The organism is Xanthobacter aminoxidans, from assembly GCF_043193615.1.
Classification (GTDB): domain Bacteria; phylum Pseudomonadota; class Alphaproteobacteria; order Rhizobiales; family Xanthobacteraceae; genus Xanthobacter; species Xanthobacter aminoxidans.
On the sequence record NZ_JBAFUS010000001.1, the window covers coordinates 1,694,907 to 1,750,679 of the forward strand.

The 55,773-nt window shown below is 66.0% G+C and carries 55 protein-coding genes, 1 tRNA gene and 1 pseudogene (2 of these 57 running past the window's edge); 25 read left to right on the forward strand and 32 right to left on the reverse strand.

Annotated features, from left to right (window positions below; all coding sequences use genetic code 11):
- Together treS and V5F74_RS07760 are read left to right on the forward strand one after the other, a co-directional pair.
- Window positions 1-713, forward strand: the final stretch of a protein-coding gene (gene treS, locus V5F74_RS07755) for a maltose alpha-D-glucosyltransferase (RefSeq protein WP_394007188.1). Its footprint begins 2,491 nt before the window's first position; only the last 713 of its 3,204 coding nucleotides appear in the window; its start codon lies off the left edge, out of view; it ends in the stop codon at window positions 711-713.
- A gap of 65 nt (window positions 714-778) precedes the next feature.
- Complete coding sequence (locus tag V5F74_RS07760; RefSeq protein WP_250167895.1) at window positions 779-1,159, forward strand: hypothetical protein; 381 nt, start codon at window positions 779-781, stop codon at window positions 1,157-1,159.
- Window positions 1,160-1,192: 33 nt separating this feature from the next.
- Here the strand turns inward: V5F74_RS07760 and V5F74_RS07765 are convergent, their stop codons facing one another.
- A complete protein-coding gene (locus tag V5F74_RS07765) occupies window positions 1,193-2,149 on the reverse strand; it encodes a pirin family protein (RefSeq protein ID WP_374250313.1) in 957 nt (318 codons plus the stop codon).
- 251 nt (window positions 2,150-2,400) lie between these two features.
- On the opposite strand from V5F74_RS07765, the gene V5F74_RS07770 reads away from it, so the two are divergent.
- The 4 genes from V5F74_RS07770 to V5F74_RS07785 all read left to right on the forward strand — a co-directional run bounded on the left by V5F74_RS07770 (window position 2,401) and on the right by V5F74_RS07785 (window position 5,442).
- Complete coding sequence (locus tag V5F74_RS07770; protein WP_081762738.1) at window positions 2,401-2,565, forward strand: Flp family type IVb pilin; 165 nt, start codon at window positions 2,401-2,403, stop codon at window positions 2,563-2,565.
- A 13-nt stretch (window positions 2,566-2,578) separates the two neighbouring features.
- Window positions 2,579-3,064 carry an A24 family peptidase gene (locus V5F74_RS07775; protein WP_029555508.1) on the forward strand — a complete coding sequence of 162 codons (486 nt, stop codon included), beginning with the start codon at window positions 2,579-2,581 and terminating at the stop codon, window positions 3,062-3,064.
- 136 nt (window positions 3,065-3,200) lie between these two features.
- The gene (locus tag V5F74_RS07780) at window positions 3,201-4,568 is read left to right on the forward strand and encodes a leucyl aminopeptidase family protein (protein WP_394007191.1); all 1,368 of its coding nucleotides are present in this window, start codon (window positions 3,201-3,203) and stop codon (window positions 4,566-4,568) included.
- Between the two features lie 16 nt (window positions 4,569-4,584).
- A complete protein-coding gene (locus V5F74_RS07785) occupies window positions 4,585-5,442 on the forward strand; it encodes a C40 family peptidase (protein ID WP_394007193.1) in 858 nt (285 codons plus the stop codon).
- 27 nt (window positions 5,443-5,469) lie between these two features.
- Here V5F74_RS07785 and V5F74_RS07790 read toward each other — a convergent pair whose 3' ends face one another.
- The gene (locus V5F74_RS07790) at window positions 5,470-7,044 is read right to left on the reverse strand and encodes a sensor domain-containing diguanylate cyclase (protein ID WP_029555511.1); all 1,575 of its coding nucleotides are present in this window, start codon (window positions 7,042-7,044) and stop codon (window positions 5,470-5,472) included.
- Between the two features lie 189 nt (window positions 7,045-7,233).
- Between V5F74_RS07790 and V5F74_RS07795 the strand changes: the two genes are divergently transcribed.
- A complete protein-coding gene (locus tag V5F74_RS07795; protein ID WP_029555512.1) occupies window positions 7,234-7,932 on the forward strand; it encodes a YggS family pyridoxal phosphate-dependent enzyme in 699 nt (232 codons plus the stop codon).
- A gap of 44 nt (window positions 7,933-7,976) precedes the next feature.
- Window positions 7,977-8,052 (forward strand) — tRNA-Glu (locus V5F74_RS07800).
- Between the two features lie 385 nt (window positions 8,053-8,437).
- On the opposite strand, the gene V5F74_RS07805 is transcribed toward V5F74_RS07800, so the two are convergent.
- From V5F74_RS07805 to V5F74_RS07815, 3 genes are all read right to left on the reverse strand, one after another.
- Complete coding sequence (locus V5F74_RS07805) at window positions 8,438-9,376, reverse strand: hypothetical protein (protein WP_394007196.1); 939 nt, start codon at window positions 9,374-9,376, stop codon at window positions 8,438-8,440.
- Window positions 9,377-9,471: 95 nt separating this feature from the next.
- On the reverse strand, window positions 9,472-11,415 hold the full coding sequence (locus tag V5F74_RS07810; RefSeq protein WP_394007198.1) for a hypothetical protein: 1,944 nt from the start codon (window positions 11,413-11,415) through the stop codon (window positions 9,472-9,474).
- Window positions 11,416-11,573: 158 nt separating this feature from the next.
- Window positions 11,574-16,019, reverse strand: a complete 4,446-nt coding sequence (locus tag V5F74_RS07815; RefSeq protein ID WP_394007200.1) for a hypothetical protein — start codon at window positions 16,017-16,019, stop codon at window positions 11,574-11,576.
- 527 nt (window positions 16,020-16,546) lie between these two features.
- On the opposite strand from V5F74_RS07815, the gene V5F74_RS07820 reads away from it, so the two are divergent.
- The 6 genes from V5F74_RS07820 to V5F74_RS07845 all read left to right on the forward strand — a co-directional run bounded on the left by V5F74_RS07820 (window position 16,547) and on the right by V5F74_RS07845 (window position 22,715).
- Window positions 16,547-17,719: an ABC-three component system protein gene (locus tag V5F74_RS07820; RefSeq protein ID WP_394007202.1), complete on the forward strand. Its 1,173-nt coding sequence runs from the start codon at window positions 16,547-16,549 to the stop codon at window positions 17,717-17,719.
- Window positions 17,716-18,204 (forward strand): three component ABC system middle component, encoded by a 489-nt coding sequence (locus V5F74_RS07825; RefSeq protein WP_394007204.1) that lies wholly within the window; start codon window positions 17,716-17,718, stop codon window positions 18,202-18,204. Before V5F74_RS07820 ends, V5F74_RS07825 begins: the two co-directional genes overlap by 4 nt.
- Window positions 18,204-20,171, forward strand: a complete 1,968-nt coding sequence (locus V5F74_RS07830) for a DUF3732 domain-containing protein (RefSeq protein ID WP_394007206.1) — start codon at window positions 18,204-18,206, stop codon at window positions 20,169-20,171. Before V5F74_RS07825 ends, V5F74_RS07830 begins: the two co-directional genes overlap by 1 nt.
- Before the next feature lie 146 nt (window positions 20,172-20,317).
- Entirely contained in the window at window positions 20,318-21,415 is a 1,098-nt protein-coding gene (locus V5F74_RS07835; RefSeq protein WP_394007208.1) for a hypothetical protein, read from the forward strand.
- 14 nt (window positions 21,416-21,429) lie between these two features.
- The gene (locus V5F74_RS07840) at window positions 21,430-21,864 is read left to right on the forward strand and encodes an AAA family ATPase (protein ID WP_394007486.1); all 435 of its coding nucleotides are present in this window, start codon (window positions 21,430-21,432) and stop codon (window positions 21,862-21,864) included.
- A 98-nt stretch (window positions 21,865-21,962) separates the two neighbouring features.
- Window positions 21,963-22,715 (forward strand): hypothetical protein, encoded by a 753-nt coding sequence (locus tag V5F74_RS07845; protein WP_394007210.1) that lies wholly within the window; start codon window positions 21,963-21,965, stop codon window positions 22,713-22,715.
- Between the two features lie 237 nt (window positions 22,716-22,952).
- Here V5F74_RS07845 and V5F74_RS07850 read toward each other — a convergent pair whose 3' ends face one another.
- The 4 genes from V5F74_RS07850 to V5F74_RS07865 all read right to left on the reverse strand — a co-directional run bounded on the left by V5F74_RS07850 (window position 22,953) and on the right by V5F74_RS07865 (window position 24,764).
- Window positions 22,953-23,462, reverse strand: a complete 510-nt coding sequence (locus V5F74_RS07850; protein ID WP_394007212.1) for a hypothetical protein — start codon at window positions 23,460-23,462, stop codon at window positions 22,953-22,955.
- Between the two features lie 270 nt (window positions 23,463-23,732).
- Window positions 23,733-24,134, reverse strand: coding sequence for a type II toxin-antitoxin system death-on-curing family toxin (locus V5F74_RS07855; RefSeq protein ID WP_394007214.1), 402 nt, complete (start codon window positions 24,132-24,134; stop codon window positions 23,733-23,735).
- A 32-nt stretch (window positions 24,135-24,166) separates the two neighbouring features.
- Window positions 24,167-24,391, reverse strand: a complete 225-nt coding sequence (locus tag V5F74_RS07860; RefSeq protein ID WP_029555524.1) for an AbrB/MazE/SpoVT family DNA-binding domain-containing protein — start codon at window positions 24,389-24,391, stop codon at window positions 24,167-24,169.
- A gap of 106 nt (window positions 24,392-24,497) precedes the next feature.
- The gene (locus V5F74_RS07865) at window positions 24,498-24,764 is read right to left on the reverse strand and encodes a hypothetical protein (RefSeq protein WP_029555525.1); all 267 of its coding nucleotides are present in this window, start codon (window positions 24,762-24,764) and stop codon (window positions 24,498-24,500) included.
- Between V5F74_RS07865 and V5F74_RS07870 the strand changes: the two genes are divergently transcribed.
- From V5F74_RS07870 to V5F74_RS07895, 6 genes are all read left to right on the forward strand, one after another.
- The gene (locus tag V5F74_RS07870; RefSeq protein WP_394007216.1) at window positions 24,764-25,084 is read left to right on the forward strand and encodes a hypothetical protein; all 321 of its coding nucleotides are present in this window, start codon (window positions 24,764-24,766) and stop codon (window positions 25,082-25,084) included. The two genes, V5F74_RS07865 and V5F74_RS07870, sit on opposite strands and share 1 nt — an antisense overlap.
- Window positions 25,085-26,002: 918 nt before the next feature.
- Window positions 26,003-26,689 carry a Crp/Fnr family transcriptional regulator gene (locus tag V5F74_RS07875; RefSeq protein WP_394007218.1) on the forward strand — a complete coding sequence of 229 codons (687 nt, stop codon included), beginning with the start codon at window positions 26,003-26,005 and terminating at the stop codon, window positions 26,687-26,689.
- A gap of 258 nt (window positions 26,690-26,947) precedes the next feature.
- Entirely contained in the window at window positions 26,948-28,252 is a 1,305-nt protein-coding gene (locus V5F74_RS07880) for a M20 family metallopeptidase (RefSeq protein WP_394007220.1), read from the forward strand.
- Window positions 28,249-29,091 (forward strand): ABC transporter permease, encoded by an 843-nt coding sequence (locus V5F74_RS07885; protein ID WP_024280620.1) that lies wholly within the window; start codon window positions 28,249-28,251, stop codon window positions 29,089-29,091. The genes V5F74_RS07880 and V5F74_RS07885 overlap by 4 nt, the downstream gene beginning before the upstream one ends.
- A gap of 25 nt (window positions 29,092-29,116) precedes the next feature.
- Window positions 29,117-30,136: a taurine ABC transporter substrate-binding protein gene (locus V5F74_RS07890; RefSeq protein WP_394007222.1), complete on the forward strand. Its 1,020-nt coding sequence runs from the start codon at window positions 29,117-29,119 to the stop codon at window positions 30,134-30,136.
- Window positions 30,133-31,011, forward strand: a complete 879-nt coding sequence (locus tag V5F74_RS07895; RefSeq protein ID WP_394007224.1) for an ABC transporter ATP-binding protein — start codon at window positions 30,133-30,135, stop codon at window positions 31,009-31,011. Before V5F74_RS07890 ends, V5F74_RS07895 begins: the two co-directional genes overlap by 4 nt.
- Window positions 31,012-31,035: 24 nt before the next feature.
- On the opposite strand, the gene V5F74_RS07900 is transcribed toward V5F74_RS07895, so the two are convergent.
- From V5F74_RS07900 to V5F74_RS07930, 7 genes are all read right to left on the reverse strand, one after another.
- Entirely contained in the window at window positions 31,036-32,412 is a 1,377-nt protein-coding gene (locus V5F74_RS07900; protein WP_394007226.1) for an amidase family protein, read from the reverse strand.
- Window positions 32,405-33,253, reverse strand: coding sequence for an ABC transporter ATP-binding protein (locus V5F74_RS07905; protein WP_081837453.1), 849 nt, complete (start codon window positions 33,251-33,253; stop codon window positions 32,405-32,407). Before V5F74_RS07905 ends, V5F74_RS07900 begins: the two co-directional genes overlap by 8 nt.
- Window positions 33,250-34,089, reverse strand: coding sequence for an ABC transporter permease (locus tag V5F74_RS07910; RefSeq protein WP_024280625.1), 840 nt, complete (start codon window positions 34,087-34,089; stop codon window positions 33,250-33,252). Before V5F74_RS07910 ends, V5F74_RS07905 begins: the two co-directional genes overlap by 4 nt.
- Window positions 34,090-34,101: 12 nt before the next feature.
- Window positions 34,102-35,088: an ABC transporter substrate-binding protein gene (locus tag V5F74_RS07915; RefSeq protein WP_394007229.1), complete on the reverse strand. Its 987-nt coding sequence runs from the start codon at window positions 35,086-35,088 to the stop codon at window positions 34,102-34,104.
- 60 nt (window positions 35,089-35,148) lie between these two features.
- A complete protein-coding gene (locus V5F74_RS07920) occupies window positions 35,149-35,406 on the reverse strand; it encodes a hypothetical protein (RefSeq protein WP_029555536.1) in 258 nt (85 codons plus the stop codon).
- Entirely contained in the window at window positions 35,400-35,576 is a 177-nt protein-coding gene (locus V5F74_RS07925) for a hypothetical protein (protein ID WP_245279270.1), read from the reverse strand. The genes V5F74_RS07920 and V5F74_RS07925 overlap by 7 nt, the downstream gene beginning before the upstream one ends.
- A 179-nt stretch (window positions 35,577-35,755) precedes the next feature.
- The gene (locus V5F74_RS07930) at window positions 35,756-36,493 is read right to left on the reverse strand and encodes an IclR family transcriptional regulator domain-containing protein (RefSeq protein ID WP_029555537.1); all 738 of its coding nucleotides are present in this window, start codon (window positions 36,491-36,493) and stop codon (window positions 35,756-35,758) included.
- A gap of 157 nt (window positions 36,494-36,650) precedes the next feature.
- On the opposite strand from V5F74_RS07930, the gene V5F74_RS07935 reads away from it, so the two are divergent.
- The 3 genes from V5F74_RS07935 to pcaF are packed head-to-tail and all read left to right on the forward strand — an operon-like array spanning window position 36,651 to window position 39,265.
- Window positions 36,651-37,373, forward strand: a complete 723-nt coding sequence (locus tag V5F74_RS07935; RefSeq protein WP_029555538.1) for a 3-oxoacid CoA-transferase subunit A — start codon at window positions 36,651-36,653, stop codon at window positions 37,371-37,373.
- Window positions 37,370-38,053 carry a 3-oxoacid CoA-transferase subunit B gene (locus tag V5F74_RS07940; protein WP_394007231.1) on the forward strand — a complete coding sequence of 228 codons (684 nt, stop codon included), beginning with the start codon at window positions 37,370-37,372 and terminating at the stop codon, window positions 38,051-38,053. The genes V5F74_RS07935 and V5F74_RS07940 overlap by 4 nt, the downstream gene beginning before the upstream one ends.
- A 9-nt stretch (window positions 38,054-38,062) precedes the next feature.
- A complete protein-coding gene (gene pcaF, locus V5F74_RS07945) occupies window positions 38,063-39,265 on the forward strand; it encodes a 3-oxoadipyl-CoA thiolase (RefSeq protein WP_394007233.1) in 1,203 nt (400 codons plus the stop codon).
- 103 nt (window positions 39,266-39,368) lie between these two features.
- On the opposite strand, the gene V5F74_RS07950 is transcribed toward pcaF, so the two are convergent.
- The 12 genes and pseudogenes from V5F74_RS07950 to V5F74_RS08005 all read right to left on the reverse strand — a co-directional run.
- Complete coding sequence (locus V5F74_RS07950) at window positions 39,369-39,932, reverse strand: NADPH-dependent FMN reductase (RefSeq protein WP_024280637.1); 564 nt, start codon at window positions 39,930-39,932, stop codon at window positions 39,369-39,371.
- A 30-nt stretch (window positions 39,933-39,962) separates the two neighbouring features.
- Window positions 39,963-40,250 carry a YciI family protein gene (locus V5F74_RS07955; protein ID WP_029555541.1) on the reverse strand — a complete coding sequence of 96 codons (288 nt, stop codon included), beginning with the start codon at window positions 40,248-40,250 and terminating at the stop codon, window positions 39,963-39,965.
- 99 nt (window positions 40,251-40,349) lie between these two features.
- Window positions 40,350-41,348: a sugar ABC transporter substrate-binding protein gene (locus V5F74_RS07960; protein ID WP_029555542.1), complete on the reverse strand. Its 999-nt coding sequence runs from the start codon at window positions 41,346-41,348 to the stop codon at window positions 40,350-40,352.
- A gap of 64 nt (window positions 41,349-41,412) precedes the next feature.
- Entirely contained in the window at window positions 41,413-42,387 is a 975-nt protein-coding gene (locus V5F74_RS07965; RefSeq protein WP_029555543.1) for an ABC transporter permease, read from the reverse strand.
- Window positions 42,384-43,346, reverse strand: a complete 963-nt coding sequence (locus V5F74_RS07970) for an ABC transporter permease (protein ID WP_029555544.1) — start codon at window positions 43,344-43,346, stop codon at window positions 42,384-42,386. Before V5F74_RS07970 ends, V5F74_RS07965 begins: the two co-directional genes overlap by 4 nt.
- Complete coding sequence (locus V5F74_RS07975) at window positions 43,339-44,877, reverse strand: sugar ABC transporter ATP-binding protein (protein ID WP_029555545.1); 1,539 nt, start codon at window positions 44,875-44,877, stop codon at window positions 43,339-43,341. Before V5F74_RS07975 ends, V5F74_RS07970 begins: the two co-directional genes overlap by 8 nt.
- Before the next feature lie 8 nt (window positions 44,878-44,885).
- A complete protein-coding gene (locus V5F74_RS07980; RefSeq protein ID WP_394007488.1) occupies window positions 44,886-46,277 on the reverse strand; it encodes an FAD-linked oxidase C-terminal domain-containing protein in 1,392 nt (463 codons plus the stop codon).
- 90 nt (window positions 46,278-46,367) lie between these two features.
- A complete protein-coding gene (locus V5F74_RS07985; protein WP_250168717.1) occupies window positions 46,368-47,249 on the reverse strand; it encodes an intradiol ring-cleavage dioxygenase in 882 nt (293 codons plus the stop codon).
- Window positions 47,246-48,163 (reverse strand): NAD(P)-dependent oxidoreductase, encoded by a 918-nt coding sequence (locus V5F74_RS07990; protein ID WP_394007237.1) that lies wholly within the window; start codon window positions 48,161-48,163, stop codon window positions 47,246-47,248. Before V5F74_RS07990 ends, V5F74_RS07985 begins: the two co-directional genes overlap by 4 nt.
- 10 nt (window positions 48,164-48,173) lie before the next feature.
- Complete coding sequence (locus tag V5F74_RS07995) at window positions 48,174-49,538, reverse strand: amidohydrolase family protein (protein ID WP_394007239.1); 1,365 nt, start codon at window positions 49,536-49,538, stop codon at window positions 48,174-48,176.
- Window positions 49,538-50,626: a maleylacetate reductase gene (locus V5F74_RS08000; protein ID WP_250168714.1), complete on the reverse strand. Its 1,089-nt coding sequence runs from the start codon at window positions 50,624-50,626 to the stop codon at window positions 49,538-49,540. The genes V5F74_RS07995 and V5F74_RS08000 overlap by 1 nt, the downstream gene beginning before the upstream one ends.
- A gap of 132 nt (window positions 50,627-50,758) precedes the next feature.
- Window positions 50,759-51,058: pseudogene (locus V5F74_RS08005) on the reverse strand (Dabb family protein); the annotation flags it as partial.
- A 106-nt stretch (window positions 51,059-51,164) separates the two neighbouring features.
- Here V5F74_RS08005 and V5F74_RS08010 point away from each other — a divergent pair.
- The gene (locus tag V5F74_RS08010) at window positions 51,165-52,079 is read left to right on the forward strand and encodes a LysR family transcriptional regulator (protein ID WP_029555552.1); all 915 of its coding nucleotides are present in this window, start codon (window positions 51,165-51,167) and stop codon (window positions 52,077-52,079) included.
- 75 nt (window positions 52,080-52,154) lie between these two features.
- Window positions 52,155-52,469 carry a hypothetical protein gene (locus V5F74_RS08015; protein ID WP_029555553.1) on the forward strand — a complete coding sequence of 105 codons (315 nt, stop codon included), beginning with the start codon at window positions 52,155-52,157 and terminating at the stop codon, window positions 52,467-52,469.
- An 18-nt stretch (window positions 52,470-52,487) separates the two neighbouring features.
- Here the strand turns inward: V5F74_RS08015 and V5F74_RS08020 are convergent, their stop codons facing one another.
- The 4 genes from V5F74_RS08020 to V5F74_RS08035 form a co-directional block, all read right to left on the reverse strand.
- Window positions 52,488-52,892 (reverse strand): carboxymuconolactone decarboxylase family protein, encoded by a 405-nt coding sequence (locus tag V5F74_RS08020; protein WP_024280651.1) that lies wholly within the window; start codon window positions 52,890-52,892, stop codon window positions 52,488-52,490.
- Window positions 52,893-52,936: 44 nt separating this feature from the next.
- On the reverse strand, window positions 52,937-53,698 hold the full coding sequence (locus V5F74_RS08025; protein WP_024280652.1) for an ABC transporter permease: 762 nt from the start codon (window positions 53,696-53,698) through the stop codon (window positions 52,937-52,939).
- Window positions 53,699-53,786: 88 nt separating this feature from the next.
- Window positions 53,787-54,620: an ABC transporter ATP-binding protein gene (locus tag V5F74_RS08030; protein WP_051679367.1), complete on the reverse strand. Its 834-nt coding sequence runs from the start codon at window positions 54,618-54,620 to the stop codon at window positions 53,787-53,789.
- 114 nt (window positions 54,621-54,734) lie between these two features.
- On the reverse strand, window positions 54,735-55,773 hold the 3' portion of the coding sequence (locus tag V5F74_RS08035) for an ABC transporter substrate-binding protein (RefSeq protein ID WP_394007242.1). It continues 8 nt past the right edge of the window; 1,039 of the gene's 1,047 nt are visible here — the last part of the coding sequence; the start codon falls outside the window, past its right edge; its stop codon occupies window positions 54,735-54,737.

Consider the following 55,773-nt stretch of genomic DNA (forward strand, 5'->3'; position numbering starts at 1 on the left):
GCCACCAGCATTTCGAGGAGGAGGTGGCGGGCGTGCTCCGGCTGCTGCGCGCCAGCGCCCGGCGGCTGGCCGAGCTGCATGCCGTCCTTTCGGCCCCCGCCACCGATCCGGCCTTCGCGCCGGGCGTCGCCTCTGCCGATGAGATCGACGGCTGGCTTCGCGCGACCATGGATGCCGTGCGTGCCGCGCCGGACGCCCTTTTCGGTGTCGATCGGGATTGGCTCGGGGCACAAATGCGGAAGCGCATCGCCGGCCCGCTCGCTGGCACGGACGTGCCGGTGATCCGCACCCACGGACGCTTCGACCTCGACCATCTGCTGGTGTCCGGGAGCGATGCGGTCATCACCGGCGCTCAGGGCGAGCGGGCGAACGGCTGGCGCGATGTCGCCGAATTGCTCGCCTCCCTTGTGTACACCCTCGCGCGCGTCACTGCCGGCGAGGCTGGCGTCGCCCGCGACGCGTCGGAACTGCGGTCGGAGCTGCTCGCCGCCTTCCGCTCCCGCGCCGAGCGCGCGGTGCTCGCCGCTTATGCGGAGGGGGCGCCGGACGGCGGCCGAGGCCGGCCCCTGCTCGATCTCTTCCTCATGGAAGCGCTCGCGCGCCGCCTGCGGACAGGATCGGACCTGCGTCCGGGCGAGCGCCGGGAGATCGCCGCCGGCCTTGAGCGTGTCGCCGCCCGTCTCGCACGGCAGGAGGCTGCACTCGATGCGTGAGGCGGCATGCCTGCGGGGAACGGGCGGCTCTGCCGTTCGTTGATGGTGCAGAGGAGATTGATGCCATGACCCCCGCTGCCTCCACCGCATCCCCCCGCACCGCCACGCTCGACCAGCGACTGGACGAGGCGCTGGAAGAGTCCTTCCCGGCCAGCGATCCCCCGTCCGTCACCCGCGCACCAAAAGCGGACGGCGAGCCGCGGGACGCCGCCGCGCGCGAAAAGGAGCGTGTCTCCGACGAACTGGACGAGGCGCTGGAGGATTCCTTCCCCGCCAGCGACCCGCCCTCCCTCACCCGCGCGTCGAAGCCCGAAGGCGACCCGGCGGCGGATACGGAAGACGGTGCGCACGAGAAAAGGAAGGCCTCCGATCGCCTGGACGAAGCGTTGAAGGAGAGCTTTCCCGCCAGCGACACCCCGGCGCAGCTCCAGCCAGGCAAGGCGTGAGCAAGCCCACAAGGGCGCGCCGTCCCCGGCCCCTCAGCCCCGTGGGCTCTGGGGCCGGGGGCGGCCGGCACCATCGTCCGGCGCGGGGATGAACTCGTCGTGGTCCATGGGGATGAGGTCGAACCGCCCCTCCCGCCATGCGGCCTTTGCCGCGTCCAGCCGATCGAGGCTCGACGACACGAAATTCCACCAGATGTAGCGCGGCCCCTCCAGCGGCTCACCGCCCACCAGCATGAGCCGCGCCGGGGTCCGTGCCCGGACGGAGGTGGCAACGCCGCGCCGGATCACCAGCATCTGGCCGGCGGGAAAGGCGGTGCCGTCCACCTCCACCTCACCCTCCAGCGTGAACAGCGCGCGGTCCTCGTGGGTGGGATCAACAGGCACATGGGCGCCCGCAGCCAACTGGATTTCCACATAGGTCGCGGGCGAGGCGAGCGCGACGGGCGACGTCGCCCCGAAGGCGCTGCCGAGAATCACCCGTGCCTTGATCCCGCCGTCCGCCACCACCGGCAGCGCCTCGCTGTCCGCATGGAGAAAGTCCGGGCTGGTCTCTTCCAGCGCCTTGGGCAGCGCGATCCAGCTCTGGATGCCGAAGAGCGGCCCCCCGCGCGCCTTCACGGAGGCGTCGTGCCGCTCGGAATGGACGATGCCGCGCCCGGCGGTCATCAAATTCACCGCGCCCGGCTCGATCACCCGCTCGGAGCCGAGGCTGTCGCGGTGGATCATGCTGCCTTCGAACAGGTAGGTCACGGTGGCGAGGCCGATGTGCGGGTGCGGGCGCACATCCTGCGCCTGCGCCGCAGAGAATCGCACCGGCCCCATCCGGTCGAAGAAGATGAAGGGGCCGATCATCTGGCCCTGCACGGAGGGCAACACGCGGGCCACCTCCATGCCGCCGATGTCGTGGGCGCGGGGGACAATCACGGTCTCGACGGCCGCGCAACTCGTGGCATCACCGGGGACGGGATCGGGGGTCGGGGAGAAGCTCATGGCGGGAGCTTGCCGGCCTCCGGCGCCGCCGTCAAAGGGCGATCCGCGCCCCCGGCGTCAAAGACGCGCGAGCGGAACCGTTAACCTTTCAAACAACCGGCACGCGCAGTGGACGTTCCCGGCCGCGGTTTTTTACTTCCCCGCAAGGGGGCCGCCCTAGCGTCGGCTCTGCCACGGCAACCCCGTCGCGGCATCCAAGTTGCGGCCCGCCGTTGCGGCGGTCACGCGCCGCCATTGACCGGATTTGAGCCATGAAGCTTCTTTTCTCGCGCTTCATCAAGGAAGAGGACGGCTCCACCGCCCTCGAATACGGCCTCATCGCCGCCGGCCTCTCCATCGCCATCGTCACGGTGCTGGTGCAGATCGCCTCCACCTTCGCCCGGCTTCAGGCCTCCTCGGCCGCCGCCGGGAACTGACCGCACGATGGGGATGGGCCACATCAGGATCGCCGAGCTTCTGCTGCTCGGCCTCTATCCGGCATTGCTGTGCGCGTCGATCGGCGCGGACCTCGCCCGCCGGATCATCCCCAATGCCGTGGTCGTGTGCCTGATCGCCGCCTTCGCCGCCGTCACCCAGTTCACGCCCGTGCCGGACCTCATCTTCCGCCTCGCCGCCGCCGGCGCGGTCACGGCGCTGGGCTTCTCCCTGTTTGCGGAGGACATCATCGGCGCGGGCGATGCCAAACTGGCCGGCGCCATCGTGCTGTGGGTGGACCCGCTGCACCTGCCCCTGTTCGTGCTCGCCACCGGAACCATCGGCGCCCTGCTCGGCATCGCCGCCGCCGCGCGCCATCGCCTCGCGGGCCCGGCCGGCGCAGAACTTCCCGACCGGCACCGGACCAGCCTGCCCTATGGCGTGGCGCTGGCGGGCGCCGGCCTCCTCATCCATCCCCTGTCCAGCCTGCTGCATCCCTGACCGGCTCCGCCTTGGGCGGCGGCGCGGCGGGGCATCTTGCAGGCGATCGCGGCGCGGACCACCATGCGCCGGCTGCGCGGTGCCGGATGGCGGAACCATTGCCTGTCCCCCCGGCGCGGCGCGAGGAGTTCCGTTGATGATCGATTGCTTTGCCCCGTCGTCCGCCGTCAGCCTGCCCGTCTGGTGCGTCACCAAGGACACCTTCGCCTCCGCTCCCATTCCCGAGGCCGCGCGCCGCTTTGCCGAGGCGGCCGGCTTCTCCGGCGCCGCCGGCAAGCTGCTGCTGCTCCCGAACGCCGACGGCGGGCTGGCCGGTGCCCTGTTCGGCATCGCCCCCGCGCCCAAGGCCGACGCCTTCGCCACCGGCGCCCTGCCCGGCCTGCTGCCCGAGGGCACCTGGCGGCTGGAAGGCGAGGTGCCAAGCCCCCGCCTCGCCGCCCTCGCCTTTGCGCTGGGCTGCTACCGCTTCTCCACCTATCGCGCTGCCAAGGCCCTCAAGATAAAGCTCGTGGTGCCGGAGGGGGTGGACGCCGCCCAGCTCCGCCGCACGGTGGAGGCGGTGATGCTCACCCGCGATCTCGTCAACACCCCGGCCAATGACCTCGGCCCGGCCGAGCTGGAGGATGGGGCCCGCAGCCTCGCCGCCCGCCATGGCGCGCGCTTCCGCTCCATCGTCGGTGACGCGCTGCTGGCGCAGAATTTCCCCTTGATCCACGCGGTGGGCCTTGCCGCCGCCCGCGCCCCGCGCCTCATCGAGATCCGCGCCGGAGATCCCAGCCACCCGAAGGTGACGCTGGTGGGCAAGGGCGTGTGCTTCGACACCGGCGGCCTGGATCTCAAGCCCTCCTCGGCCATGCTGCTGATGAAGAAGGACATGGGCGGCGCCGCCAATGCGCTGGGCCTTGCCCATATCCTGCTATCGCGCGGCGCGAAGGTGAATTTGCGCGTGCTGATCCCGGCGGTGGAGAATTCCGTCTCCGGCATCGCCTTCCGTCCCGGCGACGTGCTGCGCAGCCGCAAGGGCATTTCGGTGGAGATCGGCAACACCGACGCCGAGGGACGTCTGGTGCTGGCCGATGCCCTCGCCCTCGCGGACGAGGAGGCGCCCGACCTCGTGATCGATTTCGCCACCCTCACCGGCGCCGCCCGCGTCGCCCTCGGTCCGCAGCTTCCCGCCGCCTTCACCGACGACGAGGACTTCGCCGCTGACCTCTCCCGCCACGCCATGGTGGAGGCGGACCCGCTGTGGCGCCTGCCCCTGTGGGCGCCCTACGCGGGCATGCTCGATTCGAAGGTGGCCGACATCAACAACGTCTCCTCCGGCGGCTTTGCCGGCGCCATCACCGCAGCCCTGTTCCTCGCCAAATTTGTGGAGAAGGCGCGCTCCCATCTCCACCTCGACCTGTTCGCCTGGAACCCCAGCAGCCGGCCGGGTCGGCCCGAAGGCGGCGAGGCGCAGACCATCCGGGCGCTGGACGCCCTCATCGCCGAGCGGTTCGGCTGAGGAGTGGGGCTGAGCCATGGCCTTCTCCTTGCCCCCGGGCCTCGATCCCCGGCTGACCCCCGCCCGTGCCGACCTCGCTGCCACAAGCCTCAAGGGGCTGGTGGAGGTGCCGCGCTTCGTGGACGGCGAGATGCGGCGCGTGGCCGTGCCCGTCGCACCCCTGCGCCGCCGCCCCGCCAGCGACGCCCCGCTCGAGACCGAAGCGCTGTTCGGCGAGCGGGTGCGCCTGTTCGAAGAGGACACGGAAGGCTGGGCCTGGGTGCAGCTGGAGGCGGACAATTACGTGGGCTACATGCCCGCCGAAGCCCTCGCCCCGGACGGGACCGCGCCCGCGCACAAGGTGTCGGCGCTGCGGACCTTCCTGTTTCCGGGCCCGGACATCAAGCTGCCGCCCCGCGACGCGCTGGTGTTCGGCAGCCGCGTGGTGGTGCGCTCCATCTCCGGCGGCTTCGCCCTGACGACGGACGGCTGCCTGCCGGCCGTCCATGTGGTGCCTGCGGACGAGCGCGAGGGTGATTTCGTCGCCGTCGCCGCCCGCTTCCTCGGCGTGCCCTATCTGTGGGGCGGCCGCTCCAGCCTCGGCATCGACTGCTCGGGCCTGGTGCAGACCGCGCTTGCCGCCACCGGCCTCCGCGCGCCGCGTGACAGCGACATGCAGGAGAAGGCCATCGGCACGGCGATCTCGCTCGATGCCCCCATCGAGCGGGGCGATCTGCTGTTCTGGCCGGGGCATGTGGGCATCGCCGAGGACGCGGAGACGCTCCTCCATGCCAACGCCTTCCACATGGCGGTGGCGCGCGAGCCCCTCGCCGGCGCGCTGGAGCGCATCAAGGCCGCGGGGCTCGACCTCAGGACCATCCGCCGGCCGGGCTGAGGGCTTCCCGCATCAGCCATCCACGCATCAGCTATGCGCGATCACCCGGTCGCGGCCGGCGCGCTTGGCTTCGTAGAGCGCGGCATCCGCGGCGGCGATGAGGGCGTCCGGGCTGCCCTCCGCCGTCGGCACAACGGACGCGACGCCGAAGCTCGCCGTCACCCGACGGCGCGGCGCGGCGGGATGCTCGATGGCGATTTCGGTGAGGAGGCGCCGCACGTCCTCCGCGAAGGCGACGCCGGCGTCGACGTCGGCGCCCGACATGAGCACCACGAATTCCTCGCCGCCGTAGCGCGCCACAAGGTGCGACGTGCCGGCCGCCGCTGCCGACAGCATCCGCGACACCGCCCTCAGGGCTTCGTCACCCTGGAGGTGGCCGCGCGTGTCGTTGAAGGCCTTGAAGTGGTCCACATCCAGCATCACCAGCGTGAGCGGCATGCCCTCGCCGCGCGCCCGCACCCAGTCCTGCGAGAATTGCACGTCGAAGGTCCGCCGGTTGGCGAGGCCGGTGAGCCCATCGGTCCGCGCCAGTGAGGCGAGGCGGCCGTTCATGGTCCTCAGTTCGTTGTTGCGCTGGGACAGGCGCCGCGCCATCTCGTTGAAGGCATTGACCAAAGGAGAGAATTCCGCGACGCCCATGTCGTTCACGTGGTCCGCCTCGCCGCGCCCCACCGCCGCCACGGCCCGGGTGAGACGGGCGATGGGCGCGATCACGATCCGCTCCTCGGCAATCCAGGCGAGCAGCAGGAAGCAGGCGAGCGCGATGAAATAGGCCAGCGCCGTCGAGCGCACCTTGCTGTCGATGGGGCCCACCGCTTTCGACGTCTCGATGCCCACGGCGATGCTGATGGGCAGGTGGCCGAAGCCCTCGAACGCGAAGATGCGCTCCGTACCGTCGAAACCCGGAACCCTGACGATGCCGGACTCCTTCGCCCGCACGGCCCGCGTGAGGGGATGATCGGGGAAGCTGTGTTCCACAATGTCCGGCATCGTGGGGTAACGCACCAGCACGGTACCGTTCCGCCCGATGAGATCCACCACCACGCCCAGTTCCACCGCGCTGCCGGCCGCGATCCGCGACAGCCATTGCAGGTCGAGCACGACGCCGGTCACGGCCCGCACCGCATCGCCCGGGCCGCGCTCCGCCCGCATCAGGAACACCGAATTGCGCCCGCTGACCCGCGAGACGAACATCTCGGTCATCACAACCTCGTCGGCGGCGAGGGCATCGCGGAAGTAGTCCCGCTCGGAGATGTTCACGCCAAGAGCGAGCGGCGCATGGGCGCAGCGGACGAGGCCGGCCGCATCCGCGACGAACGCGCCCTGGATGCCGGCCACCTCGTCGGCGAGGCGCGACAATTGTCGGCTGCAGGCGACGGGGTCCGCCAGCATGCGGTCGGCCATGCGGGACAACACTTCGAGCACCGTCAACGCCCGCGACATGCCTTCCATCTGGGCGAGCTTGGCGCTGCGGGCGAAATTCCGCACATCCTCCTCGAGCGCGGAGACCTGCTCCTGCCGCTCGGCCACGAGCGCAAGCATCCGCTCCACCGACAGGGGCACGGCCACCAGGCAGACCAGGAACAGGACGCGCAGGCGCAAGCTCGAGCGCCGCCCGGGAGCTGCCGCCCCGCCTCCCCCGTTACGCTCGACCATACCGGCCAGCCCCCCTGCCGCTCGGTAGCTTCACCCGAGCCGCTCGCTTCTTCTACCTGCTTCTTGATTGGAAAGGGAGATCGGTTCATGTCCTCGGCGCGGGCACGGACCCGGCGCAACGGCGGGAGCAGGATCATGAACGACGGCGGAACGGCGCCCGAAAGCACGGCACGGCTCGCGGCGGTACGCCGCGACATCGCCGAGAGCTGTGCGGAATGCGGCCGTTCGGCCGATCAGGTGACGCTGATTGCGGTTTCCAAGACCTTCCCGGCCGAGGACATCCTGCCCGTGCTTGAGGCCGGCCAGCGCGTGTTCGGCGAGAACCGGGTGCAGGAGGCGCGCGACAAATGGCCCGGCCTCAGGGAGCGCTACGGCGATGTGGAGCTCCACCTCATCGGCCCGCTCCAGTCCAACAAGGCGCGGGAGGCCGTGGCCCTGTTCGACGTGATCCACACCGTCGACCGGCCGAAGATCGCCGCCGCCCTCGCCGAAGAGATGGCCCGGCAGGAGCGCCGGCCGCGGTTGTTCGTGCAGATCAACACCGGCGCCGAACCGCAGAAGGCGGGCGTGCTGCCCGAGGACGCCGACGCTTTCATTGCCCAATGCCGCGATATCCACAGGCTGGAGATCGCCGGCCTCATGTGCATTCCGCCGGCCGAGGACGTGCCCGACCCGCACTTCGCCCTGCTCGCCGAAATCGCGGCGCGCAACGGTCTTTCGGGCCTTTCCATGGGCATGAGCGCCGACTTTTCCGCCGCCATCCGCCAGGGCGCCACCCACGTCCGGATCGGCAGCGCCATCTTCGGCCACCGCCCGAGCCCGAAGGAGGCTTGAAGTCCCCCGCATTCGCCGCTATAGAGCCCTCCTCCTCGCGAGATGCTCCCATCGTCTAGCGGTCTAGGACGTCGCCCTCTCACGGCGAAAACAGGGGTTCGAGTCCCCTTGGGAGCGCCATTCTTTTCAATGGTTTAGCCCCGCCCGTCGCGGGGCTTTTGCTTTTCTGGGAAGAATTTGGGGAGTATGCGTCTGCGGACGCGGGCGGATTTCGGCGGGATTTGGCGAGTCGGGGGAGGGCAAACGTCGCGCGCTCTCGGCCTCGGCTGAAACGCCTCCTCTACGCGATGCGATGGACGCCGCCTGCGAGTGAGCCGAAAGTCGCCGCTTGGCATCCCATCAGCGAGCAGGAGACTGCACGGTGCTTAGCGCTTCCTCCTAACTGGGGTTGACCTATAGATGACCCTCGACAATCTTTCAGCGGCGCCCGCTTTGCGCCCTCAATTCGGCCGTTCAGGACAGCCCGGGCGCCTCCCGAAAGCTGCCAGTCCGCTTCGAGGAAACCTCAGCGCTCACCCGGAAAATCGATTGTCGACACATCGTCCGTCGCCTCAGGCAATGGCGGCATGCTGCCAATGGGCTCAAGCTTACCGTCCCGAATCTCAATCGGAAAGCACCACGGCCCAGCACGGCCTGCGAGCTCTCGGCCAACATGATCTCGCCCCAGAAGGTCGGTCCAGAACAGCCCTACCTTCATTGACACCTGTTTGGGATAACCCTGAAACTTTAGGGCCGCGGTGACCTCAAGGCAGCCATCGCGATTTTCGAACCCCGCCTGCAGTTCACCGACCAACCCATCGCCTATGTCGAAGGCTGCGCCGTGCATTGCCGTGATTGCATGCAAAATTACCACCGCTCGCGCGCTGTCCATCCGAGCTCCGTCGGCTTGGCCAACCAGTCCATTCTTCATCATAACAAACTTGAAATCATCAAAGACGTCCTGCCCGCGAAGTGCTGGATTCCAGATGACAGAATCGCCAAAATTGACGACAATCTGATGCTCAGCGGAAGTTATAGCATCGATGGCGCCCCGCCTCATCTTGTCGAGCGCCGACGTTAGCAACGGCTCGGCCACTTTGCGTTTGAGCCCGCGTGAAAACCTGGCGATTTGCTCGTCGGTGGCCATCCGAAAATTTGACTCAGCGCGGTCAAGAATTTCACGGATGGGCGGGGACTCTCCGTTTATAGCCCGATCCAACATCGGCTTGAAGGTTGTCCGCATATCGCGAATGCGGTCGGTCACAGGACCACGGTTGCGTAAGTCGGGATGGGCCGCAAAATCGGCAAGCTCTCGAAAGCTGGCACGCCCATAGGACGATGACCGCTTGCCGATATAGAGCTTCGCTACGTCTTCAGGGCATAAGTCTCCACTCATCAGGCGCGCTAGTCGCGCTCTCAGATGTTCGTCGTGAAGGCTCGATGATTTTGGCATTGATGTGCTCATCCGACACTCAGCGCGTTGGCTTGGCCACGCTGCGAGGAACGGTAGCACGGTGGCCAGAAAAGCCCCCAGCAAGCGTGTGGTCAAAAGATCCGATGTCAGCCATCGAGTTCCGCGTCCTGCCCATTCTGTTCTACCGTGGTCCTCAATGCGCCGCTCGATATCAATGCGTCTTTTATCGGGTCCGACAGTGTGAATTCGGCCTCAATAATACCGTGTCGTTCTATGGCGAGCACCCCGCGCTCGACACCTTCCCAAATGACGGGCGCTCTCTCCAGCGGAGCTTCCCTCTGGATGAGCGTGACGAGGCTCTCTATCCATTCTGATGGCATGCAATCAGGGTCGACCAACGCAGGAAGCTGCTGGAGGATGGACAGTACTAGAGAGGCGTCGCCCGCTATCGTCAGGGTGATAACGAGGCCCTCGCAGTCCCACATGATTGGGATTGCGGCACGTCGAACAATGCCGCTCTCGACATCCTTGCTCAAGGCAACCGCCAGCGCCGATAGCTCGTCTGTGAAACTTACTGCAGTTTTTCTGGATCGTCCGATACCGAAGCGAGACAGGTTTAGAATATCGTCTCGAAAGCCGATGGCCATTACGTCTGGATTACGCTTCGCGTTGAGGTGCGTGGCAACCTCGCCCACCCCAACTTCGACAAAGGGAAAATTCTTGTTCCCGATCTGTTGCAACTGTTCAGAGTACAACGTTGCGCCGTCGGAAAGGCCTCCTGGAAAGAGAGAAATGAAGGCAGCCAAGGGCGCCTTTGCAAGTTCCTTAACGCCTGTCGATGCAGCTGCGCTCCTTGTATCCTCGGCGTCCGCTAGCGCACCCAGATATTCGGGTATCAGGTTGTTGCCTCGGTAATAGTCGCCTAGCAGCCGCTTCCAATCGGACACAGGGAGCACGCCGTCGAACCGGAAGAGTTTCGAATAGTCGGACTGCTTCCCCGCGCGATCTATCGAGGTCTCAAATCTCGCCAAATACTGGGTACCTTCATACGCGCGGATCGCACCGTCGAAATGAGTGATAGCAGCCGCGTCCGCCGAGTACTCCGCATGGGCGTAGCGACATCCATATTGTTGACTTGCCAGTCCGGAGGACGGGTCTTCAATCAGCTCTTCAACCTCAAAGGTCCGATACTCAGCCGAGGTGCTGCCTACGGTCCGCGTCTCGGGTGCTTTCCACCAAACCTGGGTTCGATCTACGCCCTCAAATAGTCGCGTCTGCTCGTCGGCCTTGTGCTCCGCGACACCGTTCGGGATTTTGTTTATGTCGTCGTCGTATTTTGGACCGCGCCAATATTCGAGCTCTATGAGGCCCTTTGTCGAAGCTGGGTCGCCGAGAATATCTGGATCAAGCCTTAGTCGAGCTCTCAGATCTGGGTGTCCGCTCGCGACGCCTGAAAAACTAGTGAGAAACTCGGTATTCAGAGCGTTTAGATGTGAAAGCCGGCGCCGAAAAAATCTGTGAGCGACTAGGACCAAATCGCGCTTTTTGTCGTGGAAAACGCCAGGCGCCAGCTCGGTCGTACGGCCTAACAGCTCATCGAAGTAAACCAGGCCGTCCTTATCGACGATTGCGGAGTTCGGAGTGAAAAATTCGGGATATTGCTTGGCCGCTAATCCTTCTCGCTTCGCAAACACAGATTCCATGTGTATGAAGATCAAATCCCCGCCGTCGGAAAATCCGAGTTTTGCTGCAAGTTCGCGGCGATATGGGTCTGTGCTATCATCATTGACACGTTTTCTATGGCGAGCGACTCGGTCCTGCAGGGCCGCCCGCTCCTCTTCGGTCTCGGGGTATTCTATGCAACCCAGAACGCGAACCATTTCGCCGTCGATATAATGTCCAAGCTGGCGGCTCCACCCGACTACCCTGTGCATGTCGTGCTGCATATGGGCAGGCGTTCCAACAGGCGCTTGAGCAAGGAGGGCCTCGCGCTGATGGGTTTCATCGGAGCGCATCAGGGCAGACGCAGAGAACTTGATGCGCTTCTTGTTGACTTGATCTGTATTGAATACCGCAAGCTCGTACCTCAAACCCACCTCCTCAATTTGCAGCATTATATTTGGCGATGATCGGGTCGCCGAGCCTGACGACACCGCAAACCTCGCGACATTGCGCGTGGGTTGAACCGCGAAACAGCGGATGAAGCAGTTCCGACCGCGACGGCTACCCGCCACGCGGTCTATCGCGGTCACATATCGACATCGGCATCGTCCTCGCCGTCAACTAACACCTCGGCGTCCTCGCCCAGCAGGATCGCACGCTGGCGACGGGTAGGCTTCTCGAAGGTCTCGAACCGTGGAAGCGCCTGAAGTGCGCCGGCCTCTGAGTGGAACAGCCGCGTGAAGACGCGGCGGCCGCCGAAACCGCCGCTGTGAAGTTCACCGAAGACGCTTTTCTCTCCAGCTACAGCCCATATTGCAACTAGCTCCTCGCGCGCCAGCATTTCGAGGAACAAGGCGCGATCGACCAAGGCGGCGCTTCTTCCGACTCTGTTCACAGACGGATCTATGAACACCACTTCGCCTCCCGCATTACGGTATTCGATCGACCGGCCGTCGGAAAGGCGCAGGCCAAGCGTATCGATCAGCCAGCCGGCAGGAAGATTGATGGTGATGTTCTGGGTGATCGAAAAGTCATACCCATTACTCTCGGCCTTATATTCGAAGGTGGGCGGCCGCACGACCAAGGCTGGTGCCTCCGAGTCGCTGCCGTTGGGCCACCACTCGATCCAACCGTGGTCGCTGCGGTCGGACCAAGCCCATGGATGTTCGCCCAGATGCGCATAATAACGGTCGGCGTCGCCGACCGGCATGTCGTGATGCCCGATCAGATGCATGCCCTTGAGGCGGGCGAGCAGTTGCCCAAGATCGGCAGCGCGGACGATCGTGCAGCCGATCCTGCGCCAGGAATCCGAACGCAACTGCTTGCGATCCTCTTCCCAACTCTCGAACCCGGTGAGCACGAGCCATTGGCGGCCGTTTTGGTCGACGACCTCGAGATTCTCTGCGCCGTCCAGTATCGCCGCATCGGAATTGAGCCAGGCCAGGGCCTCGCCGGGCGTTGCTGCCTCAATGGTCGGACGATAGGGCGCCCAGAAACTTGCGTTGAGTGGCTGGCGCCAACCGTCGTCCTCTGTGCGCTCACGCAGCATCGACGGGTCGATGTCACGCAGCCTACTAGGTTCATCCTCCTCCTGATGGGGCAGCACCGCGAGATTGTCTTCCATCCGCGCCGCGAGCTCAAAGGTGGCCAGCCACTGATACTTCTTGCCGATTCGCTCGACCTCGTGACTGTGACGACCAGTTCCAATGTGCTGGTCGAATTCATGGTGCAACGCCTCGGACCAGCCCAGGTCATGCGCGCGCCAAGCCACCCAGCGTCGTGCCCAGGCCAGGTTGAACTCTGCAGGTCCTAGTGTGGGGTACCCATTATACATGCCTTCGTCGCGCCAAGTCTCGGCACGGGCGCGCCAGTCCTCGAACCGCTCGGAGCCGATGGCGTCGCGAAAGGCGCGCTTCACCGTCCGAAGATCGTCACGTCGGTTCGCATAAACCGGCCCGTTTCGCTCCCCCTTGATCGCAGCGCTTGCGGCCTGCAGGGTAGCATAGGCAGCAAGCTCTTCCTCACCGGCGAGCGCGGTGAATTCCGCAACCCACTGGCTTCTCAAGTCCTCGGCAGTGGGAAGCGGATCGGTGCCGCGCAGCGCCGCGCTGAATCGACGAGCGATTGGATCGAGGACATAGCGCCCAAAGTCGCCGTCCATAAGCGACCCGACGATCGAGTCGCGATGGCGCCCGCCGCCCTCGCCATAGGCGACCTCGAACGCCGCCATCTGCTCCTCGGAGATCTTCTCGATCGGCCATGCGCTCGAGAAAGGCGGTTTGGTCGAAGCCAAGTCGAATTCGGCTGGCAGCGCGGCCTGAGCCGCGGCATAGCCGATCAGGCCCGATGCGTGGTCGCGAAGTAGCTTATTGGCCGGCGGCAGGCCGCCGGCGAACAGTTCTTCATGCAGCATCACGGCGACTGCGCGCAGCTCCTCCACGCTCCAGCGCCCCTGCATCGTCGCGCCGAACAGCGCGGCGGCGAGCCGCTCGACGACATAGAGATCGTCGAGCCCGGCGAAGGCTCGCCAGATCCGCATCGCCAGCGCGGCGTGGTCGGTGAACAGCACGACCAGCGCCTTGGTCGCCTTATCGCGCAACGGCCGCCGCGTTGCGGTGAGAAACCAGGCAAGCTGAATTGCGGCGAGCTCCGCGCGCTCCGGAGCGATGCCCGCGGGATCGGCCGCGCGGACCCAGTCGATCAGGTGAAATGCCGCGTGGGGTGATCGGGCGAGGTGAATCGTCCAGCGCGCATCGCGCGCGCCCATGGGCATCGCGCGAAGCTCGGCGTCGAGATGGCGCGCATTGTGGGGATGGCCGGGTTCGGTGGCGAGTGCGATCAACGTATTATAGCGTAGGGAATCCCCGCCGATCGCATCGACCAGCTCCCACGTCCGCGCAGTGAACGCCTCAAGCCGGCGCGCCTGGAGGCTCTGCACGAATGCGTCGTCGGGTACGACCGAAGCGGGCAGGTCGGGGAGATCAGGTAACTCAATACCGAAGCGCTCGGGCAGCTGCACCGCCAGCGCTTCGAGTACACCGGGGAGTATCCAGCTCTCGTCGTCGTCGAGCGCGTTGTGAAGCGGCGTCCCGGCGGAACAGAGTGTTGCCGCGCCACTGCCGTCGCTGCGCGCGAGCAGGTCAGCCGCAATCGCATGGTCGCCCATCCGCTCGAAGGTGAACCGCACTGCCTGAACTGTTTCACCCGCCGCGGTGCGCATCGGATCGACCGCGAGCATCCCTTCATTCTCTAGCTGGAAGAGCAGGTCATCGTCGGCGGACCGGCCCGGATGGACGGCGCGAACGATTGCCTCGGCGCGGTCGAGCTCGACATCCGCGCGGCCGACATCGGCCATCTCGCGCACCAGCTTGGCCAGCGCCGCCGCTGCCGGACTGCGACCGGACGGCACCTTAAGCTGGCGCTGCACGCGGCGTACCACCGCATCGGTATAAGCGCGGAAGATGTCGGTGATGCCGAACAACCCGCGTGCCAGAAGCGTCTCGCCTTCGAACTCGAGCACATCGCAATAAAGCCGGAGGAACAAGGGGGTCCGGAACTCGGCCACCTGGAGCGGGGTTTCTGGCAAGGTCATCCCGTACTGCCGCAGATAAGCGCGCACTTCCCCGACCGAAAAGCCACGATGCTCGATCCGAGGCAGTCGCGCGGCGTCGAGCGTTTCGGGGATCACCAGACCGAGATAGGTGGTGCGGCACGACAGGACGATGGCGACCCAGGGGAATTGCTCGACATCGTAGAGTAAGCCCGCCAGCCGCTCGGGCCAGATCGCCTGTCCATTCTTCTCGTTGAGCGCGTCAATTGCGATCAGCGTGCGCACCCCCGCCGCCTCGCCCGCGGCATTGAGCGCGCCCAGGAATTGGCTGACCTCGAGATGGCGGGGCAGGTCGAGCCCCTTGAGAATCTGGCTCCAGGGCTCATCGTCGGCGAGCGTGCCGCCCAAGATCATCAATGCCGGGCGGCCTGCGGCCAGCTGGTGCGCGCAGGCGTCGGCCAGAAGATGCGACTTGCCGCTGCCGGCGGCGCCGTGGATCAGTAGCGACCGCTGGTCGAGCAGCGCCCAGTGCGGCTGGCGAAGCTCGGTCAAAATGCCGCGAAGCCGTGCCGCCAGGTCCGACACGGCAACCATCGCCGTGCTGGGGTCGCTGTCGCCATTGGCGGCATCCAGCGCGTCATGCAGCGCAAACGCTGCATCGGCAGCGGCGCGCACTGCGTCGCACAGCCCCGCGGCCGGCACGGACCTGGACCGGGCGGCGGCATTAAGCGCGGTCACGGCAGCGGCGCACGCGTCTGCGGCCGGCGTCCCGGTTATCGGGATCGCGTCGTCCGCGGCGCGGCGAACCGCATCGCCGAGCTGATCGAGGTCCGCATAGAACGCGGGGTCGCCGGTGACGGCGCGGATCGCACGGCCGATCGGCAGATCGATATGGCCTTCGGGATCGTAGCGCTCGCCGAGCCCGGCCCTGGCGCGCACGAACTTCCCGTCAAACCAGTCGCCGGTGAAAAGCTGCCGATCGAACCAGAAGGCGACGCGCCCTGCCGCGCGCGGATTGCTGTCGGTCAGCCGCTGCCGCAGGGCATGGGCATCCCAGCGTTCGATCTCGATGGCCCGACCTGCTTTGCCGGCCTGCTTTATCCGATCGGCACACCAGGTATCCCATTTTTCCAGCGCAGTCGTCGTGCCGTCCTTGCGGGCATCGGCGAGATCGAAGGGGAAGCAGGCGATGAACTTGCGCATCTTAGGATGCTTGACCAGCGCCGTATCGAGCGACTTGCCAAGCGAGCGCAGCATCGAGTCGATGTCCCAGTAGAACTTGACCTGCCAGCCGATTTCGGAGCCGTCGGCGAGCGTCTCGAAGCATTCGACGCCGGCATCGCCGCCGCGTCCCTTGCGGTCGAACCGTACCCGGTCGGGCGATGCCTCGTCCGAGGCGAGGTGGCAGCACAGCTCCTCGAAGGCGTCGGCCTGGTTGCCGTGCAGACGGATCTCATTAAAATCAATATTGGGCAGGGACATGTCGGCTCCTCGGCAAGCCTACATCAAGGGATGCAGTGACCTGCCACAATGGTGGCGAGCGCTAAGCATTAGGTCGATACCGAAACGTTGGTCTACCTTGCCGAATGTAGGCATTCTCACTGTCCGCTTATGCCGGCGTCTGCCTGCAAAGCGGTCTGGCTGAAAACGGCCCCGGAGCCGTCTGTCAGCAAAGCGCCCCCATCTCGGTCATTGATCGGTCAACGGCCGCGTCCCAAAAGCGGACATCAGCGAAGTACGGCACTTAGGCACCATTGCGCAATGACCGGTCATTCACTCCCGGTCGCAAAGGCGACGTTCGGCTTCCAGGTCCGCGCTGTGGCCCAAAGCTGATCTCGTGCTGGAAATCCCAACCAAGCTTGTTGCTTGGGCTTGCCGATCACGGAGTCCGCGCCAAAAGCCCGGGCCGGCGGGCCCAGCCTACACAACCAACTATCTCGCTGTTCGGCGAGAGCACGGCTAGACTGTAGAGGCCTAGATCGATTCTACGGTCGAGCGGGAAGAGACACATGAGCCTGGTTGGAGTCGAGAAGCCTTTGAAAACCTCTGCCGCCGGGCAGTACCTAGGCTTTTCGCTTCAGCAACTACGCGCCTGCTTCCACCTGTTCTCTGCGGCCGACGGGGACAGCGTATCCCTTGAGGGGCTAGATGACGTGGCGGTGCACCGGGCGGACGGCTCGCTTCTTCTTGAGCAGGACAAGAGCACGCTCACGGGGAACCCGGCGGCGGACAAGGCTGTAGACCTTTGGAAAACCTTCGCCAACTGGGCGACGCTCTGCGCCGATAAAACGATCGATCCAACCAACACGGATTTCCGGCTGTTCATCACGCCTGCGAAGACTGGCGCGCTCGTTGCCGAAATGAGCGCCGCCACGACGGCCGCAGCCTGCGCCACGGTGTTGGCGAAGATCGGCAAGCTCGTCGACCCCAAGAAGCCTGACGTCGGCTGCGCGCCGCAGGTTCTGAGATTTCTCGAAGCGAAGCCGGATGTCTGCGGCGCCATCATCGCCCGGTTCAGCCTCGCCTCCGAGACCGACGCGCTTGAGGGCGTGCGCCAGTTCGTTCGCGCAGGCCTGCCTCAAGCGGCCGTCGATGACATGACCGCGGCGGCGATCGGCATCGCACGCGATCGCTACGACCGACTGCTTCGCGAAGGCAAAACGCGGAAGATCGAGGCGGTTGTTTTCCGTCGTCAGTTCCAGGCCTTCACCCGCAAGTCCAATCTGGCAGGCTATCTATCGTCCAAGGCACCGGTGCCCGCTAATGAGCTGGTGGCGATGGTTGTCGGCGAAGCGCCGACATTCGTGAGACAGCTTCAGGCCATCAAGGCGTCGAAAGACTTGCTGACCTCGGCCGTAAGCGACTACCTTCGCACAAGATCCGACAAGGTCGAATGGGCTGAGGAGGGTCTAGTCGTCGCCGGGTCGTTTGATGAACTCGATGGTCAGCTGATCCGCAAACACACTCTGGTTCGCGACGAAGTGGAGGATGTCCACTCGAGCCTCAGCGAGCCTGAACGGGGGCGCCGGGTCTATCGGGAATGCTCCAAGGTCGAGCTCCCGCTGGATGGCCAGACCCTGCCGTCCCACTTCATCGCTGGCGCCTTCAACGAACTGGCCGAGGGGGTGCGCCTAGGATGGCATCCCTCCTATGCATCCCTGTTCAAGGGCGGCTCGCAATGACACAAGCCCCCCTGACTCCGGTCGAGCTCGTGCAAAATCCCGCGTTGGGAGCCCACCTCCTCTGGACCTTCTGCCAGGCTTATCAAGCCGAGAAGATCGGCGAGATATCGCCTATGACGCCGTTGTTTCTAGTGCTCCCGATCACCCTCCACGGTCACACGATGCGAGTCGTGAAGTCGACCAACCAGAGCTCGGGCCTAGCCAAGTTCGTCGTAAAGCTAGCCGAGGACCGAGAATATCTACTCGCTGTCCACACTCGCGCCCTCGCCATGCGGAACCTGACGCTCCAGTCGCTCGGTTCAGGAATCGTCGCAGGCCTGCTCACCGTGGACTATAACAAGGCTCTGGTGCGCGCCAACCAGGCCAGCCCGCCGAAGCCGCCGGAGCGGCTCAAGTATCACGTCGCGAGCGCGGAAAAACTCGGCCGGTGGTTCGCTCGCCTGCCCCCGAACCAAGTCTTCTCTCTTCTGCAGGTCGAGGCCTGATGCACTTCCAGATCCTCAAACTGGTCCTATGGTCGAAGGCTGGACATCCGCCGCGGATCGTCGAGTTCGAGCCCGGCATGGTCAATGTCATCAGCGGCGCCTCGAAGACAGGCAAATCCGCCGTCATCCCGATCATCGACTACTGCCTCGCCTCCGGGAAATGCAGCATTCCTGTCGGCGTCATCCGGGAAGCCTGTTCCTGGTTCGGCATCGTCATCGACACGCTCGAAGGGCAAAAGCTTCTAGCCCGTCGTGAACCCGGAGAGGCCCGCCAAACCGGGGACATGTTCCTGCTAGAGGCCGACGAGATCGAAGTCCCGGAGGAAACGCCCGTCAAAAATATCACGGCGGACGCGGTCAAGCGCCGCCTCGACAAGCTCGCCGGGCTTTCCCAGCTTGGGCTGAACCCCGACGTAGAGGTCGCCCGCGTCAGCTTCCGCGACCTGATGGCCTTCACTTTCCAGCCGCAATACATCGTCGCCAACCCGATGGTGCTTTACTTCAATGCGGACACGACCGAACATCGCGAGAAGCTCAAGGCGATCTTCCCCTACGTTCTCGGCGCATTGACACCGCCGATGCTCGCCGCGCGGTGGGAGATCGATCGGATCAATCGGGAGCTCCGGCGTAAGGAGTCCGCTCTCAACGCGGCTCGGACGGCCGTCCGCGCCTGGCAGACCGAAACCCAAGGCTGGCTCCGCACAGCGTTGGAATACGGCCTCCTTCCGGCGGATACCCCGATCCCTGAGGACTGGAACGTCATCGTCGACCTGCTGCGGAAGGCGTCTCAGTCGAACACTCGCGGGGCCGTCGCTACGGTGGCGTCCATCGACGGAGCCCTAGGGCAGTTGCAGGCGCTCAGAGAGGCAGAGAGCAAGGCTGCGGCACAGTTGGCCGACGAGCGTCAGCGCCTAAACGAAATCCAACGCCTCTTGAGCAGCAGCGAGGCCTATGGATCGGCGATCCGCATTCAGCGGGACAGGCTCGACATTGCCGGGTGGTTGAAGGCGCGCGCCGCCTCGAGCGAAGATCTCCTTGTGGCATTGGGAGACAGCGGGCGGGATCGCCTCGATGCACTTACCGAGGCTCTGGCCAGCCTCGACGTTCAGCTGCGCACCAAACCCGAGATGTCCGATGCTTTCGATCGCGAGCGGGTGCGACTGCGCGGAGAGGTGGAGAAGGCCACCGGTGCGTTGGCGGAAATTCGCCAGCAGATCGTTCTGCTCGAACAGAAGTCCGAACAGGTTCGGGCGATCACCTTCCGCCAAGACAGCATCGAACGCTTCGTGGGACGCCTGGAACAGGCACTCCAGTCTTTCGAACGATCCCAGGACGGGTCCGCTCTGGCCGATGAGATTGTCCTCCTGCGCCAGCAACTCAACGCCCAGAAGGCGGTCTACTCCGAAGCCGCCGTCCAACGAAAAATGACCAACGCCATGCTGCAAGTCGAGAAATACGCCGGTGAGATCGTTCCCCGTCTCGACGCCGAATGGCCCGATGCGCCGATCCGGATCTCGGTGTCCGACCTGACCATCAAGGTCGTGCAGACCGATCGCGAAGACTATCTCTGGGAGATCGGAAGCGGCGCGAACTGGCTGGCCTACCACCTGGCCGTGACGCTAGCGCTCCAGCGCTTCTTCCTCAACGACGTCAATCATCCGGTCCCCGGGCTGCTGGTCTACGATCAGCCGAGCCAGGTCTATTTCCCGAGCGGGTTTGAAGTGAGGGACGTCCAACAGCCGACGGGACGGACGCGGGACCAGGACATCGCGGCCGTCCGCAAGGTGTTCGAGACCATGGGCTCGGAGATCATTCGCGCCAAGGGACGGCTTCAGGCTATCGTTCTGGACCATGCGGGCGACGATGTTTGGGGCGAGATTCCCGGTGTCGCCCTGGCACAGGCCTGGCGGGGCGACCAGAAGCTGGTCCCGCCGGGGTGGCTCCAGCCTGACCCGAAAGCCGACTAGACCGTGCTGCGTTCGTCGCGATATAGCCCGCTCCGCATGACACCTCGATGCGGGCAGAAAATTGTAGTAATCCTGAAGTCGTGACAGGCGAGCTTTTACAATCTTAAGATTTGCGAAACTGCATTTTCGGGTGGGTAAGGGGCGAAATGTTCTTCAAAGTCATCGATGCGCGCGCGAGGATTTCGGCGGGAGTGCGCAACTGCGCTTACCTTTCCCACGATAATTGGGACGACTGGGGCAAGTACCGGACGATGTTTTACCTCCGCGTGGCTGACGCTGAAGGTACCGTCCACGATGTAGGGTCCGTTAAGATCGGCCAAGTCGGCTTACGGCCTGCCGGAATCGTCGAGCCAGGCCAGCGAGCTCCCGAGCTTCCAGATGAGTTCGATGCCCTGGACGACCGCTTCTTCTCGCTCGGTCAGGACGAGGACTATTACGTCACGCTTAATGGCTTAGACACCGAGCTGCGGGAGCGCATTCTGCGCGGCCTGCGGGACGTCGCCTCCGATCTTCCGTTGTTCGATGCTCGGCTCGACGAAGACGTCATGGGCAACTCGCTGCTGCGGGGCATCCGGCAGGAAACCGTTCGCAACCGGTTGAACCGCATCACGCAAGGCGATGCTGCGCTCACCAAATTTCACTTCCAGTACACGCTCCCCAACGGAGATAATGTTCCGGCAGCGGTATTGCACTTTGAGGTTCATCCGGACTCCGTTCCACCGACGAACGTCCATGTCCTTATCGGGCGCAATGGTGTCGGTAAGTCGCGCTGCATCCGAGGCCTTACCGAGGCGCTGTTAGGACGCGCGGGCGACCCCGATCAGCCGCCAGGAACGCTCGAACTCATTCGAAGCGATCTCGAACCGGAATGGTCTTTCGCGGGGTTGGTGCTGATTTCGTTCAGCGCTTTCGACAACTACGATCTTGATCCCGTCTCCACCGACAACATGGGTTCGACCCAAGTCGGTCTGCGCCACAAGATCACGGTCAACGGGCAGGATCAGTTCAGTATCAAAACGCCGGCCGAGTTGGCGGTCGATTTTCGCCGTAGCCTTTCGCGTTGCCGGAATGGACTTAAAGCCGAGCGCTGGCGGGACGCCGTTCGCACACTGGAAACCGACGACCTATTCGCCGAAGCCGATGTCATGGCGTTGCTCGCCGCCCCCCCCCCGGACCGAACTGGAACGAGCGGACGCAGGCCCTGTTCGAACGCCTCAGCTCCGGACATGCGATTATCCTTCTGACCGTGACCCGCTTGGTGGAGTTGGTCGATGAGAAGACTCTAGTTCTGCTGGACGAGCCGGAGGGCCATCTTCATCCGCCGCTGCTATCCGCTTTCGTGCGATGCCTCTCCGATCTGCTCGTCAAACGGAATGGCGTGGCCATCATCGCCTCGCACTCTCCAATCGCCCTTCAAGAGGTACCACAGTCCTGCGCGTGGAAGCTTCGGCGCAGTCGCAGCGTCTCGGTTGCTGAGCGACCGACCTTGGAGACCTTCGGCGAGAATGTCGGGCTGCTGACGCGCGAGGTGTTCGGCCTAGAGGTGACGCGCGCCGGATTCCACCAACTGCTTCGCCGCGCAGTGAACGGCGGGCGCTCGTACGACGCCGTTGTGAACTACTTCAACGGTCAGCTCGGCGTCGAGGCACGTGCCATCGTTCACGCCATGATCGCCGAGCGGGACGCTGGCTGATGCGTCGCTTAGTTCCACCGCAGACCTCGGCACATCACGCTCTGACGCGATGCATAGAGAGCATCCGCGACAACCACCTAACGGGTCGTCTCACGCAAGTGATCCCGACCATCGTGGCTACCGAAGGGACGTATGACGCCCATGGCCAAGCCTCCACCCTGTATCTCATCCCCGGCACCGACGGCGTCGACGGGCTGGTGACCACGGCCGAGATGGAACGCGTCTACAAGAACACGTTCGTCAAAAGCGTCGGCACGCGCGAGCTTTATGGCGCCCTCAAATCCGCCCCTGAGAACGACATCTGCCCACTCTGCTCGCAGCGGACGGTCTCGCAGCTCGACCATCATCTTCCGCAGTCGGCCCATCCGGCGTTGACGGTGACACCGCTAAACCTCGTCCCGGCCTGTAGTGAATGTAACAAGACGAAGTTGGCGACCGAGGCCGGGCATGCGGGCGAGCAAACATTCCACCCATATTTCGAAGATGCCGACGACGCGCGTTGGCTGTTCGCGACGGTCCAGCATACGAACCCCGCTGCCCTAATCTTTTATCCCGAGCCTCCCGACCACTGGGACGAAGTGAAAGCCGAACGGATCAGGTGGCATTTCGGCACTTACAAGCTGGCGGAGTTGTATGCGTCCCACGCTGCCGTCGAATTGAATGACATTAAGTACGGCCTACAAAAGATGGCGGAGCGAAACCCGCCCGAAGCGATCAGCGAGCACTTGCAAAGCGTCGCAGATAGTCGGGCAGCGGCGCACGCCAACTCATGGCGAAGGACCACCTACGAAGCCTTAGCCGCCTCAGAATGGTTCTGCTCAGGAGGTTTCGCTCAAAGCGAAGCCTCCTGAGGACTCTCGGTGCTCTTCGATAGCAGGTTTCAGTGTCCTACCCCGAAGCAGGCCTTCCGAAGGTCCGCTTCGGGTCAGCTTCTGCCTCGGTCATTCATTGGGGATATGCCCGCCTCCCATTCGAAGTCCTCAATAGCAAACGGTCTGCTTCCGGCCCCATACAGGCCATTAGTGATAACCGCTGCGGACTCCTCCACCTGGCGCAGACATTGTCTGAACCCGTCTTGCGATCTCCGCTCACCCGACGGCGCTTCGCTCCGCCAATCCTTCGGCCAACAACCGCAGTGCGTCCACCACCAACTGTATCGCCCATTGCCGGGAGACAACGCTCTCCATTGCGCCGAACAATAAGCTGCAACAGGTCCTCGGCGTAGTCCACCCACTGTCGGTGCTTGCAACGAGATGAAGGGTTGGCGACAGCTTCAGGCTGAGGCGCATCGCATACGCGTCGCCAAAGGGACCGACGACATATTGTGCGGGGCCCGAGCCCGCAGGTTGACAGCTGATGCAGAGGGGCAGGCGTTCCTGGGTGTCGCCGTGGGGGGTGCCGAGCGTGATGCTGGCGCGGTGCGTGGCCACGGGATCGATGCTGAACGTCACGCCCACGCAGAGCTCGGTCGTTTCGAGCGAGGTGAAGAGAGCCGGATCACACCACGCTCCGATGATTGCTTCCGACGACGCATGGATAAGGCGGCGGTGCCGGACGAGCAGCGGATGCGGGTAGGCTGAGGAAACGTGGGGGAACATGAGGCGACCTCTCGCATGAGAAGAGCGCCTCACCCCGGCCTAGGTGGCTTTATGGAGAAGGTCGAGAGAAGACCCAACGATATATTCGCTGGACGAACGTAAAAGGGAAGAGAGAGGACTGTTTTTGGTCTTGAGACAGAGGGACCCAGGCCGGACATGAGACACTGCCGGGCAGAAACGCGTCGGCTCAACTCATATAAAAATATCGTCTGCCTCAAAACACAGGGCACCTGTTCAGCGTAGAAGCCTCATTTTCACATGAACAGGACTTCATACCACACTCAGCGCGGCCTCTATTTTTGTTGCGAGTTCGTCTTCGGTCAACTCACTCGCCGCCAGCGCCAACCATGTCGTCACCGCTGCGGCATCGTCCAAAGTCAGCTCATAGCCGTTGAGGGCGAGGAACAGCTCGCACACCACGAAGGAGGTACGCTTGTTGCCGTCCACGAAGGGATGGTTCTTGGCGATCCCGTAGGCGTAGGCAGCAGCCAGGGCCGCCACGTCGGAGGCAGAGATCTGCTCTTGGCTGGCTTCGTCCTGCTGCGTGTAGTGGTAGCGATTCTTCGGGCGATCGAGTGCCGTTTCCAGCAACCCCTCGTCGCGCACGCCTCTGCCGCCGCCATGCTCCGCGAGCTGGGCGTCATGAACGGCGAGCACAACGGCCTTTGTCACCCACCGCGGCTCCTGCCGGGCGGCCGGCTCGTTCACTTCGCCAGCTCACGCAGCACGTTGCGCCGCTTCTTCATGATCTTGCGGGCTGCCTCCATCTCCGCCTCGAACTCCGGTTCGTAGGGCGTGAGGTGATAGCCATCCGGCGTCTCGGTCAGATAGAGCGTGTCGCCCTGCTCCACCTTGAGGCGGGCCAGCACCTCCTTGGGCAGCACGGCGCCGACCGAGTTGCCGATTTTCCCAAGCTTGAGTGCGACCATGGCAATGGCTCCTTCCGTATGTACAGATGTATGAACTTACACCGGAACGTCAAGGCCAGTCCGCTCCCCCGCCAACTGGGAGGGGAGCGGATCTGCCTCAGCCCAATCAGTCCTCGGTGAAGGGCTCCCACTCGTCGATGAGACGGTGGACAGGCGAAAAGTCCGTGTAGCGCGCATGCAGGCGTGCAGCGAGGTCAGCGTCGCCCGCTGCGCCAATCGCCGCGATCACATCCTCCAGAGCCAGCGTCACGAAGGGCACCCCGTCCGGCCGGCGGTCAAGCATAGAACGATAAAGCTCCACGGCGTACCAAGCTTCCCGGTTGGCGGCAGGCGCGATCGTGACGAACAGGCCATGGGCACCGGCGAGTAGCAATGTCCGCCCTCATATATCGCGCTAAAACGCTCGGAACTATCTCCGATGAGGCGGCGACGAACCTGTACAAAATCATGAATATGCATGGATACCGGAAGCGGGAGCCGATCGAATTTGACATTGCTCCAGATGCCGGCAAGCTCGCTTCTCAGTTGGTTGCTCTTCATCTGAGCGACCTCGGCTACTCGTTAGAGGAGTTGGCCGCAGCGCTCAGGACAGAGCCGGAAGAGTTTGCGGAGACGCACGGTCTCCTAGCCCCCTCGACCTCTGCCGCAGGCAAATCTAAGCCCAAGCTTCAGCTTGTGGTCAACCGGGACTGACGCCCAAATTGGCAGTCCCTCCTTTTTCGATTTGTGTGCCGTCCAAGGTTGCTGGGCGGCACACCAACATGCTACATGGGAGTCTCAGGACCGTCGCAATCGGCTGGCTGATTTCATCGAAATATCAAGACCTTGCTATCGCTTTCGACAATGGCGCCAGCGTCTCCCCTTGGGAGCGCCATTCTTTTCAATGGCTTAGCGCGAAATCTCCTCTCGATAGACGTTCGGTACGGAAAAAATATGGAAGAGCCGTTACCGTCCCGGTGCGTCCGCAGGCGTGCGCGTGGGGGCGAGATGGCCGACGCCGCTGAACCGAAGCCAGCCCAGCCTCTCCGGCACTCTGATCGTGACCAAGTTCACCGGAGGTAGATTAGCCCTGTCTCTTGAGTCGGTGTTCGGCCGCGCTTTCAGGGAGATCGCCGGGCGGCCCTTGCCCATGTGGTGGGCGGCGCCACCGATCGTGCCTACCGCAGGTGGGATGCGCTGGAGAAGCGTGAGGTGGGGCGCCCCTCGGCTTGCGACACATATCCCCTGCCAGGCCCTTCAGTTGAGATGCGTCCCAGATGAGGCAACCTGAGTCAGAAATAGCGGCGCTTCGAAGCTTTAAAATAGAAATAATTCTGCAGCATCATTGCAATGTTGACAATTTACTCAAATACTAAACGGAATTTAATTTGTTTTATATCTATGAGTCTCGCCTGTGAGTCACCCAAGAGAGGTATTTATAACTCAGTTTGATCTGGAATTATCAGAACAGACTCTGCCAAATTTTTCTCGATCTCCATGCTGTCATCCGCCAGCCTTCACAGTACCTTGATGACCTCCATAAGCGCAAAGAGCATCTGGCGAGGGCGAATGGCGAAAGATGACGTCAAGGGAGATGCTCTCGACGCCCCTATTCTGCTAGCGGAATGGGAGATGCCCCTGCACCGCGAGGCCAGCCTGATCGAACGGCTCTCGGAGGTCGATCAGGCCATCGTACGGATGCATGGGCGGGAGATGCTTCTGTCAGCCGGCGAGCCCCTGTTTCGTCAGGGCGAGCACCACGACGGCATCGTGGTGATCGAGGATGGGCAGATCCGCAGTTTCTATGTGGCGCCCTCGGGGCGCGAGATCACGCTGGCCTATTGGTCCAAGGGCCATTTCGTGGGTGGACCCGACGTATTCGGCGGCGGCACCCACATGTGGGCCGCGACCGCCATGCGGCCGAGCCGGCTGCTGTTCCTGCCCGGCGCGGGCCTGCGACAGCTGGCGCGGCAAGTGCCGGATCTCGCCATCGGCATCATCGACGCCCTTGTCTTCAAGGCCCGCTGCTACTCCGCCTTCGCGCAGATGTTGGGGACGCGGTCCGTCGCGCAGCGGCTCATGCAACTGCTCCAGCACCTCGCCCAGACCTATGGCGTGAAGGACGAGCGCGGCATCCTCATCGCCGCCGCCTTCACCCATGCCGATCTCGCCGCGCTCATCGGCGCCACACGGCAGTGGGTCACGGTGCAGCTCGGCCGGATGCAGCAGGAGGGCACCCTCACCAACCGCCGCGGCCTCATGGTCATCCTGAAGCCCGAAGCGCTCACCTCGCAGCTGGAACACGCCGAGGGTCGGTGACCGCCTGTTTCAGAAGGATGGCTTCTGGAACCCACGAAAACACAAGCAACAAATTACCTTTATATAAAGAATGTCGATTTGATAAATTAATGGCCGCCTGATTGATCGCGCTCCGGAATTCGGGCGCGAAAATGAGCGGGCGCCGCTCAAAGGCAATTCCTTTGCAATGACGAAACCGCCAGTCCTGTCAAAGCGATAACGCGCATCCCGGCAATTGGCATCCCGCTTGCTCAGCTCTGTTGCGCTTTCGAGGATGCCATGACCGTCGCACTGTCTTCCCAGCCCGCCGCAGCCGCCCCGCGCGATGCGGTTCTGTCCTTCATCACCGAAAAGGCGTGGCTCGATCTCGCCTGCGAATTGATCCCGGCTGGTCAGCCGGAGGCGGAAAATCCGCTGGATCCCGATCTGCCCGGCGGCAAGGAAGAGGGCATCGCCCTCCTGCTCGCCGACAAGCTCACGGCGCTCGGCTTCGGAGTGGACCTGAAGGCGCGCACGCCCCACCGGCTCAACGTCATCGCCGACCTTCCCGGCGCCCAGGAGGGGCCATCCCTCATCCTCAACGATCACCTCGACACCTATCCGGCCGGCGACTGGGCGGCGTGGACCATGACCGACGGCCATCCCTTCCGGCCCACGCGCCACGGCGACCTGCTCTACGCCCGCGGAACCTCCGATACCCGCGGCAACCTCGCCTGCACGCTGCTGGCGGTAGAGGCGATCCGGGCAGCGGGCGTGCGCCTCAAGGGCACGCTGAAATGCGTCTACACGGCGGACGAGGAGAAGAACGGGCCGGACGGCTCCATCTTCCTGCTCGACGAATGCGGGCTTGCCGCCGACTACACCATCGTCTGCGAGCCCACGGCCTGGACCGCGCCCGATGGCGGCTGGGGCATGGGCATCGCCATCGCCAATTGCGGCAACTTCCTCGTGGAGGTGGAAACCACGGGCATCAAGACCCATCTGTGGCGTCCCGATACCGGCATCAACGCCATCACCAAAATGATGGAGCTGCTGCCGCAGCTCGAAAAGATGAGCTTCGCCCACACACCCGCACCGCACGCGGGCGGCACGCCGCCCATGGTCACGGTGCTGCGCATCTCCGGAGGCGTACCGCGCGAGATGCAATTCACGCCGGACAGCTGCAAGGCGGTGCTGGGCGTCGTGGGCATCCTGCCGGGCATGACGCGGGACAGCGTGATGGCGGACATCAACCGCGTGATTGCCGGCGCGCTTGCTGCCGACCCAACCCTGAAGGCCGAGGCCCGGCCTTTCCCCGGCGCCCTGTTCGTGGACGGCACCGGTGAACAGGAGGCGGATGCCGAGCCCGTCCGCGCCCTGCGCAAGGCATACGGCGAGGTCCTTTCGGGCGAGCCGAAGCTCTACCGCAAGAACGCCTTCAACGACACCATCCGCTTCTCCGAGCGCGGCTTCAAGGCGGTCACCTTCGGCCCCGGCGAAGATGGCTGGGCGCCGGTGAACGAGAGCATCCACATCGGCAAGGCGGTCGCGGCGACCCGCATCCTCGCGCTCACCGTCATGGACCTTCTCGGAGTGGAGGAATGAGCGTCGTGGAAACGGCACGCGAGCCCGCGCAGAGGGCCGCCCGGCCCAGGCTGCTGCCGGCTCGGCTGCGGGCGGCCCTGCCCCGCACACGGCTCCTCACGGCGCTGACCGCCGCCACGCTCTTCGCGCTGTGGTGGCTCGCGGCCCATTATGCGTGGGTGAACCCGCTCTTCCTGCCCTCGCCGAAGGCGGTGTGGGACGCTTTCGTTCGCACCGCGACCGTGGGCTACCAGGGCAGCCTGCTGCACGAGCATCTCATCGCCAGCCTCTACCGGGTGCTGGCGGGATACACTCTCGCATGCCTCGTGGGCATCCCGCTCGGCATCGTCATGGGCCTCAGCCGGGACGTCAAAGCAGTGTTCGATCCGGTGATCGAATTCTACCGGCCCCTGCCGCCGCTCGCGCTCTACACGCTCATCGTCATGTGGCTCGGCATCGGCGATGCCTCCAAGGTCGCCATCCTGTTCCTGGCTGCGCTGCCGCCGCTGACCATCAGCTCCATGCACGCGGCGGCGAGCGTCGATCCGCGCTACGTGAAGGCGGCGAAAAGCCTCGGCGCCAACTCGCGCCAGCTGTTCCGCCACGTCTTCCTGCCCGCCTGCCTACCCGGCATCTGCACCGGCATGCGCATCTCGCTCGGCTTCACCTACACGGTGCTGGTGGCCGCCGAGATCGTCGCCGCCACTGCCGGCCTCGGCTGGATGATCTGGGACGCCAGCAAGTTCCTGCTCGGCGACATCGTCATCATGGGCCTGTTCGTCCTCGCCTTCACCGGCATGGCGCTCGATTTTCTCATCCGCCTCACCGAGCGCGCCCTCACCCCCTGGCGCTTCCGCTGATCCCCTTCGCCGACTGGAGACTGAGATGACATCGCTTCGACGCACGGCTTCCCTTCTGCTTGCCGCCGCCGCCTTCTCCCTCGGCCTTTCGGCTGGCGCGCAGGCGCAGCAGAAGCCGGAGGGGATCACCATCGGATATCTCAACCTCGTCAATGCCCAGCTCGTCACCAAGGCGCTGGGCCTGCATGAGAAATCCGGCGTGCCCATCAAGTGGGTCAAATTCGGCTCGGGCGGCGACATGAACCGCGCCGTGGCCGCGAACCAGGTGGATTTCGGCGGCGTCGGCAACCCGCCCTTCACCCTCGGCGCCACCCGCGCTTTGCCCTACAAGGGCATCTTCGTGCTCAACATGCTCGGCCCGGTGGAATCTCTGGCCGTGCGCTCCGACAAGAACATCAAGTCCCTGAAGGACCTCGCCGGCAAGACGGCGGCCGCCCCCTTCGGCTCCACCACCCATTATCTGTTCATCGCGGCGCTGAAAGAGGCGGGGGTGAACCCCACCGACGTGAAGCTCATCGATCTGTCGCCCTCCGATGCCGTCGCCGCCTGGCTGCGCAAGGACATCGACGCGGCATGGATCTGGGAGCCCAACCTCGACAAGATCGTGAAGAACGGCGGCGAGATCTTCCTCACCAGCGGGGAAATGGCGAAGCGCGGCTATCCCACATGGGACGTGGGCGTGGTGATGAACGACTTCGCCGCCAAGTATCCCGATCAGGTGGTCGCCTACGTGAAGGCGGAATGCCAGGGCATCGACTACTGGCTGAAGCACCCGAAGGAGACGGTGGACATCATCGCCAAGGAATTGTCCCTGCCGCCCGAGGATGCCGAGCGCATGATGAAGGGTACCACGATGGTGCCCTGCCCCGAGCAGATCACGAAGGACTATCTCGGCACGCCCGGCCAGATCGGCCAGTTCGCCGACACCATGCTCGCCACCGCGACCTTCCTGAAGGACCAGGGGCGGCTCCCCTCCGTGATGGACCGGGCCGGCTACGCGGCCTTCATCAATCCGTCCTACCTCACGAAGGCGCTCGGCAAATGAGCGGCATCCGGGAGGCCATCTCCATGGCCCCGCCCCCTCCCCTGCCCACGCACCTCGCCCCCGCACCGGGGCGAGGCCGGCTGCAGCTGAAGGACCTGTCCATCGCCTATGGCGAGGGCGCCGCGCGGCGGACGGTGGTGGAGCGCTTCGACCTCGACGTGGAGCCGGGCGAATTCGTCTGCGTGCTCGGTCCGTCCGGCTGCGGCAAGTCGACGGTGCTCAATGCGGTGGCGGGCTTCGTGCCCGCCGCGCGTGGGCTTCTGGAAGTGGATGGCGAGACCATCCAAGGCCCCGGCGCGGACCGGGGCATGGTGTTCCAGCAGGCAACGCTGTTTCCCTGGAAGAGCGTGCTGGACAACGTGGCCTTCGGCCCGCTCATGTCCACCGGGAGCACCTCGACGGCGGAGCAGACGGCGCGGACCTTCCTCTCGCTCGTCGGTCTTGCCGCGTTCGAGAAGCACTATCCCTCCGAGCTGTCGGGCGGCATGCAGCAGCGCGTGGGCATCGCCCGCGCGCTCGCCAACTACCCGCGCGTGCTGCTCATGGACGAACCGTTCGGCGCCCTCGACGCGCAGACGCGGGCGATGATGCAGGAAGCGCTCCTGAATATCTGGGCGGAGTTCCGCACCACGGTTTTGTTCATCACCCACGACATCGAGGAAGCCATCTTCCTCGGCGACCGCGTGGTAGTGATGAGCGCCAATCCGGGGCGCATCGTCGCCGACATCCGGGTGGACATTCCCCGCCCGCGCGCGCCGGAGGTGCAGTTCTCCGAGGCATTCGTCGCCATCAAGCGGGAATGCTTCGCGCATATCCGGTCGGAAACGCTGAAGGCCTTCGCCCATCAGCAGAACGCGGCCGTGCCGGCGGCGTGAGCCTTCGGCGCGCGAGCGGCAGGTTTACGCCTGCCGCTGAAACTCCCGCGCGAGCCCCGCCACCACGCCATCCTGCCCGGCGAGCCCGATGAAGCTGAGCGACGAGGGCAGGCCTGCGCGGGCGGGAGCGCCCGGCGCGGCGATGGCGCACAGGTCCATGGGAGCGACGAAATAGGTGTAGGTGCCCATCACCGAATTCCGGCCCATGGGGTCCGCCAGCATCTCATCGATGGTGTAGATGGTGGGCACGGTGGGCACCACGAAGGCGGCGAAGTCGGCGAGCGCACCTTCGGCCACGCGCTGTAGTTCGCGCATCCTGTACAGCGTCTCGAACGCCTGTTTGGCGGAATAGCAGCGTCCCGGCTCGATGGCGGCGAGCGCGGCCGGGTGGATGGCGTCGCGCTGGGTGGTGATGATCTCCTCGTACTCGACGAGACGCTCGGCCACCAGCGCGGACTGGAACACCAGCCGTCCCGCCTCCTCGAACGGCGCGAAATCGATTTCCTCCAGCGTGAAGCCGAGCCCGCGCAGCCGGTCGAGATTGGCAGCGAAAGCGGCCTCGGCATCAGCATCGCCGAAGAAGCGCATCTGGTCCTTGCGCGGAACGGCGAGGCGGGATGACGGCGCCGGTGCCGGGGCCGTTCCGATGGCATCCGCATCGCGCCGGCTCCAGGGGTCGAGCGGATCATGGCCGGCGATCAGGCCGAGGATCTCGCTCGCGTCTTCTACATGGGTCGCGAAGATGGGAATGCAGTCGAGCAGGCGGCTGTTGTAGACGGCACCGCGCGTGCTCACGAGGCCGAGGGATGGCCGCAGCCCCACGATGCCATTGCAGGCTGCTGGAACGCGTCCCGACCCGCCCGTGTCGCTCCCCAGCGAGAAGGAAACGATGCCGGCCGCCACGGCCACGCCGGAGCCGGAGCTTGACCCGCCGGGGATGAAGGCGGGGTCGAGCGCGTTGCGACACAGAGGCTCGGGGCTGCGCGTGCCGTTCAGGCCCGTCGCAAACTGGTCCAGGGTGTTCTTGCCGATCAGCACGGCCCCGGCCGCCTCCAGGCGGGTGATGGCCAGCGCGCTTTCCTGCGGCGCCATGGCAACGACCGGGCAATTGAGCGTCGTCGCCATCCCCGCCACGTGCAGATTGTCCTTCACCGAGAAGGTGAGGCCGAGCAGCGGGAGCGCCTCGCCGGCCCGCGCGCGGGCGGCGGCGGCAGCGGCCTTCCGCTCCACCTCTGCGCGGGGGACCAGCGCGGTGAAGATGCCATCCCCTGCCGCCGCCTGGGCGCGATCCGCCGCATCAAGCGCCAGCGCCACCGGATCGGCGCCGTCGGCGAGAGCGGCACGGGCGGTTGCGAAGCCGCTTCGCGGAGGGCGGACCGTAGGGGCAACCTTGTCAAGCATCGTGGGTCCCTTCGAAGGCCTTCTGGCTCTGCTGTCGGATGAGATCGAGACACTCCCGGCGAAGCGCCTGGAAGCGGGCCCCCAGCGTGGTCTCGATGGCGCGCGGCCGCGGCAGGTCCACGGCAACGTCGCGGACGATGCGCCCCGGCCCCGCCGACATGACGAGCACGCGGTCCGCCAGCAGCACAGCTTCGTCAATGTCGTGCGTGACGAAGAGGATCGTGGTGTCCAGCTGCGCCCACAGCCGGAGCAGGCCCTCCTGCATGACCGTGCGGGTCTGGGCATCCAGCGCGCCGAACGGCTCGTCCATCAACAGGATGTTCGGCCGGTTGGCGAGCGCCCGGGCGATGGCGACGCGCTGCTGCATGCCGCCCGAGAGGGTGTGCGGAAGGGCCTTGGCGTACCGCGAAAGACCGACCATCTCGATCAGCTCGTCGGCGATGGCCCCGGCGTCGGCCCGTGATTTGCCGGCCATGCGCGGGCCATGCGCCACGTTCGCCCGCACCGACTTCCAGGGAAACAGCCGGGGCTGCTGGAACACGACACCGCGATCCGGTCCCGGTCCCGTGACGACCTTCGTGCCCACCACCACCTCGCCCTCATAGGGCGTCTCGAAGCCGGCAACGGCATTGAGCAGGGTGGACTTTCCGCAGCCGGACGGCCCCAGCAGGCAGATGAACTCGCCCCGGCGCACCTGGAATGACACCCGGTCGACGGCGGGCACAAGTTCGCCGCCGTCCCGCTCGAACGCGATGGTGACATCACGCACGTCGATTTCCACCTCGCCGGCCTCCCTCACCGGGACGGGCACGGGCTTTCGGATCATGGAAATGATGCTCATCGCCACCACACCAGGCGCTGCGCCAGCATCGCGAAGCAGCGATCGGCGATGAAGGAGATCAGGCCCAGCGCCGCGAGGCCGGCGAAGACGAGACCCGTCTGCATGTTCTGCTGGGCGAGCTGGATGCGATAGAAGATGCCGGCGAACGCGCCCGCCAGCTCCGCCGCCACCAGCGTGTAGAAGGAAATGCCCACCGCCGTGCGCAGGCCCACGACGATGAAGGGCAGCGCGCTCAGCAACACCACCTCGCCCACCAGCCGGCGGCGTGGCGTGCCCAGCATCTGGGCGGCGCGCACCAGTCCCTGATCCACCTTCTGGACGCCGAGATGGGTGGACAGCCAGACGGTGAAGAACACACCCCAGACGATCAGGAAGACCTTCCCGCCCTCCGACAGCCCGAACCACAGGATGACGATGGAGACGAAGGCGATGGGCGGGATGGGCCGCAGCACCTGGAACAGCGGGCCGAGCAGCCCGGAGAAGAAGGCAGAGCGACCGGTGAGCAGGCCGCATCCCACGCCGACGACGGACCCGACGAGATAGCCGGTGGCCACGCGCTTCAGGCTCGCCACCGCGTCCTCGACGAACAGGCCGCTCGTGACCCATTCCATCGCCGCGCGTGCAACTTCGGTGGGCGCGGGAAAGAGGATGGGATTGACGATCCTCGCCTGCGCGATCAGTTGCCAGACCATCAGGAAAAGGGGGATGGAGACGAGCCCCACCGCCATGTTGATCCGCTGGCTCAGCCGCGCATTGCGCCGCCGTTTCGCCCCCGCGGCGGGGAGCGCGCCACCCCCGCGTGGGGAGAGCGCCGCGGAGGTGGAGATATCAGCCATGATGCCGGCGCTTCAGTTTAGCTTGTAGGTGACGCGGGCGGCGTCCAGCGCACGCAGGGGGTCGGGAAAGAGAACCACCGCGAAGTCCGGGACGCCGGTCACGCCGGGCGGGTGGTTCTTCGTATCGAGACGCCACTGGGCATGGGCCTTGAGGGCATCGATCTGCTTCGCCCCGATGCCGACCTGATAGACATAGTCGCTCCAGATCGGCTTCAGATCCTCCGGCTTCATGCCCACGGCCTTCGAAACGACCTCGATCGCCTCTTCGGGATGCGCCTTCACCCACGCTTCGGCGGCGATGAGCGCGGCGAGGAATTTCGAGACGATCTGCGGATTGGCCTTCAGGTAATCCTGCATCACCACGATGTTGAAGGTCTCGGAATAGACGCCCTTGGTATCGAGCAGCGCGACATCGTCACCGAGCGCCTTCCGGCCGTTGGCAATGTGCGGCTCCCAGGTGTCGTAGGCATCGATGCTCCCGGCCGCCAGCGCGGGCAGCATCTCCTGGGGCTTCAGATTGACCAGCGTGACATCCTTGCTGGTAAGGCCCGCCTTCTTCAGCAGCTCGGTTGTGTAGACCTCGCTGCCAGTCCCGGCGGTGTAGGCGATCTTCTTGCCCTTGAGATCGGCGAACGACTTGATGGCCGCCTTTTTCGCTGTCAGCGTTTTGATGTCCGAATATTCCATGCCCGCCACGAAGGCGATGGGCTGGCCGGCCATGGCGGCCGCCGTGACCGGCGCTTCTGCCGTGGTGGCAATGTCGGCGCCGCCCCCGATCACCGTGTCGAGGGCCTGCTTGCCACTGGTGAAGTTGCTCACCGAGACATCGAGGCCTTCCTTCTCGAACAGGCCCTGCGCCTTGGCGACGATGGTCAGCGCCGAGATGGGGGCGAGGTTCTGTGCGAGGCGGGCCTTCACAAGCTCTGCCGCTCCGGCGCTCGATACGGGGCCCAGGAGAATTGCAGCGGCGATGATGCTGCAGAACTTGAAATGCTGCATGGCCCGGTCTCTTTGCTGCTGTGCACGGATGCCCCCCATCGAGCGCGTCCTGGCCGCGCTTTAGAAGCAATTAATTGCTGACTGCAGAGGCCTCGGGCGAAGCGCGATGATCTCGTCATAGAGCGAGACGCAGATGCGCCGGCTCATGCACACCGCCATGGCCTTGCCGACGAGGGCGGCGAGGCGGTTTTCCAAGTGCTGCACCAGATCCTCGGCGATCATCTTCAGCCGCTTGCGAGAGCCGACGAGAGCTTCGATGGTTTCCCACTTGCGCTTGATGGCCTCCTGCTCGGTGACGCCCTGATCCTCAGTCAGCACCTCAATCTCGGCGTCGATGCGAGGCTTGGGTAGCGCGTCTCGCCGATGCCGGGCGCGAACTTCTGGATCGTGGTGAAGATCACGCCACCAGAGGCGCGTTGCAGCTCGGTTTGCAGTTCCTCGCGGCTGTCCACCCGCACCGGCGCCTGGCGGATCAGGTCGCGGCACAAAGCGAAGGTGTTGAACAGCTGCTCGCCGAGATCGATCGTGATCAGACCTCCCCGACCGCGGCAGCACTTTCAGCAGCCGCCAGAATGACATCTTCTCCCGCCAGAGAGGTCGAGCAAGGCCCTCTCGTGCCTCAGCCGGAAGAGGCACGGCGCGCTGCGGCGCCTGCGCTCTCAGGCCCCTATCGCAGGATCTTGCGGATTTCCCCCTGCACGCGAACGAGCGCCGGAAGATAGCGGGCCGACAGCGTTTCCACGTCCCCCGCGAGGGCGGGCAGGCCGAGGTTGAGCGCCGCCACGGCGACGCCCCGCGCATTGAGGAGCGGCACCGCGATGGAGCGCAGGCCGAGTTCAACCTCCTGGTCGATCACGGCATATCCCCGCTCCCGCGCGCCCTTCAGCTCGGCCATAACCGCATCGGGATCGGTCAGCGTCAGCGGCGTGCGCGCGACCAGCGGCCGCAGACGCAGGCGGCGTAGGGCCTCGGCCTCCGGCAAGGCAGCGAGCAGCACGCGCCCCATCGAGGTGCAATAGGCCGGCAGGCGCGAGCCGGGCATGAGCGCGATGGACATCACCTTGCGCTGCGCCGCGCGCGCCACATAGACGATCTCATCCTCATCGAGGACGGAGACGGATGAACTCTCCCCCAGCTCCTCGGACAGCCGGTCAAGCCAGGGCTGCACCATCTGCGGCAGCGGCATGGCCGCAAGGCACGCGGTGCCGAGCCTGAGCACGCGGGGCGTCAGGGTGAAGAACTTGCCGTCGTAGTCCGCATACCCGAGATGAGCGAGGGTGAGCAGGCAGCGCCGCGCCGTCGCCCGGTCAAGGCCGCTTGCCGCCGACACCTCGGCGATGGACTGGCGTGGGCGCTCGGCGGTGAAGGTCTCGATCACCGAAAGCCCCTTGGCGAGGCCGCCCATGGTGTCGCGCTGGGAAATACCGGTCACGGCGGCCTCTCGTTTGTGCGATATGTCAACAAACTTCCTATATCGCACAAAACGGATTGAAGTCGAGGGCGGTGTTTTTTATTCGTCGGGTATCGAAAGGGGCGCCGCCCCAGGCGCAACAGGGATGTCCATGGACAAGACGATCGCCACACCCGCGGAGGCGGTGGCCGACATCGGCGACAACGCCACGGTGATGATCGGAGGCTTCGGCGGCTCCGGCGCGCCCATCGAGCTGATCCACGCTCTCATCGACCGCTTCGTGAAGACCGGCTCGCCGCGCAACCTCACGGTGGTCAACAACAATGCCGGAAACGGCCATGTGGGCCTCGCCGCCATGATCGAGGTGGGGATGGTGGGCAAGCTCATCTGCTCCTTCCCCCGCTCGGCGGACCCGCGTGTCTTCACACAGAAGTATCTCGCCGGGGACATCGCACTGGAGCTGGTGCCGCAGGGCACGCTCGCCGAGCGCATCCGCGCGGGCGGCGCCGGCATTCCGGCCTTCTACACGCCCACCTCCTACGGCACCGAACTCGCCAACGGAAAGCCGACCGCCGAGTTCGACGGCCGCCCCTATGTGCAGGAGCGCTGGCTGAAGGCCGATTTCGCGCTGGTGAAGGCGCATCTCGGCGATCGCCTCGGCAACCTTACCTACAACAAGGCGGCCCGCAATTTCGGCCCGCTCATGTGCACGGCCGCGCGGCACGCCATCGTGCAGGTGTCGCAGTTGGTGCCGCCCGGCACCATCGACCCGGAACACGTCGTCACCCCCGGCATCTTCGTCTCGCGCGTGGTGGAAGTGACCAACCCCGCCCAGGAAGAGCTGCTGAACCGCGCCGGAGCAACCTATCCATGACCGCCAGCGACGATACCAAGCTCTCCAACGCCCAGATCGCCTGGCGCGCCGCGCAGGACATCGCCGACGGGGCCTATGTGAACCTCGGCATCGGCTTTCCCGAGATGGTCGCGCGCTATCAGCCGGCCGGCCGGGAAGTGATCTACCACACCGAGAACGGCATCCTCGACTTCGGCCAGGAGCCGCCCGCGGGCGAGGAAGACTGGGACCTCATCAATGCCGGCAAGAAGGCGGTGACGCTGAAGCCCGGCTCGGCCTTCTTCCACCATGCGGACAGCTTCGCCATGGTGCGCGGCGGGCATCTGGATGTCGCCATCCTCGGCGCCTACCAGGTGGCGCAGAACGGCGACCTCGCCAATTGGAGCGTCGGCGCCAAGGGCGTTCCGGCGGTGGGCGGGGCCATGGACCTCGTGCATGGCGCCAAGCGCGTCGCCGTCATCACCGAGCACGTCACCAAGTCCGGCGAGCCGAAGCTGCTGGACCGCTGCACCCTGCCCCTCACCGGCGTCGGCTGCGTCACGCGGGTCTATACCAGCCTTGCCGTGGTGGATATCGAGGGCGGCCGCTTCGTGCTGCGCGAGAAACTGCCCACCATCACGCTCCAAAAGCTCCAGTCCCTCACCGGGGCCGAGCTGGTCATCGCCGGCCCCGTGGCCGATCTCATCGTCCCCGAGCTCTAGGAGCACGCAATGAAGGACGTCTTCATCTGCGACTATGTCCGCACGCCCATCGGCCGCTTCGGCGGCGCACTCGCCTCGGTGCGGGCGGACGATCTCGGCGCGGTGCCGCTCAAGGCGCTCATGGCGCGCAATCCCGGCGTGGACTTCGCCGCCGTAGACGATGTGATCTTCGGCTGCGCCAACCAGGCGGGCGAGGACAATCGCAACGTGGCGCGCATGTCGCTGCTGCTCGCCGGCCTGCCGGTCGGCGTGCCGGGCACCACCATCAACCGCCTGTGCGGCTCGGGCATGGATGCCATCATCGCTGCCGCCCGCGCCATCAAGGCGGGCGAGGCGTCGCTGATGATCGCCGGCGGCGTGGAATCCATGTCCCGCGCCCCGTTCGTCATGCCCAAGGCGGACACGGCCTTCTCCCGCCATGCGGAGATCCACGACACCACCATCGGCTGGCGCTTCGTGAACCCGCTGATGAAGGCGCAGTACGGCGTGGATTCCATGCCGGAGACCGGCGAGAACGTGGCCGAGGACTTCGCCATCAACCGCGCCGATCAGGACGCTTTCGCCTTGCGCTCGCAGGCCAAGGCTGCCGCCGCGCAGGCGAACGGGCGGCTGGCGCGGGAGATCGTTCCGGTGGCCATCCCCCAGCGCAAGGGCGACCCCATCCTCGTGGAGCGCGACGAGCATCCGCGCGCCACCACCATCGAGGCGCTGGCGAAGCTCTCCACCCCGTTCCGCAAGGGCGGCACGGTGACGGCCGGCAATGCCTCGGGCGTCAATGACGGTGCCGCCGCGCTGATCCTCGCCGACGCGGAGACGGCCGCGAAGTATGGCCTCACCCCCATCGCCCGCGTGCTGGGCGGGGCTGCGGCCGGTGTGCCGCCGCGCATCATGGGCATCGGCCCGGCGCCGGCCTCCAAGAAGCTGATGGCGCGCCTCGGCCTCACCCCGGCCGATTTCGACGTGATCGAGCTGAACGAGGCCTTCGCCTCCCAGGGCCTCGCCACCCTGCGCGACCTGGGCATTGCCGACGACGATGCGCGGGTGAACCCCAACGGCGGCGCCATCGCGCTCGGCCATCCCCTCGGCATGTCCGGCGCCCGCATCACCGGCACGGCGGCCATCGAACTCTCCCTGACCGGCGGCAAGCGCTCGCTCAGCACCATGTGCATCGGCGTCGGCCAGGGCATCGCGGTGGCGCTGGAGCGGGTGTGATCGGCCCTTCCGGCAGGCAACAAAAAAGCAGCGGCGAGGGGCCAAGCCTCTCGCCGCTGCCGTTTCAGGGGCATGCCAGCTTCAGGAGCACGTCAGCTTCAGGTCAGCGCAGGCGCTCGGTCCAGGCCGCAAGCGCGGTGAGCAGCTGGCGGATGAAGTCCGCCGTCGCCTCGTCCGTGAGGGCGCCTGAGGCGTCGAACTTGGTCTGGGCGGCGCCGATCATCACTTCCGGCTTGTTCAGCGGGAAGGCGTTGAGGAACACCAGCATCTGCCGCAGCTGATACTGCGCCCGCGCGGTGCCGAGAACGCCCATGCTGGCGCCCATGATGGCCACGGGCTTGTTGTCGAACGGCTGGCTCGGCGGGCGGGAGGCCCAGTCGATGGCGTTCTTCAGCACGCCGGGGATGGAGTAATTGTACTCCGGTGTCACGAACAGGATGGCGTCCGCTGCCGTCAGCTGGGCACGGAAGCGCTCCACCTCCGGCGGATAGCCGGCGAGGCGCACGTCGTCATTGTAGTGCGGCAGATCGCCGATCTCGGCCGCCTCGATGGTCATGCCTTCGGGCGCGAGATCCATGGCCGCCTTGAGGGCCATCGTGTTGTAGGAGCCCTTGCGCAGGCTGCCGGAAATTCCCACCACCCGGATCGGGCGGGCATCACTGGACATGTGTCGTCTCCTTGAAATGAGATTGGGCGCTCAACCCTGGCGACGCAGGAAGCCGGTGATCGTCACGCGCTCCCAGATGTCCGCCTTTCTGAAGGGATCGGCCGCGTTGAACGCCTCGACGGCGGCGCGGTCCGGCGCCTCGATGAGGAACAGACTGCCGATCATCGTGGTTCCGTCATCCGCCACCAGCGGGCCGGACATGACGATCTCCACCCCGAACGCCGAGGTGTCGGACAGGAAGGCCTTGTGCGCCTCATAGTGGGCGAGGCGGGTGTCGAGCGCGCCTTGGCGATCGACACCGTGGATGGCGAACAGCATGAGAGAGGCTCCTTCGCGAGCGGGGCGGCACGCGACCTCAAGCCGGTGTCGCCCCGTCCGGGTGATAACACGCCGTCTTCTCAGAACGGCGTCAGGTGATCAGTTGGTCTTGGTGGGCGCCTTGGTGGCCATGGCGGCGGCGTCCGCCCAGCTCGGGCAGGTGCGGGCCTCCAGCGGCACGTCGTAGGGCTGATAGTTGGAGGCGTTGACCACGGTCGGCTTCAGCACCACTTCGTTCACGATGGCCTCGTTGCGCAGGGAGCGGATGGCCACCATGGTGCCGATGCAGCCCTGGACGAAGCCGTTGTAGTCGCCCGAGGCGAGCAGCTTGCCGGCCTTGATGGCGTCGATCGCCTCCTTGGTGCCATTGATGCCGATGACCTTGGCCTTGCGGTTGGCGCCATCGAGCGCCTCGATGGCGCCGATGGCCATGGCGTCGTTGGCGGCGAGCACGCCATCGATCTGCGGATGGGACTGCATCAGGTTTTCCATCACCTGCAGGCCCTGCAGGCGCTGGTAGTTGGCGGGCTGGCTCGCCAGCAGCTTCACGTCCTTGTTTTCCTTGATGGCGTCATTGAAGCCGCGCACCCGGTCGATGTTGGTGAGCGAGCCCTTCACGCCCTCCAGGATCACCACATTGCCCTTGCCGCCCATCTCCTTGAGCAGGTAGCGGCCGGTCTCCAGGCCGAGGCTGTAGTCGTCGGCGCCGACGAAGGCGAGGAACTTGCCGCCGGCCGAGCGGTCGGTGACGTTCACCACCGGGATCTTGGCGTCGTTGATCTGCTCCACGCCCGGCACCATGGCCTTGTAGTCCACCGGCACGAAGACGATGGCGCTCGGCTTCTTCACGATCACGTCCTCGATCTGGCTGAGCTGCTCGGGGATCGAGTCCGGCTTGGTGGGAATGTAGTGCACCACCTTGGCGCCCATGGACCTGGCCGCCACCTCGGCGCCCACGCGCACCGTCTGGAAATAGGGGTTGGTCTGGTTCTTGGTGAAGACCGCGATGGTCTCGTCCGCGGCCAGCGCGCCGGTGGACAGGAGCGCCACCGGCAGCGCCGCGGCGATGAGCCTGAAGTTCGACTTCAATTTATTCATGGGGTCTTCCTCCGATTCTTGATATTTGGCGTTTGACTGTTTGGCGTTTGACTTGGATTACGCTTCAGGACCGTTTGCGCCCGACCATGTCGAGCCAGACGGCGAAGATGACGATCACGCCCGTCACCAAAGGCTGCCAGCTGGCGTTCACGGCGAGCAGGTTCATGCCGTTCAGCACCAGCGTAAGGATGAGCGCGCCGACGAAGGTGCCGAACACGCTGCCCACCCCGCCGAAGAGCGATGCGCCGCCGATGAGCACCGCCGCGATGGCCGGCAGCGTCATCGCCTCGCCGATGTCCCCTTCGGCCGAGTTCAGCCGGGCGAGGAAGACGATGGACGCGACGCCCGCCATGGCGCCCGAGAAGGCGTAGACGAGGATCAGGCGGCGATCGACCGGGATGCCCGAGAGCCGTGCCGCCATGGGGTTCGCGCCGATGGCATAGATCTGCTGACCCCACACGGTGCGCTGGGCGAAGACGGTGCCGGCGATGAGAAAGCCGATCATCAAGTAGACCGGGATCGGGATGCCGAGGAAATAGCCCGAACCGATATGGCGGAAGCCGGGCGGGAAGCCGTGAATGGTCTCGCCGGCCATGTAGTAATAGGTGACGCCGTGCAGCACCCACAGCATGCCGTAGGTGGCGATGAAGGAGGGGATGCGCAGCTTCGCCACCATCAGCCCGTTGCAGATGCCGATGGCGCAGCCGCTGGCCAGCCCGGTGAGCGTGCCCAGCGCCGGCGAGCCGGTTGCCTTGATGACGGTGGCGGCAAGGCAGGCGGAAAGCCCGATGTTCGCGCCCACAGAGAGATCGAGCCCCCCGGTGAGGATCACCAGCGTGAGCCCGGAGGCGAGGAAGAACAGGAGGCTCGCCTGCCTGAGCACGTTGAGGATGTTGTTGGTGGTGAAGAAGGCATCCGTCGCGATGCTCAGCGCCACGCACAGGAGGCCCGCTGCCAGCAGCCGGTAGAGGAGCTGCTGCATGTCCTTGGACAGATGGATGCGGGGCGTGCCCGCGGAGACGTCGCCGGCGAGGCTCATGACTTCTTGCTCCGCATGCCGTCGAGGAAGAGGGCGAAGATGACGAGGACGCCGATGCAGGCCACCTGCACCGAGGAAGGCACGGCCATGAGGTTCAGCCCGTTGCGCAGCACGCCCACGGTGAGCACGCCCATGAGGGTGCCGAAGATCCAGCCGTTGCCCTTCTCGAAGGAGGTGCCGCCCAGCGCCACGGCGGCGATGGCGTCGAACTCCATGCCGATGGCGGCGGTGGGATGGCCGGCATTCATGCGCGCCGTCATCAGCAGGGCCGCGACGCCGGCCATGGCTCCGCCCAGCATGTAGACGGAGATGAGCAGGCGCTTCCACTTGACGCCGGCCAGCGTCAGCGCCTCGCGGTTGCCGCCCAGCGCGCACACATAGGTGCCGAAGCGGGTGTGGTAGAGCAGCACATGGAACAGGGCGTAGAAACCCGCGCCGATGAGGATGGGGTTGGGGATGCCCGCCACCTCGCCGGAATAGACCAGCCGCACGAAGCGCGGGATGCCCACCACGCTCTGCCCGTCCGAGACGATGAGCGCGAGCCCCTGCGCCGCGCCCAGCGTGCCGAGGGTGGCGACGAAGGGCGGGATGCCCAGCGACGCCACCAGCCAGCCGTTGGCGAGGCCGAAGGCGAGGCCCACGCCGAGCGCCCCGGCGAGACCGAGCATCAGCGACTGGGTGGCCACCACGATCAGCGCCAGCACCAGCGAGGCGAGGGTGAGCACCGCGCCCATGGAGAGGTCCAGCCCCTCCGTCATGATGATGAGCGTCATGGGCAGCGCGAGGAGCAGCAGGATCACCGACTGCACCAGGATGTTGGAGAGGTTGCCGGCGGTGAGGAAGCCGGGGCTCGCCACCGCCAACAGCACACTGAGGCCGACGAGCGCCACGGCGACGCCGGGCACGGCGGGGATGCGCGGCCGCGCGGGGGCAGAGGGGGAGAGGGCGTGGTCACTCATCGTGCATCCCCATTCGGACGATGTTCTCTTCGGAGAGGTCGGCGCGGCCAAGCTCGCCGACGATGCGCTTGCCGCGCATGACGTAGGCGCGGTCACAGACATGGACGATCTCCGCCTGCTCGGAAGAGATCATGAGCACCGCCGCCCCTTCGGCGACGAGCTGATCGATGAGGGCGAAGATCTCGGATTTCGCGCCCACGTCGATGCCGCGGGTGGGCTCGTCGAAGATGAAGAGGCGCGTGCCCGCGGCGAGCCACTTGCCGATCACCACCTTCTGCTGGTTGCCGCCGGAGAGGACGGCGACACTCTGGTTCGGCGAGGGGGTGGCGATGCGCAGACGCTGGATCAGCTCCTGCGCCGAGCGCCGGGCCTTGCCGGGCGAGAACATCATGTTGGGGAACAGCTTGGGCAGGCCGGCCACGGCGAGGTTGTCGCTAACCGTGCGGATGAGGGCCAAGCCCTCCGCCTTCCGGCTCTCCGGGATGAGGCCCACGCCGGCAAAGGCCGCGGCGTCCGGCCCGCCGGTCCTCGGCTTGCCGAAGATGCGGACCTCGCCCGCCGTCACTGCGTCCGCCCCGAAGATGGCGCGGGCCACCTCCGTGCGGCCGGAGCCGACGAGGCCGCACAGGCCGACGATCTCGCCGGCGCGGACCTTCAGGTCGATGTCGCGGATGCCGTTGGTGGAGGACAGGCCCTTGGTTTCCAGCACCACCTCGCCCGGCTCGGTGGCGAAGCGGCGGGGATAGGACATGTCCACGTTGCGGCCGACCATCATCCGCACCAGTTCGTCCGGCGAGGTCTCGCCCGGAAGCGCGCGGCCCACGAGCTTGCCGTCGCGCAGCACGGTGATGCGGTCGCCGAGGGCGAACACCTCGGCCATGCGGTGCGAGATGTAGACGAGGGCGACGCCCTTCGCCTGCAACTGGCGCATGACCTCGAACAGGCGCTCGGTCTCGCGGTCGGAGAGCGCGGCAGTGGGCTCGTCCATCACGAGAATGCGGGCATCCTGCGACAGCGCCTTGCCGATCTCGACCATCTGCTGCTGGGCGACGCCGAGCTGATGCACCTTGGTGCGCGGGTCCACCTCCAGGCCGATCAGATCGAGCACCTTCTGCGCTTCGCGATAGAGGCGGCGGCGGTCCGTCAGGCCGGGGATGCGCGAGGAAAATTCACGGCCGAGAAAGATGTTCTGCGCCACGTCGAGATAGGGGACGAGGGAAAACTCCTGGAAGATCACCGCGATGCCGAAGCGCCGCGCGTCGGCGGGGGAGCGGATCTCTACTTTTTCACCATTGTGGAAGTATTCGCCGGCATCCGCCTGATAGGCGCCGCACAGCACCTTCATGAGCGAGGACTTGCCGGCGCCGTTCTCGCCGAGGAGCATGTGCACCTCGCCCGGCCACACGGCGAAGGACACATCGTCCAGCGCCTTCACGCCCGGAAATGTCTTGGAGATGCCCTTCAGCTCCAGAATGGGGGTGCCGGGCACGGCCGGGGGCGCGGCCAGCTCGAGGCGAGGCGTCGTTGCCATGACCGCCCTCATGGTGCGTCTCCTTGCTGTCTGTCGCGGGGCCGGAAGATCTTGCCCGGATTGAGGATGCCGTCGGGGTCGAGCGCGCCCTTCACGAGGCGCATGACATCCACCGCATCGCCCAGTTCCAGCGGCAGGAAGTCCATCTTGCCGACACCGACGCCGTGCTCGCCGGTGCAGGTGCCCTCCAGCGCGATGGCGCGGCGGGCGAGGCGATCGCAGAAGGCCTTGGCACGGGCGAGTTCCTCGGCGCTGGCGGGATCGATCAGCACTAATAGGTGGAAATTGCCGTCGCCCACATGACCCACCACCGGGGCGGTGAGGCCCGTCTGCGCGATATCCGCCGCCGTCTCCACCAGGCATTCGGCGAGGCGCGAGATGGGCACGCAGACATCGGTGATCATCGCCTTCGCGCCGGGGCGCAGCGCAAGGCCGGCATACAGCGTGTTGTCACGGGCGTGCCAGAGGCGGCTGCGCTCCTCCGGCGTCGTCGCCCACTGGAAGCCCTCGCCGCCGAACTCGGTCGCCAGCGCTTCGGTGGTCTCGGCCTGCTCGGCCACATAGGCCTTCGAGCCGTGGAACTCGAAGAAGAGATGCGGCACCTCAGGCAGGCCGAGCTTGGCGTGCAGGTTCATGCCGCGCATCATCACCGCGTCGAGCAGTTCCACCCGCGCCACCGGCACGCCGGACTGGATGACGGCGATGGCCGTGTCCACCGCGGCCTTGAGGTCGGGAAAAGCGCAGACGGCGGAGGAGATCGCCTCCGGCTGCGGATGCAGCTTCAGCGTCACCTGCGTAATGACACCGAGCGTGCCCTCCGCGCCAACGAACAGGCGGGTGAGATCATAGCCGGCGGCGGACTTGCGCGCCCTTTGCGCGGTGCGGATGACACGGCCATCAGCCAGCACCACTTCCAGCGCCAGCACATTGTCCTTCATGGTGCCGTAGCGCACCGCCATGGTGCCCGAGGCGCGCGTGGAGGTCATGCCGCCGATGGAGGCATCGGCGCCGGGATCGATGGGGAAGAACAGGCCCGTGTCGCGCAATTGGGCATTGAGCTGCTTGCGGGTGATGCCCGGCTGGACGGTCACGTCCATGTCCTCCGCATTCACCTTCAGCACCGCATTCATCCGCCCCATGTCGAGGCAGACGCCGCCGTGGAGCGCCGCCGCATTGCCCTCCAGCGAGGTGCCGGCTCCGAACGCGACGACCGGCACCTTCAGCTCACAGCACAGGCGCACGACGGCCTGCACCTCGGCTGTCGTCTCAGGAAACACCACCACGTCCGGCGGGGTCGCCGCGTGGTAGGCCTCGCTGCGGCCGTGGTCGGCGAGCACGCCGGGCGCGCGGGTTGCCCGGTCGCCGACGATCTCCGCGAGCCGCGCCAGCACGCCATCCATGGGATGCGCTGCGATGGGCATATGGGCAGACATGCGTTCCTCCCTTCGCGCGTCCCGTTGGCCGGGCTTGCTGCGCGTCCGTCCGTCCCTTCACGCCGCCTGCGAAGCCGCGGCGGAGACGGGGTTAAGCTTGAAATCGTAGGTCAGCGCGCACCAGGGCTGATCCATCGTCCGGCCGTCCGGCGCGACACCCGATGCGTGGGCGGCAAACTCGCGGATGAGCGAGTCCTTCACGCCAAACACTGCGTCGCTGTCGAGATAGGCGTCGCCGGCGACGAACACATGGGTCACGAGCTTCTCGTGGCCGGGCGCCTCGATCATGAAATGCACATGGGCCGGTCGCCATGGATGGCGGCCCTGCGCCTCCAGCATTTTGCCCACCGGGCCGTCGTGCGGGATGGGATAGGCGGCGGGCTTGATGGACCAGAAGGCGAAGCGGCCCTGATCGTCCGTGCGCAGGCGGGCGCGGGCCACAAGGCCGTTGTCCTCATGCTGCACGTCGTAATAGCCATCCACGTCCGAGTGCCAGACATCGACGATGGCGTTCACCAGCGGCGTGCCGTCAAGGGTCGCCACCGAGCCGGAGACGAACATGGGCTCGCCTTCGAGGTGCCCGGAAATATCCGTGCCGTTCGCCACCTCCGGCGGGCCTTCCACATAGAAGGGGCCGAGCACGGTGCTCTCGGTGACCGCCGTCTGGTGGTCGTGGTTGATGGCGTCCACCAGCATGGAGACACCGAGCGTGTCCGACAGCAGGATGAACTCCTGCCGCGTGCCGGTGCACATGTGGCCGGTGTCGGTGAGGAAGGCGATGCCCTTTTCCCATTCCGCCTGGGTGGGGCGCACCTCACGGACGAAATTGTGCAGGTGGCGGACCAGCGCCTCGCTGATCTCGCGGACACGGGCGTCAGGCGCGTTGGCGACGCGCTCCAGCACCGCCTCGGTGATGGAAAACTGGTCGAAATTCCTCATGCGAGCCTCCCGTCATTCTTGTCGAGATCCGGCTCGCCCAGTCCGGCGAGCCATTCGGCGAGGCGGACCGGTGCGATGAAGTCCGCCTCCCCGTCGCCGCGCCCGATGAGCGCGCCGTAGATCTCCCGCGTGAGCGTGGCGAGGGGCATGGCCATCTCGGCGGCGTGGCCGGCCCCGACGATGAGGTCGAGGTCCTTGGCCATCTGCCGGCAGGAGAAAGTGGAATTGAAGTCGCGCGTCTCAAGGCTCTTGGCCTTGTAGTGGACCATGGGCGAGCCCACCGCGCTGTTGGTGAGCACGTCGAGAATGTCCTGCCAGGCGAGGTTGCCCTTGCGCGCAAGTACGATGCTCTCGCCCATCATGGCCGCCGAGACGGCGATCATCAGGTTCACGGAGAGCTTGGCGTAGCGCGCCTCCTCCTGCGTGCCGAGATACTTCTGGGCGCGGGTGAAGTCCTGCGCCACCGGCAGGAAGGTGTCGAAGGCGGCACGCGGGCCGGAGACGAAGCAGGTGAGGTTGCCCGTGTGGGCGATGGCGGCGTTGCCGGAGACCGGCGCGCGCAGATAGAGGATGCCGGCGCGCTCGGCGGCAGCGCCCAGCTCGGCCGAGATGCCGGGGCTCACGGTGGAGGTCTCCACCAGGATCGCGCCCTTGCGCATGGCGGAGAGCAGCGGCCCGTCCAGCGCCACGGCGCGGAGCGCCTTGTCGTCGGGCAGCGAGGTGAAGACGATATCGCGGCCGGCCGCATCTTCCAGCGTCGCGGCGGGGGTGACGCCGCCGGCGGCGGCCTCGGCGATGCGTTCCTGGTCCCGGTCGAAGCCGGCGATGTCGCGGCCGGCGCCGGCAAGGCGGGTGGAGATGGGCAGGCCCATCTTGCCGAGCCCGATCCAGCCGAGGGTCAAAGTGTCAGCCATCATCCTCTCCTCACGCCGCCTTTTTGCCGAGGCCGAGCTCATCGACGATGCGCGCGCCCGAGGCGGTGAGCCGGGCGAGCTTCTCGTCGATGCCGGTGGCGAGCAGCGTCCTGTTCTTCTTCATGAAACGACCGGCGATCATCACCGCTTCCACGTCGCCCCGCCCGGCCTGCATCACCACCGTGGCGACGGGATCATGCATCGGCTGGAGGTGCAGCGCGCGGGCGTCGATCAGCACGAGGTCGGCCTGCTTGCCGGGGGCGAGGGAGCCGATGCGATGGTCGAGCCCCACCATCCGCGCGCCCTCGATGGTGATCCATTCCAGCGCCTGCCGCACCCGCACCGTGGACGTGGGCGGGATGGCGCCGGTCTCGCGGCGGCTGTCCGTATTGTCCAGCACCCGCTGCATGCCGAGGGCGATGCGCGCGACGCCCATCATGTCGCCGGCCAGTACGCTTTCCAGATCCACCCCGAGGGAGGGCGCCGCGCCGCGCTTCAGGAGGCGGCCGGTGACGGGGAAGCCGTGGCCCTGCGTCATCTCGTTTTCCGGCGTCACGGAGAAGAAGGCGCCGAGGTCCACGAGGCGGGAGAACAGTTCGTCGGAGAGATCGTTGCCGTGGACGACGTTGATGCCGGGGCCGACCAGCCCCTCGGCGATCAGCGTCTCCCAGCCGCCCGGCGTCTTCGCCGCGCCGCCGCCCTGATGCATGGAGGCGACGAGGCCGAACTCGCGGGCGAGCCGGAAGTCGGCGCGGGCGACCTCCATGGTGGAGTAGTGAGGGCCGAGGATGGCGAGGCCCAGCGTCAGCAGCCCATCCGTGCCGGCGAACGGACCGCGCATGAGGCGCTCGATCTCGGCGCGCGGGTGCGGCACCTCGGAGAAATGTGGCTCGCCGGGCTTCGGATCAGGCTTGGGCGAACCGTGGAAAAAGGCGGCGCGGATGCCGCTCTCGGTGAGCGCTTCCACCGCCGCGTCCGTGTGGTCGGGCGTGGGGTTGTTGTGGCACCAGTCCACCAGCGTGGTGGTGCCGGCATCGATCTGCCCGAGCGCGCCCACCAGCGTCGCAATCCCGATGTCCTCGGGCCGGAAGCGGGTGGCGAGGCCGGCGTGCACCCAGCGGAAATACTCCAGCAGCGTCCAGTCGGCGGCAAGGCTCCTGAGGCCCGTCTGCCAGGTGTGCATATGGGCGTTGACGAAGCCGGGCACGCAGATGCGCCCTGCCCCATCCACCCGCTCCGCATCCGCCGCCGCAATCTCAGGCCCGATGGCGGCGATGCGGCCATCCTCGATCAGGATGTCGCCCTTCGGCAGATCGCCGATGGCGGGCTCCATCGACAGGATGGTGGCGCCGGATATGAGGGTGCGGGCGCCCATCAGGCCGCCTCCTCCGCCGGCACCGCCGCCACCGGCCGCTCGCCGGAATAGGCGCGGGCGATGAGGTCGCGGATGCCGTCGCGCGTCACAGGACGCGGGTTCCAGTAGGGGTTCTCCACCGCGAGGTCGGCGGCGGTCTCAATGCCGTCCGCCGGCATGCCGATGTCCGAGAGTGCCCGCGGCACGCCCAGCGCCCGCACCAGATCGAACAACCCCTGCGCCGCATCCGGCGCACCTAGCGCACGGGTGATAGCGGCCATGGCCTCCGGCGCGGCGGGGGCGTTGTAGGCCACCGCGTGGGGGAGAACGATGGTGTGCGTCTCCGCGTGCGGCAGATTGAAGGTGCCGCCGAGCGTGTGGCAGAGCTTGTGATGCAGCGCCATGCCCACCGCACCGAGGCAGCAGCCGCACAGCCACGCGCCGTAAAGCGCCATGGTGCGGGCCTCGATGTTCGCCGGCTCGTGGATGAGGATGGGCAGCGCCGAGGACAGGGTGCGGATGCCGTCCTCCGCCATCAGCGAGATCACCGGATTGCGGTCGCGGGCATAGAGCGCCTCCACCGCATGGGCGATGGCGTTGACGCCGGACGTGGCGGAGAGGCCGGCCGGCAGGGTCAGCGTGAGGTCCACGTCGTAGATGACCGCCTCGGGCAGCACGTCGAGGGAGCGGATGGTGGTCTTGCGCCCCTCCTGCGTCTCACCGAGGATGGGCGTCATCTCCGAGCCGGCATAGGTGGTGGGGATGACCAGCTGGGGCACGCCGGTGCGCAGGGCCAGTGCCTTGCCGAGGCCCGTGGTGGAGCCGCCGCCCAGCGCTACGACACAATCCGCATCAGCCGCCTTCAGGGCGTCGAGCGCCTTGTCCGTCACCTCCACCGGCGTGTGCATGGTGGCGCCGGGGAAGACCCCCGCGCAGTTTTCGCCGATGAGCTTGCCGATGCGCTCGCCCTCCCCCGCCTGCTGCGGCGTGGTGAGCACCAGCGCCCGCCGCGCGCCGAGCCGCGCCACTTCGGCGCCGACCTCGGCGACGGCGCCGCGGCCGAAGCGGACGCGGATGGGCAGGGCCTCGTAGGTGAAGGTCTCGATCATGGTTCAGATCCGTCTGCGGCGCGCAGGGGCGCGCCTTGGGGCTCACTCGCCGGCGAGAAACGCGCCGCGCGGACGCGCCACGGAGGCGGGATGACGGGGCTCGATGGTGCCGAAGGCGGCGTCCTCAGCCACATAGTCCACCTGGAAGCGCGCGATGCGCAGGTCCGCCAGTTCCTGGCGCACGCGCAGATGCTCGGGATGGGAGGCGTAGGCGGCGAGATCAGCGGCGGTGGCGAATTCGGACACCAGCACCACGTCGCAGGCATAATCGACATCGGAAATGTCGAGGCCGATCTCGACGCGGGTCATGCCGGCGACGCGGCCGCGCAGGCCCTCGAACGCGGCCTTGACCTTCTGCCGGGCGGCGGCGCGCTCCTCGCGCGTCTCTCCGCTCACGCGCCACATCACTATGTGGCGGATGGGTCCCATCATTGGCGTTTCCTCGACCTATTGGTCTTTCGTTGGATGTGAGTTTTGACTTGCGCGCAGCGGAAATAAACGGGATTTTCCGGAACGGTCTTTTGCGCAAAGTGGAAATATGGATCGCCTGACCCAGATCGAGGTGTTCGTGAAGACCGCCGAGCTGCGCAGCCTCTCGCGGGCGGCGGAGGCATTGGGCATGTCCAACGCGGCGGTGAGCCGGCATCTCGCGGCGCTGGAGGAGCGCCTCGCCGCACGCCTCGTGGAGCGCAACACCCGCCGCCTCTGGCTGACAGAGGCGGGGCAGGAATTCTACCAGCGCAGCGGCACGCTCCTCACCGAACTGGCCGAAGCGGAAGAGGCGGTGAACGAGCACACCCTCGCCCCGCAGGGCCTGCTGCGGGTGACGAGCTCACTCTCCTTCGCCACCATCTATCTCGCGCCCATGCTGCCGGAATTCCGCAAGCTCTATCCCAAGCTCAACGTCCATATCGCAGTCGCCAACCGCTATCTCGACTTCATCGAGGCGGGCATCGACGTCGCCATCCGCACCCGCCTGCACGAGCCGGACACCAACATCATCGTGCGCCGCCTCGGCCGGATGCGGCGCGTGCTGGCCGCTTCACCGGCTTATCTGGAGGAGCACGGCCGCCCGCGCGAGCCGGCCGACCTCACGCGGCACGACATGCTGGTCTACAATCTGGCGCAGGACCCGTTCTCCCTGCGCCTCACCAAGGGCGACGCGGAGCGCACCGTGCGCATCACCGGCGCGCTGGACTGCAACGACGGGCAGGTGATCCGGCAGGCGGCCTTGTCGGGCCTGGGCATCCTCATCCAGCCGCTGTACATCGTGCAGGACGACCTCGCCTCCGGGCGCCTCGTAGCAGTGATGCAGGATTGGCAATTGCCCACACTGACCATGAACATCGCCTACCAGAACCGCGAGCGCCTGCCGGCGAAGATCCGCGTGTTCACCGACTATCTCGTCAATTACGTGCGGCAGGTTTCGAGCAGCGGCATCTGGTCGGCCTGACCCGGCGTGTGTTGCCGGGGCGTCGGGTTTCGCCATGATGGGGTGATCCGACACCCCTTGCCTTCCGGGCGGCCCATGCAGCACATCCTCGGTGCCTTTTCAGCCCTCGATCCGCTCATTGCGCTGGGGGTGTTCATCGCCACGGCCGCCACCGACGCCTGCTACGTGGCCTTCACCTCGGCCGTGGTGGCGCGCCGACGCCTCTCGGCGGCCAACTGGTCGAGCGTCTGGTACATGCTCTCCTCGTTCGCCGTCATCAGCTACACGGAGAACTGGGTCTATGTGGTGTTCGCGGCAGCGGGCTCGTGGGTCGGCGCCTTCCTGTCGCTGACCCTGCTGCATCGCCCCGGCGGGAAGGTGGCGCCTGTCGGCTCCTCCCCGCCGGACTAGCGATTGCGACCGCGATCCTCAGCCGGCCGCGGCGGCGTCGACCTCGCGGAACACCTCCTGCGCGATGCGCGAGGTTTCCAGCGCCACCGGAACACCGCAATAGATCGCGATCTGCAGCACCACCTCGCGGATCTCGTCGCGGGTGACGCCGTTGGTCAGCGCCCCCTTGACGTGGAGCTTCAGTTCGTGCGGACGGTTCAGCGCCGACAGCATGACGATGTTGAGCATGCTGCGCGTCTTCCGCTCCAGCCCCGGCCGGCCCCAGATCGCGCCCCAGCAATATTCGGTGACCAGTTCCTGCAGGGGGCGGGCGAACTCGTCCACATTGGCCATGGAGCGCTCCACATGGGCGGCGCCCAGCACCGCCTTGCGGATCTCCATGCCCTTGTGCAGCAGGCTGGCGGCTTCGGTCGTTTCGGTCATCTGACTGTTCCTGGATGAATGGGCGTGACGTGAAGGGGTGCAGGTCAGGATTTCGGCTTGCCGACGATGAGGCGCTTCTCGACGAGGGTCACCGCAAGGTCGAGCACCAGCGCGAAGACGGTGAGGACGATGATGCCGGCGAACACGGCATTCACATCGAACGTCGCCTCCGCCTGGAGGATCAGGTAGCCGACACCCCGGGCCGAGCCGAGATATTCGCCCACCACCGCGCCGACGAAGGCCATGCCCACCGACATGTGCAGGCTGGAGAACACCCAGCTCAATGCCGAGGGGATATAGACCGTGGTGAGGAGCTGGCGCCGGTTCGCGCCCAGCATCCGCGAATTGGCGAGGATGACCGGGTTCACCTCCCGCACGCCCTGGAAGACGTTGAAGAAGACCACGAAGAACACCAGCGTCACGCCCAGCGCCACCTTGGAGCCGATGCCGAGGCCGAACCAGACGATGAAGATGGGGCCGAGGATGACCCGCGGCATGGCGTTGAGCGCCTTGATGTAGGGATCGAACAGGGCGGCCGTGAGCGGCGAAAGGCCGAGCCACAGGCCGATGCCGATGCCCGACGCCACGCCGAGCAGGAAGGCGAGCAGCGTCTCGATCAGCGTGGTCGCGAGATGGACGAAGATCTCGCCCGTCACGAACCAGCTGACGATCTGCTGGAACACCAGCACCGGATCGCCGAAGAAGAAGACCGGCAGGGCCTTGGATCGCACCAGCGCATACCAGGCGATGATGAGGGCCGCGAACAGCGCCGCCTGGAGCGCGGTGAGGACGATGGGGCCCGGCATCGCGCGCCGGCGGGACCGTCGTTGCGGGCGGGCGGCGGGGCGGCCGGGGGCAGTGCGACCGGAGGCGCTGGGATCGGCGATCACGGCGTCAGTCCGCAAGTTTGCGCTGATTTCGCTCATAGGCTTTCAGGACCTCTTCCTTCATGGCGTCCCAGATCTGGTGGTAGAGCTCGACGAAGCGCGGCGTCATGCGGATCTCGGCGACGTCGCGCGGCCGCGGCAGGTCGATGCGGAACTCGGCGATGGGGTGCGTGGAGGGGCCGGCGGACAGGATGATGACCCGGTCCGACAGGGAGATCGCCTCTTCCAGGTCATGGGTGATGAACAGCACCGACTTGCGATAGGTGGTCCAGAGCTGGAGCAGCTCGTTCTCCATCAGCACGCGCGTCTGCACGTCCAGCGCGCTGAACGGTTCGTCCATGAGCACGATCTTGGGATCGCGAATGAGCGTCTGCGCCAGCGCGACGCGCTTGCGCATGCCGCCGGACATTTCGTGCGGGAAGCGCTCGCCATGTCCGGAAAGCCCGACACGGGCGAGCCACTCGTTGCCGAGCCGCTCGGCCGCCTTGCGCTCCGTCCCCGCATATTCGAGGCCGGTGATGACGTTTGACAGCGCGGTTCGCCACGGCATCAGCGCGTCCGCCTGGAAGAGATAGCCGGCATCCGCATTGATGCCCTCCAGCGACCGGCCATAGACGCAGATGTCGCCCTCGGAGGGTTCGAGCAGACCCGCGGCGACATTCAGCAGGGTGGACTTGCCGCAGCCGGTGGGACCGACGATGGAAACGAACTCGCCATCCCCCACATGAAGGCTGGCGTCGTTCACCGCCGTATAGGCACCGAAGCGCACTGAGACGTGGTCGAACAGGAGGGCCGGCGGCGGGCCGGCGTGAGCGGAGAGGTCACCGACGGGCGCTGGCATGCGGACGGGGCCGGCTTCCGGTTGAAGGCCGAAGGTCATGAAACGTCTCCCTGAGGGCGCGGGAACTGGGGGGGCGCGGGACGGAGGGGCCAGCAACGGCCCCTCAGCGACACGTCAGTGCTTCGCGGCCGGGCCGTATTTCTTCAGCGCACGTTCCACGAGGCTGTTGTCATAGGTGCGCGGGATGTCGAGGCTGGCCGACTTCAGCGCCGGCTCCATCACCGAGATGGTGGCGAGCACGTTCTTCGCCGCCTCCGGCGTCACGATGCCGTCCCACTGGAAGGCGGAAAGGTTCTGCTGCAGCGATTTGCGGTAGAGCGCTTCGTCGGCCTTGTAATATTCGGCCGGAACTGAGGCGATGATGTCGTCGATGCTCGCGGTCTTCAGCCATTGCATGGCCCGGACCAGGGCATTGGACACGGCCTGCGACGTGTTCGGATTGGCCTTGATGAAGTCGGTGCGGGCGTAGAGGCAATCGGCGAGGTAAGGGCCGCCGAAGGCGATCTGCGAGCCTTCCGCACTCCGGCTGTCCACCAGCACCACCACTTCCTTCGCATCGGTGAGCGAGGTGATGGCGGGATCCAGATTGACGATGGCATCAAGCTCGGTGCCAGAGCGGATGGCGGCGACCGCGCTCGGGCCGGTGCCGATGGAGATGAAGCTCGCATCCTTCCAGTTCACGCCGGCCCGCTCCAGCAGTTGGGCGACGAAATTCTGCGTGGAGGCGCCTGGCGCCGAGATACCGATCTTCTTACCCTTGAGATCCTTGACGCCCCTGATGCTGTCCGCCTTCGTCGCGCGCACGGCGAGCACATTGCCCGGATAGCGACCGAAGACGGTGATGCAGGTGAGATCCTGCCCCTTGGACTGAAGGCGCAGCATGTGCTCGTAGGCCCCTTCGCCGATGTCGGCGCCGCCGGCGACCACGGCCTGGAGGGCTGCGGTGCCCGAGCTGAAGGCCGTGGAATCCACCGTAAGGCCTTCGTCCTCGAAGTATTTCTTATTCAGCGCGACGAAATACGCGATCTTGTTCATCTGGCTGATGGAACCGCCGACCGCGATCGAGATCTTCGGCTTCTCCAGGCCTGCGGCCCCGGCCGCTCCCGGCAGGAGGGCGAGGCCCATCCATCCGGCGGCGATGATGCTTCTGACG

Excerpts from the sequence above, each read along its gene's own strand:
- V5F74_RS07975 (WP_029555545.1), bottom strand. The coding sequence starts at position 44,877 with ATGGCAACGACGCCTCGCCTCGAGCTGGCCGCGCCCCCGGCCGTGCCC.
- V5F74_RS08000 (WP_250168714.1), bottom strand. The coding sequence starts at position 50,626 with ATGATCGAGACCTTCACCTACGAGGCCCTGCCCATCCGCGTCCGCTTC.
- V5F74_RS07890 (WP_394007222.1), top strand. The coding sequence starts at position 29,117 with ATGACATCGCTTCGACGCACGGCTTCCCTTCTGCTTGCCGCCGCCGCC.
- V5F74_RS07785 (WP_394007193.1), top strand. The coding sequence starts at position 4,585 with ATGGCCTTCTCCTTGCCCCCGGGCCTCGATCCCCGGCTGACCCCCGCC.
- pcaF (WP_394007233.1), top strand. The coding sequence starts at position 38,063 with ATGAAGGACGTCTTCATCTGCGACTATGTCCGCACGCCCATCGGCCGC.
- V5F74_RS07995 (WP_394007239.1), bottom strand. The coding sequence starts at position 49,538 with ATGGGCGCCCGCACCCTCATATCCGGCGCCACCATCCTGTCGATGGAG.
- V5F74_RS07860 (WP_029555524.1), bottom strand. The coding sequence starts at position 24,391 with ATGGTCGCACTCAAGCTTGGGAAAATCGGCAACTCGGTCGGCGCCGTG.
- V5F74_RS07885 (WP_024280620.1), top strand. The coding sequence starts at position 28,249 with ATGAGCGTCGTGGAAACGGCACGCGAGCCCGCGCAGAGGGCCGCCCGG.
- V5F74_RS07815 (WP_394007200.1), bottom strand. The coding sequence starts at position 16,019 with ATGTCCCTGCCCAATATTGATTTTAATGAGATCCGTCTGCACGGCAAC.
- V5F74_RS07935 (WP_029555538.1), top strand. The coding sequence starts at position 36,651 with ATGGACAAGACGATCGCCACACCCGCGGAGGCGGTGGCCGACATCGGC.
- V5F74_RS07985 (WP_250168717.1), bottom strand. The coding sequence starts at position 47,249 with ATGAGGAATTTCGACCAGTTTTCCATCACCGAGGCGGTGCTGGAGCGC.
- V5F74_RS07870 (WP_394007216.1), top strand. The coding sequence starts at position 24,764 with ATGTCCGCCCTCATATATCGCGCTAAAACGCTCGGAACTATCTCCGAT.
- V5F74_RS07960 (WP_029555542.1), bottom strand. The coding sequence starts at position 41,348 with ATGAATAAATTGAAGTCGAACTTCAGGCTCATCGCCGCGGCGCTGCCG.
- V5F74_RS08030 (WP_051679367.1), bottom strand. The coding sequence starts at position 54,620 with ATGCCAGCGCCCGTCGGTGACCTCTCCGCTCACGCCGGCCCGCCGCCG.
- V5F74_RS07950 (WP_024280637.1), bottom strand. The coding sequence starts at position 39,932 with ATGTCCAGTGATGCCCGCCCGATCCGGGTGGTGGGAATTTCCGGCAGC.
- V5F74_RS08025 (WP_024280652.1), bottom strand. The coding sequence starts at position 53,698 with ATGCCGGGCCCCATCGTCCTCACCGCGCTCCAGGCGGCGCTGTTCGCG.
- V5F74_RS07900 (WP_394007226.1), bottom strand. The coding sequence starts at position 32,412 with ATGCTTGACAAGGTTGCCCCTACGGTCCGCCCTCCGCGAAGCGGCTTC.
- V5F74_RS08015 (WP_029555553.1), top strand. The coding sequence starts at position 52,155 with ATGCAGCACATCCTCGGTGCCTTTTCAGCCCTCGATCCGCTCATTGCG.
- V5F74_RS07770 (WP_081762738.1), top strand. The coding sequence starts at position 2,401 with ATGAAGCTTCTTTTCTCGCGCTTCATCAAGGAAGAGGACGGCTCCACC.
- V5F74_RS07835 (WP_394007208.1), top strand. The coding sequence starts at position 20,318 with ATGTTCTTCAAAGTCATCGATGCGCGCGCGAGGATTTCGGCGGGAGTG.
- V5F74_RS07990 (WP_394007237.1), bottom strand. The coding sequence starts at position 48,163 with ATGGCTGACACTTTGACCCTCGGCTGGATCGGGCTCGGCAAGATGGGC.
- V5F74_RS07910 (WP_024280625.1), bottom strand. The coding sequence starts at position 34,089 with ATGGCTGATATCTCCACCTCCGCGGCGCTCTCCCCACGCGGGGGTGGC.
- V5F74_RS07825 (WP_394007204.1), top strand. The coding sequence starts at position 17,716 with ATGACACAAGCCCCCCTGACTCCGGTCGAGCTCGTGCAAAATCCCGCG.
- V5F74_RS07760 (WP_250167895.1), top strand. The coding sequence starts at position 779 with ATGACCCCCGCTGCCTCCACCGCATCCCCCCGCACCGCCACGCTCGAC.
- V5F74_RS07895 (WP_394007224.1), top strand. The coding sequence starts at position 30,133 with ATGAGCGGCATCCGGGAGGCCATCTCCATGGCCCCGCCCCCTCCCCTG.
- V5F74_RS07970 (WP_029555544.1), bottom strand. The coding sequence starts at position 43,346 with ATGAGTGACCACGCCCTCTCCCCCTCTGCCCCCGCGCGGCCGCGCATC.
- V5F74_RS07820 (WP_394007202.1), top strand. The coding sequence starts at position 16,547 with ATGAGCCTGGTTGGAGTCGAGAAGCCTTTGAAAACCTCTGCCGCCGGG.
- V5F74_RS07850 (WP_394007212.1), bottom strand. The coding sequence starts at position 23,462 with ATGTTCCCCCACGTTTCCTCAGCCTACCCGCATCCGCTGCTCGTCCGG.
- V5F74_RS07965 (WP_029555543.1), bottom strand. The coding sequence starts at position 42,387 with ATGAGCCTCGCCGGCGACGTCTCCGCGGGCACGCCCCGCATCCATCTG.
- V5F74_RS07795 (WP_029555512.1), top strand. The coding sequence starts at position 7,234 with ATGAACGACGGCGGAACGGCGCCCGAAAGCACGGCACGGCTCGCGGCG.
- V5F74_RS08010 (WP_029555552.1), top strand. The coding sequence starts at position 51,165 with ATGGATCGCCTGACCCAGATCGAGGTGTTCGTGAAGACCGCCGAGCTG.
- V5F74_RS07915 (WP_394007229.1), bottom strand. The coding sequence starts at position 35,088 with ATGCAGCATTTCAAGTTCTGCAGCATCATCGCCGCTGCAATTCTCCTG.
- V5F74_RS07880 (WP_394007220.1), top strand. The coding sequence starts at position 26,948 with ATGACCGTCGCACTGTCTTCCCAGCCCGCCGCAGCCGCCCCGCGCGAT.
- V5F74_RS07980 (WP_394007488.1), bottom strand. The coding sequence starts at position 46,277 with ATGGATGGCGTGCTGGCGCGGCTCGCGGAGATCGTCGGCGACCGGGCA.
- V5F74_RS07930 (WP_029555537.1), bottom strand. The coding sequence starts at position 36,493 with ATGGGCGGCCTCGCCAAGGGGCTTTCGGTGATCGAGACCTTCACCGCC.
- V5F74_RS07765 (WP_374250313.1), bottom strand. The coding sequence starts at position 2,149 with ATGAGCTTCTCCCCGACCCCCGATCCCGTCCCCGGTGATGCCACGAGT.
- V5F74_RS07905 (WP_081837453.1), bottom strand. The coding sequence starts at position 33,253 with ATGAGCATCATTTCCATGATCCGAAAGCCCGTGCCCGTCCCGGTGAGG.
- V5F74_RS07775 (WP_029555508.1), top strand. The coding sequence starts at position 2,579 with ATGGGCCACATCAGGATCGCCGAGCTTCTGCTGCTCGGCCTCTATCCG.
- V5F74_RS07830 (WP_394007206.1), top strand. The coding sequence starts at position 18,204 with ATGCACTTCCAGATCCTCAAACTGGTCCTATGGTCGAAGGCTGGACAT.
- V5F74_RS07780 (WP_394007191.1), top strand. The coding sequence starts at position 3,201 with ATGATCGATTGCTTTGCCCCGTCGTCCGCCGTCAGCCTGCCCGTCTGG.
- V5F74_RS07955 (WP_029555541.1), bottom strand. The coding sequence starts at position 40,250 with ATGCTGTTCGCCATCCACGGTGTCGATCGCCAAGGCGCGCTCGACACC.
- V5F74_RS07875 (WP_394007218.1), top strand. The coding sequence starts at position 26,003 with ATGCCCCTGCACCGCGAGGCCAGCCTGATCGAACGGCTCTCGGAGGTC.
- V5F74_RS07805 (WP_394007196.1), bottom strand. The coding sequence starts at position 9,376 with ATGAGCACATCAATGCCAAAATCATCGAGCCTTCACGACGAACATCTG.
- V5F74_RS07940 (WP_394007231.1), top strand. The coding sequence starts at position 37,370 with ATGACCGCCAGCGACGATACCAAGCTCTCCAACGCCCAGATCGCCTGG.
- V5F74_RS08020 (WP_024280651.1), bottom strand. The coding sequence starts at position 52,892 with ATGACCGAAACGACCGAAGCCGCCAGCCTGCTGCACAAGGGCATGGAG.